55 protein-coding genes (2 of these 55 running past the window's edge) are annotated in these 54,918 nt (G+C 65.6%); 27 read left to right on the top strand and 28 right to left on the bottom strand.

The genetic code is table 11. From position 1 onward, the window contains the following. Window positions 1-360, top strand: partial view of a host attachment protein gene (locus tag AAFG50_RS25580; RefSeq protein ID WP_028171431.1) — the 3' portion only. 102 nt of this gene lie to the left of the window's left edge; the window shows 360 of its 462 coding nt (coding positions 103-462); its start codon lies off the left edge, out of view; it ends in the stop codon at window positions 358-360. Window positions 361-390: 30 nt separating this feature from the next. On the opposite strand, the gene AAFG50_RS25575 is transcribed toward AAFG50_RS25580, so the two are convergent. Further along, window positions 391-654, bottom strand: coding sequence for a hypothetical protein (locus tag AAFG50_RS25575; RefSeq protein ID WP_028171432.1), 264 nt, complete (start codon window positions 652-654; stop codon window positions 391-393). Window positions 655-946: 292 nt separating this feature from the next. Between AAFG50_RS25575 and AAFG50_RS25570 the strand changes: the two genes are divergently transcribed. The 3 genes from AAFG50_RS25570 to AAFG50_RS25560 all read left to right on the top strand — a co-directional run bounded on the left by AAFG50_RS25570 (window position 947) and on the right by AAFG50_RS25560 (window position 3,204). Continuing rightward, window positions 947-1,393: a hypothetical protein gene (locus AAFG50_RS25570; RefSeq protein ID WP_011088070.1), complete on the top strand. Its 447-nt coding sequence runs from the start codon at window positions 947-949 to the stop codon at window positions 1,391-1,393. A gap of 98 nt (window positions 1,394-1,491) precedes the next feature. After that, window positions 1,492-2,364 (top strand): DMT family transporter, encoded by an 873-nt coding sequence (locus AAFG50_RS25565; protein WP_028171433.1) that lies wholly within the window; start codon window positions 1,492-1,494, stop codon window positions 2,362-2,364. Window positions 2,365-2,460: 96 nt separating this feature from the next. Continuing rightward, window positions 2,461-3,204 carry a hypothetical protein gene (locus AAFG50_RS25560; RefSeq protein WP_028171434.1) on the top strand — a complete coding sequence of 248 codons (744 nt, stop codon included), beginning with the start codon at window positions 2,461-2,463 and terminating at the stop codon, window positions 3,202-3,204. A gap of 72 nt (window positions 3,205-3,276) precedes the next feature. Here AAFG50_RS25560 and AAFG50_RS25555 read toward each other — a convergent pair whose 3' ends face one another. Further along, on the bottom strand, window positions 3,277-3,570 hold the full coding sequence (locus AAFG50_RS25555) for a hypothetical protein (RefSeq protein WP_028171435.1): 294 nt from the start codon (window positions 3,568-3,570) through the stop codon (window positions 3,277-3,279). A gap of 66 nt (window positions 3,571-3,636) precedes the next feature. Continuing rightward, entirely contained in the window at window positions 3,637-5,028 is a 1,392-nt protein-coding gene (locus AAFG50_RS25550; RefSeq protein WP_231166737.1) for a deoxyribodipyrimidine photo-lyase, read from the bottom strand. 161 nt (window positions 5,029-5,189) lie between these two features. On the opposite strand from AAFG50_RS25550, the gene AAFG50_RS25545 reads away from it, so the two are divergent. Further along, on the top strand, window positions 5,190-6,920 hold the full coding sequence (locus AAFG50_RS25545) for a Cache 3/Cache 2 fusion domain-containing protein (protein ID WP_028171437.1): 1,731 nt from the start codon (window positions 5,190-5,192) through the stop codon (window positions 6,918-6,920). Between the two features lie 125 nt (window positions 6,921-7,045). On the opposite strand, the gene AAFG50_RS25540 is transcribed toward AAFG50_RS25545, so the two are convergent. Then, the gene (locus AAFG50_RS25540) at window positions 7,046-7,705 is read right to left on the bottom strand and encodes a peroxiredoxin (RefSeq protein WP_011088064.1); all 660 of its coding nucleotides are present in this window, start codon (window positions 7,703-7,705) and stop codon (window positions 7,046-7,048) included. A 392-nt stretch (window positions 7,706-8,097) separates the two neighbouring features. On the opposite strand from AAFG50_RS25540, the gene AAFG50_RS25535 reads away from it, so the two are divergent. Then, complete coding sequence (locus AAFG50_RS25535) at window positions 8,098-8,670, top strand: hypothetical protein (protein WP_028171438.1); 573 nt, start codon at window positions 8,098-8,100, stop codon at window positions 8,668-8,670. Between the two features lie 36 nt (window positions 8,671-8,706). On the opposite strand, the gene AAFG50_RS25530 is transcribed toward AAFG50_RS25535, so the two are convergent. From AAFG50_RS25530 to AAFG50_RS25510, 5 genes are all read right to left on the bottom strand, one after another. After that, window positions 8,707-10,572 carry a nucleotide pyrophosphatase/phosphodiesterase family protein gene (locus AAFG50_RS25530; protein WP_028171439.1) on the bottom strand — a complete coding sequence of 622 codons (1,866 nt, stop codon included), beginning with the start codon at window positions 10,570-10,572 and terminating at the stop codon, window positions 8,707-8,709. An 870-nt stretch (window positions 10,573-11,442) separates the two neighbouring features. Continuing rightward, window positions 11,443-11,760: a LuxR C-terminal-related transcriptional regulator gene (locus AAFG50_RS25525; protein ID WP_028171440.1), complete on the bottom strand. Its 318-nt coding sequence runs from the start codon at window positions 11,758-11,760 to the stop codon at window positions 11,443-11,445. A 52-nt stretch (window positions 11,761-11,812) separates the two neighbouring features. Further along, window positions 11,813-13,036: an ABC transporter permease gene (locus AAFG50_RS25520; RefSeq protein ID WP_011088060.1), complete on the bottom strand. Its 1,224-nt coding sequence runs from the start codon at window positions 13,034-13,036 to the stop codon at window positions 11,813-11,815. Next, entirely contained in the window at window positions 13,033-13,758 is a 726-nt protein-coding gene (locus tag AAFG50_RS25515) for an ABC transporter ATP-binding protein (protein WP_028171441.1), read from the bottom strand. Before AAFG50_RS25515 ends, AAFG50_RS25520 begins: the two co-directional genes overlap by 4 nt. Continuing rightward, on the bottom strand, window positions 13,755-15,185 hold the full coding sequence (locus tag AAFG50_RS25510) for an efflux RND transporter periplasmic adaptor subunit (protein WP_011088058.1): 1,431 nt from the start codon (window positions 15,183-15,185) through the stop codon (window positions 13,755-13,757). Before AAFG50_RS25510 ends, AAFG50_RS25515 begins: the two co-directional genes overlap by 4 nt. 599 nt (window positions 15,186-15,784) lie before the next feature. Between AAFG50_RS25510 and AAFG50_RS25505 the strand changes: the two genes are divergently transcribed. From AAFG50_RS25505 to AAFG50_RS25475, 7 genes are all read left to right on the top strand, one after another. Continuing rightward, a complete protein-coding gene (locus tag AAFG50_RS25505) occupies window positions 15,785-16,444 on the top strand; it encodes a response regulator (protein ID WP_028171442.1) in 660 nt (219 codons plus the stop codon). A 166-nt stretch (window positions 16,445-16,610) separates the two neighbouring features. Beyond that, complete coding sequence (locus tag AAFG50_RS25500; protein WP_038967086.1) at window positions 16,611-17,009, top strand: hypothetical protein; 399 nt, start codon at window positions 16,611-16,613, stop codon at window positions 17,007-17,009. A 61-nt stretch (window positions 17,010-17,070) separates the two neighbouring features. Further along, window positions 17,071-17,463, top strand: coding sequence for a curlin (locus tag AAFG50_RS25495; RefSeq protein ID WP_011088055.1), 393 nt, complete (start codon window positions 17,071-17,073; stop codon window positions 17,461-17,463). A 26-nt stretch (window positions 17,464-17,489) separates the two neighbouring features. Further along, window positions 17,490-17,912 (top strand): curlin, encoded by a 423-nt coding sequence (locus AAFG50_RS25490; RefSeq protein WP_039184716.1) that lies wholly within the window; start codon window positions 17,490-17,492, stop codon window positions 17,910-17,912. Between the two features lie 44 nt (window positions 17,913-17,956). Beyond that, window positions 17,957-18,418, top strand: coding sequence for a minor curlin subunit (locus tag AAFG50_RS25485; protein ID WP_011088053.1), 462 nt, complete (start codon window positions 17,957-17,959; stop codon window positions 18,416-18,418). 12 nt (window positions 18,419-18,430) lie between these two features. Then, window positions 18,431-18,715, top strand: coding sequence for a hypothetical protein (locus AAFG50_RS25480; RefSeq protein ID WP_028171444.1), 285 nt, complete (start codon window positions 18,431-18,433; stop codon window positions 18,713-18,715). Between the two features lie 231 nt (window positions 18,716-18,946). Next, window positions 18,947-19,393: a hypothetical protein gene (locus AAFG50_RS25475; RefSeq protein ID WP_028171445.1), complete on the top strand. Its 447-nt coding sequence runs from the start codon at window positions 18,947-18,949 to the stop codon at window positions 19,391-19,393. On the opposite strand, the gene AAFG50_RS25470 is transcribed toward AAFG50_RS25475, so the two are convergent. After that, window positions 19,390-20,229 (bottom strand): GNAT family N-acetyltransferase, encoded by an 840-nt coding sequence (locus tag AAFG50_RS25470; RefSeq protein WP_028171446.1) that lies wholly within the window; start codon window positions 20,227-20,229, stop codon window positions 19,390-19,392. The two genes, AAFG50_RS25475 and AAFG50_RS25470, sit on opposite strands and share 4 nt — an antisense overlap. A 100-nt stretch (window positions 20,230-20,329) precedes the next feature. Here AAFG50_RS25470 and AAFG50_RS25465 point away from each other — a divergent pair, with 100 nt between their 5' ends. Together AAFG50_RS25465 and AAFG50_RS25460 are read left to right on the top strand one after the other, a co-directional pair. After that, complete coding sequence (locus tag AAFG50_RS25465) at window positions 20,330-21,034, top strand: SDR family oxidoreductase (protein ID WP_028171447.1); 705 nt, start codon at window positions 20,330-20,332, stop codon at window positions 21,032-21,034. A gap of 271 nt (window positions 21,035-21,305) precedes the next feature. Further along, window positions 21,306-22,139, top strand: coding sequence for an outer membrane protein (locus AAFG50_RS25460; protein ID WP_011088049.1), 834 nt, complete (start codon window positions 21,306-21,308; stop codon window positions 22,137-22,139). Window positions 22,140-22,210: 71 nt separating this feature from the next. Here the strand turns inward: AAFG50_RS25460 and AAFG50_RS25455 are convergent, their stop codons facing one another. Beyond that, window positions 22,211-23,266 (bottom strand): serine hydrolase, encoded by a 1,056-nt coding sequence (locus AAFG50_RS25455; RefSeq protein ID WP_028171448.1) that lies wholly within the window; start codon window positions 23,264-23,266, stop codon window positions 22,211-22,213. 327 nt (window positions 23,267-23,593) lie between these two features. On the opposite strand from AAFG50_RS25455, the gene AAFG50_RS25450 reads away from it, so the two are divergent. Further along, window positions 23,594-23,983 carry a metalloregulator ArsR/SmtB family transcription factor gene (locus AAFG50_RS25450; RefSeq protein ID WP_028171449.1) on the top strand — a complete coding sequence of 130 codons (390 nt, stop codon included), beginning with the start codon at window positions 23,594-23,596 and terminating at the stop codon, window positions 23,981-23,983. Continuing rightward, window positions 23,983-24,474, top strand: a complete 492-nt coding sequence (locus tag AAFG50_RS25445; RefSeq protein WP_028171450.1) for an SRPBCC family protein — start codon at window positions 23,983-23,985, stop codon at window positions 24,472-24,474. Before AAFG50_RS25450 ends, AAFG50_RS25445 begins: the two co-directional genes overlap by 1 nt. 179 nt (window positions 24,475-24,653) lie before the next feature. Here AAFG50_RS25445 and AAFG50_RS25440 read toward each other — a convergent pair whose 3' ends face one another. Both AAFG50_RS25440 and AAFG50_RS25435 read right to left on the bottom strand, forming a co-directional pair. Then, window positions 24,654-25,628, bottom strand: coding sequence for a tripartite tricarboxylate transporter substrate binding protein (locus AAFG50_RS25440; protein WP_028171451.1), 975 nt, complete (start codon window positions 25,626-25,628; stop codon window positions 24,654-24,656). A 36-nt stretch (window positions 25,629-25,664) separates the two neighbouring features. Further along, window positions 25,665-26,546, bottom strand: a complete 882-nt coding sequence (locus AAFG50_RS25435; RefSeq protein WP_039184712.1) for an IclR family transcriptional regulator — start codon at window positions 26,544-26,546, stop codon at window positions 25,665-25,667. 212 nt (window positions 26,547-26,758) lie between these two features. Here AAFG50_RS25435 and AAFG50_RS25430 point away from each other — a divergent pair, with 212 nt between their 5' ends. Continuing rightward, complete coding sequence (locus AAFG50_RS25430; RefSeq protein ID WP_028171453.1) at window positions 26,759-27,601, top strand: hypothetical protein; 843 nt, start codon at window positions 26,759-26,761, stop codon at window positions 27,599-27,601. A gap of 65 nt (window positions 27,602-27,666) precedes the next feature. Here AAFG50_RS25430 and AAFG50_RS25425 read toward each other — a convergent pair whose 3' ends face one another. The 4 genes from AAFG50_RS25425 to AAFG50_RS25410 all read right to left on the bottom strand — a co-directional run bounded on the left by AAFG50_RS25425 (window position 27,667) and on the right by AAFG50_RS25410 (window position 32,180). Continuing rightward, entirely contained in the window at window positions 27,667-28,878 is a 1,212-nt protein-coding gene (locus tag AAFG50_RS25425) for an ABC transporter substrate-binding protein (protein WP_011088042.1), read from the bottom strand. Window positions 28,879-28,924: 46 nt separating this feature from the next. Continuing rightward, window positions 28,925-29,776 (bottom strand): fumarylacetoacetate hydrolase family protein, encoded by an 852-nt coding sequence (locus tag AAFG50_RS25420; protein ID WP_028171454.1) that lies wholly within the window; start codon window positions 29,774-29,776, stop codon window positions 28,925-28,927. Window positions 29,777-29,803: 27 nt separating this feature from the next. Further along, entirely contained in the window at window positions 29,804-31,312 is a 1,509-nt protein-coding gene (locus tag AAFG50_RS25415) for a bifunctional 3-(3-hydroxy-phenyl)propionate/3-hydroxycinnamic acid hydroxylase (protein WP_028171455.1), read from the bottom strand. 76 nt (window positions 31,313-31,388) lie between these two features. Further along, window positions 31,389-32,180, bottom strand: a complete 792-nt coding sequence (locus AAFG50_RS25410) for a DNA-binding transcriptional regulator (RefSeq protein ID WP_028171456.1) — start codon at window positions 32,178-32,180, stop codon at window positions 31,389-31,391. A 146-nt stretch (window positions 32,181-32,326) separates the two neighbouring features. On the opposite strand from AAFG50_RS25410, the gene AAFG50_RS25405 reads away from it, so the two are divergent. Beyond that, window positions 32,327-33,310, top strand: a complete 984-nt coding sequence (locus tag AAFG50_RS25405; protein ID WP_182871925.1) for a VOC family protein — start codon at window positions 32,327-32,329, stop codon at window positions 33,308-33,310. 32 nt (window positions 33,311-33,342) lie between these two features. On the opposite strand, the gene AAFG50_RS25400 is transcribed toward AAFG50_RS25405, so the two are convergent. Both AAFG50_RS25400 and AAFG50_RS25395 read right to left on the bottom strand, forming a co-directional pair. Next, a complete protein-coding gene (locus AAFG50_RS25400; RefSeq protein ID WP_028171458.1) occupies window positions 33,343-34,005 on the bottom strand; it encodes a response regulator transcription factor in 663 nt (220 codons plus the stop codon). After that, a complete protein-coding gene (locus AAFG50_RS25395) occupies window positions 34,002-35,384 on the bottom strand; it encodes a histidine kinase (RefSeq protein ID WP_011088036.1) in 1,383 nt (460 codons plus the stop codon). The genes AAFG50_RS25400 and AAFG50_RS25395 overlap by 4 nt, the downstream gene beginning before the upstream one ends. 191 nt (window positions 35,385-35,575) lie before the next feature. Between AAFG50_RS25395 and AAFG50_RS25390 the strand changes: the two genes are divergently transcribed. Further along, on the top strand, window positions 35,576-36,451 hold the full coding sequence (locus AAFG50_RS25390; protein WP_028171459.1) for a DUF3280 domain-containing protein: 876 nt from the start codon (window positions 35,576-35,578) through the stop codon (window positions 36,449-36,451). On the opposite strand, the gene AAFG50_RS25385 is transcribed toward AAFG50_RS25390, so the two are convergent. Genes AAFG50_RS25385 through AAFG50_RS25375 form a run of 3 tightly spaced genes read right to left on the bottom strand, consistent with a single transcriptional unit; the run spans window position 36,448 to window position 39,485 of the window. After that, window positions 36,448-37,479: an L-idonate 5-dehydrogenase gene (locus AAFG50_RS25385; RefSeq protein WP_028171460.1), complete on the bottom strand. Its 1,032-nt coding sequence runs from the start codon at window positions 37,477-37,479 to the stop codon at window positions 36,448-36,450. The genes AAFG50_RS25390 and AAFG50_RS25385 overlap by 4 nt on opposite strands. Window positions 37,480-37,505: 26 nt before the next feature. After that, on the bottom strand, window positions 37,506-38,273 hold the full coding sequence (locus AAFG50_RS25380) for an SDR family oxidoreductase (protein ID WP_028171461.1): 768 nt from the start codon (window positions 38,271-38,273) through the stop codon (window positions 37,506-37,508). A 12-nt stretch (window positions 38,274-38,285) separates the two neighbouring features. Beyond that, entirely contained in the window at window positions 38,286-39,485 is a 1,200-nt protein-coding gene (locus AAFG50_RS25375) for a mandelate racemase/muconate lactonizing enzyme family protein (RefSeq protein ID WP_038967093.1), read from the bottom strand. A gap of 173 nt (window positions 39,486-39,658) precedes the next feature. On the opposite strand from AAFG50_RS25375, the gene AAFG50_RS25370 reads away from it, so the two are divergent. Continuing rightward, on the top strand, window positions 39,659-40,426 hold the full coding sequence (locus AAFG50_RS25370; RefSeq protein WP_011088031.1) for a GntR family transcriptional regulator: 768 nt from the start codon (window positions 39,659-39,661) through the stop codon (window positions 40,424-40,426). A 24-nt stretch (window positions 40,427-40,450) separates the two neighbouring features. Continuing rightward, window positions 40,451-41,815: an MFS transporter gene (locus tag AAFG50_RS25365; protein WP_011088030.1), complete on the top strand. Its 1,365-nt coding sequence runs from the start codon at window positions 40,451-40,453 to the stop codon at window positions 41,813-41,815. 50 nt (window positions 41,816-41,865) lie between these two features. Here the strand turns inward: AAFG50_RS25365 and AAFG50_RS25360 are convergent, their stop codons facing one another. The 5 genes from AAFG50_RS25360 to AAFG50_RS25340 form a co-directional block, all read right to left on the bottom strand. Next, complete coding sequence (locus tag AAFG50_RS25360) at window positions 41,866-42,102, bottom strand: hypothetical protein (protein WP_028171463.1); 237 nt, start codon at window positions 42,100-42,102, stop codon at window positions 41,866-41,868. 120 nt (window positions 42,103-42,222) lie between these two features. Beyond that, entirely contained in the window at window positions 42,223-43,473 is a 1,251-nt protein-coding gene (locus tag AAFG50_RS25355; RefSeq protein ID WP_028171464.1) for an arsenic transporter, read from the bottom strand. Window positions 43,474-43,498: 25 nt separating this feature from the next. Continuing rightward, window positions 43,499-44,773 carry an MFS transporter gene (locus AAFG50_RS25350; RefSeq protein ID WP_028171465.1) on the bottom strand — a complete coding sequence of 425 codons (1,275 nt, stop codon included), beginning with the start codon at window positions 44,771-44,773 and terminating at the stop codon, window positions 43,499-43,501. A gap of 64 nt (window positions 44,774-44,837) precedes the next feature. Next, on the bottom strand, window positions 44,838-45,278 hold the full coding sequence (locus AAFG50_RS25345) for an EamA family transporter (protein WP_011088026.1): 441 nt from the start codon (window positions 45,276-45,278) through the stop codon (window positions 44,838-44,840). A 151-nt stretch (window positions 45,279-45,429) separates the two neighbouring features. Next, window positions 45,430-47,907, bottom strand: coding sequence for a PAS domain S-box protein (locus tag AAFG50_RS25340; protein WP_028171466.1), 2,478 nt, complete (start codon window positions 47,905-47,907; stop codon window positions 45,430-45,432). Between the two features lie 221 nt (window positions 47,908-48,128). Here AAFG50_RS25340 and AAFG50_RS25335 point away from each other — a divergent pair, with 221 nt between their 5' ends. The 4 genes from AAFG50_RS25335 to AAFG50_RS25320 all read left to right on the top strand — a co-directional run bounded on the left by AAFG50_RS25335 (window position 48,129) and on the right by AAFG50_RS25320 (window position 52,725). After that, window positions 48,129-49,211 (top strand): putative zinc-binding peptidase, encoded by a 1,083-nt coding sequence (locus tag AAFG50_RS25335; RefSeq protein ID WP_028171467.1) that lies wholly within the window; start codon window positions 48,129-48,131, stop codon window positions 49,209-49,211. Between the two features lie 187 nt (window positions 49,212-49,398). Further along, window positions 49,399-51,414, top strand: coding sequence for an acetyl/propionyl/methylcrotonyl-CoA carboxylase subunit alpha (locus AAFG50_RS25330; RefSeq protein WP_028171468.1), 2,016 nt, complete (start codon window positions 49,399-49,401; stop codon window positions 51,412-51,414). A gap of 148 nt (window positions 51,415-51,562) precedes the next feature. After that, window positions 51,563-52,429: an isocitrate lyase/PEP mutase family protein gene (locus tag AAFG50_RS25325; protein WP_011088022.1), complete on the top strand. Its 867-nt coding sequence runs from the start codon at window positions 51,563-51,565 to the stop codon at window positions 52,427-52,429. Continuing rightward, window positions 52,426-52,725 carry an acylphosphatase gene (locus AAFG50_RS25320; protein WP_011088021.1) on the top strand — a complete coding sequence of 100 codons (300 nt, stop codon included), beginning with the start codon at window positions 52,426-52,428 and terminating at the stop codon, window positions 52,723-52,725. The genes AAFG50_RS25325 and AAFG50_RS25320 overlap by 4 nt, the downstream gene beginning before the upstream one ends. Window positions 52,726-52,901: 176 nt before the next feature. Here AAFG50_RS25320 and AAFG50_RS25315 read toward each other — a convergent pair whose 3' ends face one another. Next, a complete protein-coding gene (locus tag AAFG50_RS25315; RefSeq protein WP_342714009.1) occupies window positions 52,902-54,422 on the bottom strand; it encodes an ATP-binding protein in 1,521 nt (506 codons plus the stop codon). 155 nt (window positions 54,423-54,577) lie between these two features. Here AAFG50_RS25315 and AAFG50_RS25310 point away from each other — a divergent pair, with 155 nt between their 5' ends. Then, window positions 54,578-54,918, top strand: partial view of a MarR family transcriptional regulator gene (locus AAFG50_RS25310; RefSeq protein ID WP_028171470.1) — the 5' portion only. Its footprint extends 217 nt past the window's final position; 341 of the gene's 558 nt are visible here — the first part of the coding sequence; its start codon is at window positions 54,578-54,580; its stop codon lies off the right edge, out of view.

The following is a 54,918-nucleotide window of genomic DNA, read 5'->3' as shown; positions in this document are numbered from 1 at the left end:
CACACCAGGGAGGTGCACGAGCAGCCCAATCCCCCGACGAGCGCACAAGGGAGCGATGCGCCGGGCCGATTGCATGGCGCAGCCGGCGGTGCGCGCAGCTCGGTCGAGCAGACCGATTGGCACGATGAGGCCGAGCGCGCCTTTCTGCGCGGCCTAGCCAGCCGGCTCGACGCCGCGGTCAGTTCGGGCGAAACGTCGGCCCTGACCATGGTGGCCTCGCCGCGTGCGCTCGGCATGATCCGCGCCGATTATTCGGACGTCGTGCGCAAGGCGCTTCAGGGCGAGGTGGGCAAGGACCTCGTCAAGCTGCCGGTCTACGAGATCGAGAAGCAATTGCTGCTGTCGGGCGCCGCCAGATAGGGACGCCCGCAGCGGACGCGCCGGCGCCCCTCAGAAGCAGGGGTGCCGGCGGCGGTCCTGGCCGACATAGGCGGCCGCGCTCTGGTAGCAGCGGTTCGTCGAGGGGCCGTCGTAATAGGCGAAGGTGCCGGGGGTGATGCCGGGGCCATAATTGTGCAGATAGCTGATCGGGTAGGGCAGCGGGTTGACGTAGGAGCGGTGGTACCGGTGATGTCCCCGCGCCTCCGCGAGACCAGGGGCTAGGATTGCGGCCGACAGGGCAGCAACCGCGGCTACAAGCTTCAACTTGCTCATCTCGATTCTCCGGAACCCGCGCGAATAGGTCGTCCGGTTATAGCCATTTCAGGCCGCCAGGACACCTGTCCGGCGGCCGGAAAACGGGGCCAGTCCCGCCGATTCCCGGGTGGGTGTGACAGAATTGCCGGAAGTGCGGCCGGACCCTGCCCATTTTTGGCCTTTTCGGGATGCTTAACGAATTCCCCACACAAGTATGACCAAAGAGAATTCGGTTTAGAATCCTGTTGCCGGCCCTTTGGGGGTCCTTCGAGGCCGGTCCCATTCCTGAAGGCTTTCGTCGTCCGCCGCCATGCGCATCACGCTTTTGAGCCTGCTGTTGCTCTGCCTCGCCGCCGCCACGCCGGCGCGGGCCGAGCTGCACATCACCCGCGACCATGGCGGCTATGTCGAGGAGTACAAGGCCAAGTACAAGCGGGTCCGCGAGAAGGGCGAGCGCGTCATCATCGACGGCATCTGCAATTCGGCCTGCACGCTCGTGCTCGGCATCGTGCCGATGAACAAGATCTGCGTGACGCCGCGCGCCAGCCTCGGCTTCCATCAGGCCTATTACGACAAGGCCTTCACCTTCGGCATCAAGGTCACCAGCTCGGAAGGGACGTCCGACCTGATGTCCTACTATCCTGACACGGTGAAGGACTGGATCCGCCGCAATGGAGGGCTCACCACCGACATGAAGAAGATCAAGAACGGCGTCGAGCTCTGGAAGATCATCGACCCCTGTCCGGAAGAATGGTGAGCGGCTGATCCGAGCCGCTGCCGCTCGTCGCAGCGCAGCATCGCTAGGCGAGAAATTCGCATTGCCGCATCGGCCCCCATGGGGCAATGAGGGCGGCAATGAACCATAATCAAGAAGCCCTGACCGCCCGCGCCGCGCCGATCCTGTTCGTCCTGCTCTGGAGCACCGGATTCATCGGCACCAAATACGTCATCAGCAACGCCGATCCCTTGACCTATCTCGCCATCCGCATGGCGATCGTGGTCGGCCTGATGGCGATCATCGCAGGCATTGCGCGGCCGAAATGGCCCGACCGTATTGGCATCGCGCACAGCGCGGTTGCCGGCATCCTCGTCCATGGCTTCTATCTCGGCGGCACCGCGATCGCGATCGCGCATTCGATTCCGGCCGGGCTCTCCGCACTGATTCCGGGCCTGCAGCCGATCCTGACCTCGACCATCGCCAACCGCTGGCTGGGCGAGAAGGTGACGCCGTTGCAATGGGCGGGGCTCGTGCTCGGCCTCGGCGGCGTGGTGCTGATCCTGCACAACCGTCCCATGACCGGCGAAGCCGGGCTCGGCTGGCTTGCCTCGGTGGTCTCGCTGATCAGCATAACGCTCGGCACGCTCTATCAGCGCCGTTACTGCAACCACATCGACTGGCGCGCCGGCAATCTCGTGCAATATGTGGCCGTCACCGTCTTCTTCGCGATCGGCGCCTTCCTGTTCGAGGATCGCGTGGTGCACTGGACGCGGGAGTTCGTGCTCGCGCTCGCCTGGCTCACTGTAGCGCTCTCGATCGGATCGATCGGGCTGTTGTACTGGCTGATCCGCCACGCCGCGGCGACGTCGGTCGCGAGCCTGTTCTATCTCGTGCCCGCCGTGACCGCGCTGATGGCTTACGCACTGTTCGACGAGAAGCTCGATGCGATGGCGATTGCCGGCATGGCGATGTGCGCGGCCGCGGTGTTCGTGGTCAACCGGCGCGTCTAGGCTGACGGGGCGAGGCGACGGCATACATCCCTGACGTGCGCGGCGCGCCGTGTTAGGCTGGCCGCATTTCAGCTTCCCTTTCACGCGGTGACCTCCATGAAGAAGGCGAGACGTGCGCTGCTCGGCCGGTCCCTGAAGCCGGTCCGGATTGCCTGCATCAACTACGCGGAGGAAACGATCAGCGGCCGCATGATGAGCCAGCTCACCGCGGCGCTCCAGAAATGTTACGACAAGCATTTCCTGCCGGTGTGGGGCTATCCGGTCGACCTTTATGTCACGAAAAGGCCGAAGCCCACCGATTGGCAGCTCGTCTATTTCGACGACGCCTCGCATGAGGGGCTGCTCGGGCGCCATGAGCTGACGCATCGCGGCCAGCCGATCTCGAAGATCTTCGTCAAGGCGCTGGGCGAGGAGCCCGTCAGCGTCGCGGCCTCGCACGAGCTGTTCGAGATGGTGCTCGACCCCATGGCCAATCTCTGGGCCGACAAGAATAGGAACACGCAATACGCCTATGAGGTCTGCGACGCCGTCGAGGAGGACTCCTTCCGCGTCGGCGGCTTCGAAATGTCGAACTTCGTCTATCCGTCCTGGTTCGAACCGTTCGAGCATCCGAGCGGCACCAAGTTCGACCACAAGGGAACGCTGAAGGAGCCGTTCTCGATGACCGAGGGCGGCTACGTCATCAAGAAGGTCAACGGCAGGCGGGTGATCAAGCAGTTCGGCTCGCCCGAGAAACGGCGGCGCTTTGCCATGGAGGACCGGCGCGGCCATCGCAGCGAATTTCGCGACCCGCGAGGGGTCCATCATCCGGGGCGGCGCGCAGCCAAGCGGCGAGGATAGGCTGTTGCGGGACGAAGCCTCCGGGCGCGTCCGCACCCGGAGGCTTGTTCGTGTCTGGTCTCGGGAGCGCGATCAGCGCTTGGCCTTCTTGGCCTTCTTTTTCTTCTTGGCGGCCTTCTTCGCGGATTTCTTCACGGCCTTCTTCGCGGTCTTCTTGGCCGCCTTTTTCGACGACTTCTTTGCGGCCTTCTTCGAAGTCTTCTTGGCCTTCTTCTTGGAAGCCTTCTTCGGCGCTACTTTCTTCGCGACCTTCTTGGCGGCTTTCCTGACCTTCTTGACGGCCGTGACTGCGGCGTCCTTGGTCGCATCCACGGCGGTGGTGATCGTCTCCATTGCCTGTTCGGTGATCGGCTTATCGTCGTCCATATCGTCCCCCACGGTTTGTATGGAGCGATGACGATAGCGGGTTTCAAAATTGTGTCAAAGCAACCCTCAACCTTTGCGGATCTTTGCGTAGGCGGAGAGCGCACGCTCGCGTCCCCGGGCGTGATCGACGATCGGCTGCGGATAGGTCTTGCCGAGCGTGACGCCGGCGCTCGCCAGCTCGATCGGCGTCGCCTGCCAGGGCTGGTGGATCAGCTTCGCCGGCAGTCCTTGCAGCTCCGGCACCCAGCGCCGGACATAGGTTCCATCGGGATCGAACTTCTCGCCCTGCAGCTGCGGATTGAACACGCGGAAATAGGGCGCAGCATCGGCGCCGCAGCCCGCGACCCACTGCCAGTTGGCGGGATTACTGCCGGCATCCGCATCGACCAGCGTGTCCCAGAACCAGGCCTCGCCATCGCGCCAGTCGATCAGGAGGTGCTTGACCAGGAAGGACGCCACCACCATCCGTACCCGGTTGTGCATCACGCCGGTGTACCAGAGCTCGCGCAGGCCGGCATCGACGATCGGGTAGCCGGTGCGGCCCCGCTGCCAGGCGGCGAGCGCCTTGGTGTCGCGCTTCCAGGGGAAGCCGTCGAAGTTCGTTTGCAGGTTTTCGGTGGCGAGGTCGGGGTGGTCGTGGAGGAGGTGGCGGCAGAATTCGCGCCAGCCGAGCTCGCTCAGGAACTTCTCGATGCCGGGCCCGAGCGCCGCATCCTCGGCCGCGGCGAAGCGCGCGGCGTGCCAGACCTGCCGCGGGCTGAGCTCGCCGAACCGCAAATGCGGCGACAGGCCTGACGTGCCCACCCGGTCCGGGCGGTCGCGGTCGCCGGCATAGCCGCGCGCGATCGTCTTGAGGAAGTCGCGCAGGCGCGCGCGGGCCGAGGCTTCGCCCGGCGTCCAGCGCTCGCGCAGGCCGCCCGCCCAATCGGGCTTGGTCGGCGCGAGCTGCCAGCTCTCCAGCCTGTCGCTCACGATCTTTGGACCCGGGCGCAGCTGCTTCGGCGCGGGCAGGGGTTTTGGCGGATCGCCGAGCGACAGCACGCGCCGCCAGAACGGCGTGAACACGCGCAAGCCCCGGCCTTCCTTGTTGCGGATCGCCGAGGGCGGGACCAGGAGGTCGCCCGGAAAGTTTTGCGAGTCCACGCCGAGCTTTGCCAGCTCCGCTTCGAGCCGCCGCTCGATCGCTTGATGCGGCGCTTGCGCGATCCCGTTCCAGTAGACGGCGCGGGCGCCGCTTTCGCGCGCCACCTCGGGGATCACCCCGGCCGCCGGTCCCTTGCGCAGGATCAGCGATCCGCCCCGCGCTGCGATCTCGGCGCCGAGCGCCCGCAGCGACTGTGCCAGCCACCAGCGCGCCGCGCCGCCGGGTGCCCGGCCGGCTGTGTCGTCGAGTACGTAGAGGCAAACCACCGGCGCACCGGTCTTGGCGGCGGCATGGAGGGCGGGGTGATCGGACAGGCGGAGGTCATCGCGGAACCAGACGACGATAGGCGGCGCGCTTGGTGTGGTCAGGGCGTCCTCGTTTACAATTTGTAAAGCATGGGGCGGCGTGAACCGCCGTTAATGCGGCCGTAAGCCCCTTGCACGATTATGCAGGAATTACGGGGGTCATTCCATTCATGTCCAGCCTTTCGACGGCGAAGTTCCTGCCGCAGTTCAAACTTGGCACCAAGGCCGTCCTGTGCGCCGTGCTGCTGATCGCCGTAAACACGGCGCTCGTGGTTGGCGCCGGCTATTGGTCGCTGACCAACGCCTTCAATGACCGCGCGCTGCGCGACATCGAGGTCAATCTGCGCACGCTGGCGCTGGCCTTTGCCGAGATCGTGCCCGACGCCAAGATCACCGTGCGGGATGGCGCGGTCGCGCGCGCCGAGATACCCAAGATGCCCGAATTTAGGGATCACGCCATCGTCGACCGCGCGGTGTCCTATGTCGGGGGCAACGCAACCCTGTTCGTGTTCGACGAGGCGAGCGGGCAGTTCGTCCGTCGCTCGACCAATGTGAAGAAGGAGAATGGCGACCGCGCCGTCGGCACCCAGCTTGCCGCCGATCATCCGGCGCAGGCCGGCTTGCGCCGTGGCGAGGCCTACAAGGGCCCGGCCGTTCTGTTCGGCAAGTCCTTCATGACCGCCTATTTCCCGGTCGCGGACGCGACCGGGAAGGTCGCCGGCATTCTCTACGTCGGCATCCCAATGGCCCAGTTCGAGAGCATGCTGACCCAGGCGATCTCGAGCATGGCCGCCGCCGCCGGGTTCGCCGCGCTGCTGGTTCTAATCCTCACCCTGCTGATCGTCCGCCGTGTCACCCGGCCGCTGACCTCGGTCACGCGCTCGCTCACGGCGCTGGCGAACGGCCAGAGCGATGTCGAGATCGATTGCGAGGATCGCGCCGACGAGATCGGCGAGATCGCCCGCACCGTCGCGGTGTTCAAGAGCAATTCGCTGGAGCGCGCCCGCATGCGCAGCGAGCAGGCGGCGGCTTCGGCTGCCGCAGTCGAGCAGCGCAAGGCCGACCTGCGCAACTTCGTCGAGCAGTTCCGCGGCAGCGTCGGCGGCATCCTCGACAAGGTGCTGACGTCGTCAGGCGAGTTCGAGCGGGTGGCGCGGCAATTGACCGACACCGCACGCTCGACCGCCGATCTGTCCGCACAGTCGGCCGGGGCGTCCGAGGACGCCTCCGAGCACGTGCGTTCGGCGGCGTCAGCCTCCGACGAGCTGAGCCAGTCGATCTCCGAGATCACCCGGAGAGTGCAGGAATCGAACGAGATCTCCGCCGAGGCGGTGAGGCAGGCCGAGGTCACCGACCAGCGCATCGCGCAGCTCTCCGAGGCGGGCACGCGCATCGGAGACGTCGTCAAGCTGATCACCTCGATCGCCGAGCAGACCAACCTCCTGGCGCTGAACGCCACCATCGAAGCCGCGCGTGCCGGCGATGCCGGCCGCGGCTTTGCGGTCGTGGCTCAGGAGGTCAAGACGCTCGCCGGCCAGACCGCCAAGGCGACCGACGAGATCTCGAACCAGATCGCCAGCATGCAGCTTGCGACCGAGGAATCGGTCGCCGCCATCAGGGCGATCAGCCAGACCATCGAGCGCATCAGTGGCATCGCCGGCTCGATCTCGGCTGCGGTCGAGCAGCAGAAGAGCGCCACCCACAACATCGTGGCCAGCGTTCGCGCCGCGGTCTCGGGTACGGCCGAGGTCGCCGTCAACGTCCGTCACGCCGCCAAGGGCGCAAGCGAGACCGGCGAGACGTCGAGCCGGATGTTTGCCTCCGCGCAGGCGCTGTCGGGCGAGAGCCTGCATCTGAAGGCCGAGGTCGACGGCTTCCTCGAGCGCGTTCACGCGGCGTAGGGCTCCAACGCGGTCATTCCGGGGCGGGGCGTCAGCACCGAGCCCGGAATCTCGAGATCCCGGGTCTGGTCCTTCGGACCATCCCGGGATGACTTTTGGCGGTCGCTATTCGCGACCGCCAAAAGTCACTTCGGCTGCGGCACGATCCGGATGTAGGGCTTCGGCTCTTTCCAGCCCTGCGGGTAGATCGTCTTGGCCTCGTCGTTGGAGACCGAGCCTGCGATGATGACGTCCTCGCCCTGCGTCCAGTCGGCCGGGGTTGCGACGCGGTGCTTGGCGGTGAGCTGGAGCGAGTCGACGACGCGCAGGATCTCCTGGAAGTTCCGCCCCGTCGTCATCGGATAGACCAGCACCAGCTTGATCTTCTTGTCCGGCCCGATGATGAAGACGTTGCGGACGGTCTGGTTGTCGGCCGGCGTGCGGGTGAGGGGATCGCCCGAGGTCGAGGCCGGCAGCATCTCGTAGAGCTTGGAGACGTTGAAGTCGGTGTCGCCGATCATCGGATAGTTCGGAGCCGCCCCTTGCGTCTCCTTGATGTCCTCAGACCACTTCGCGTGGCGATCGACCGGATCGACCGAGAGGCCCATCAGCTTGACGCCGCGCTTGTCGAATTCCGGCTTCAGCTTGGCCAGTGCGCCGAGCTCGGTCGTACAAACCGGCGTGAAGTCCTTGGGGTGCGAGAACAGCAGTGCCCAGCTGTTGCCGATCCAATCGTGGAACTTGATCTTCCCTTCGGTCGTCTCAGCTTCGAAGTCGGGGGCGGTGGTGCCGATCGGAAGTGTCATGGTTCTACCTCATCACATTGAATTTGCTTGAGAATTTGTCTCTGGCCGTCGCCGTCAGTATAGGGGCTTGGCGAGGCTAAGTGAACGTTGACTGAACCGCTTGAAGTAAAATGTGAATTCCTTCTCTGAAGAGCCGATCTCCTAGCACTTTTCTGTTACAGCGGCACCTGCGGCGAAACATCTCCACCGGGGCCTCACGGTCTCGATTGCCCCGATAAAGCCTTTTATGACCCGCATCACGCCCGCCCGACGCTCTCCGGAACCGAAATGGTCCTCATAGCGACTAATCGGCAACCATTGAGAAAAGTCGCGATCCCCGTATCGAATCATTAACCACCCCTTTACGCCCGCATGAAAATGCTGGTCGGTCAGAAGAAATCTGGAAGTGAACTATGTCTGCCGCTGCGCCTAAGTCTGTTGAGTCGCCGTCCCTCGAACCGTCCTGCCGCGATACCGCGGCTCATGCTCTCTCCATCGTGCGCGACGGCGTGATCACGGGCGAAGGCCCGACCACCAAGGGGCGGGTGCACTTCTCCCGCTCGCTCGATGCCGATGACACCGCCTGGTGCACGCGCATCCTGACCGCCACCGCCGTCAACGACCAGCCGGTCAGCCGCGCCGAAGCCGAGACGCTGTTCGAGATCAACGAGGCCGCGACCGAGCGCACCGACGGCGGCCGGTTCGACGACCTGCTTGCCAAGGCCGTGGCTCACTACGCCGCAAGCGCCTCGGGCCTGAAGGTGCCGCCGCGCAGCGTTGCGCTGTCGGCCGACACCGAGATCGAGAGCTGGGCGCCGTCCTATGCCTCCAAGGTCAACAGCGAGATGCTGGAGTGGATCGCCGGCCAGATGCGCGGCAAGCGCCAGAACAATCGTCGCCTGATGGCGATGGTGGCGACCTTCCTGGGCGCCACCGCGCTGCCTCTGGCGGGCCAATTGCCGAACGTGTTCGACATCGGCATGTAAATTTGCGTCTCTTGAAGACGCGAACAAGCGGCGGGGTTATTTCCCCGCCGTTTTTTGTTTGCCGGCGTCCGGCTCGAGTCCGAGCGTGCGGCCCGGGAAGCCGGCGGCGTCGAAATAGCGCTGGCTGCCGACGCGCTGGAGGTTGAGCACGGTCTGAAGGCCGTTCTCGGACATCTTCGACTTCTCGACGCCCTTGAATGCCTTCGGCACGATGCCGTTGGGCAGGGCCTCCGACATCACGCGGCCGATCAGGCCGCCGTTGTGTGCGCCGCGCAGGCCCATCAGCTGGGCGGCCGTCATGCCGACGTCGGCATTGCTGACCGGGATCAGGCTGACATAGCCGGCTTTGAAATCCGGTCCGATCGCGGCCATGAAGTTCATGGTGTCGCCGCGGCTGAAGCTGCCATGCATGCCCTGGCCCTGGCGCAGCACGGTGTCGGCGACCTGCACCGAGCAGTTGGTCGGCGCCTCGCCGCAATCGCTGGCATAGGAGCGGAAGTTGACGACGATCGACGGCGTCGGCGTCGCCGACTTGCCGCGCAGGTTGAGGCTCGACAGCGGCAGCGTGCCGGGGAAGCGGCCGAGCGAGTCCTCGACGAACAGGCCGGAGACGTAATCCTGCTCGAGCAGGGCCTTGATCGTTTTCGCCGCGAGCTTCTTGTCCTTGCTCGGCAGGTAGACCAGGTCCGAGCCGCCATTGGTGGCGACGACGAGGTCGGGCTTCTCCGGATCCTTGCCGAGCACGCCGTTGCCGGCCTTGGGATGCTTGTTGCCCTCGACCTTCGCATTCTTGTCGTTGGGGTCGAACAGCGGCAGCTCGAGCGCTTTGGCAAGGTCGAGCGCCAGGAAGCCCATCGGCAAGAAGTCCTTCGGCGTGTCGTCATAGCTGACCTTGGCCGACGGGCTGGTCTTGCTCTCCTTGGAGATCGTCGAGAAGCCGTGGTCGGCCGAGATGATGATGTTGGTCGAGGCGGCGAGCCCGAGCTCGTCGAGCGCCTTGCGGAGCTGGGCGAGGTTGTTGTCGGCGTTCCTGATGCCGGCCATCGAGGTCGGCCCGTTGATGCCGGGCATGATCTGGTTGAGGCTGTCGCCGGTGTTGTGCTGGCTGCCGTCAGGGTCGCGCGACCAGAACACCAGGACGAACGGCTTGTTGCGCGCCTTGAACATCGGCAGCACCACCTTGGCGGCGACGTCGGCGAAATAGGCCTGCTGCGCGACGTTGGCGACGGTGGTGCCGGGCGTCTTGGCATCGCCGGCCTTGCTGTTGTCGCCGCGCGGGGGCGTCGCAAGGGGCAGGCCGGCCTTGGTCAGCGCCGCCTTCACCTCGTCCGACAGCGCCACGCCGTTCTTGCCGCCGGTTGAGTCGTCGAACACGACCGAATGCAGGCCGGGCTTCTCGGGCTTGTCGGTGTGGTCGAACTGGTAGGTCGGGCCGACCTTGCCGATCGCCGCCGTGCTCAGCCCCTTGTCGCGGGCCATTTTCAGAATGGTCTCTTCGTTGAGATAGTCGCCCTTGAAATGCTCGTCGATGTCGCCGAGCACGGCGTCGTTCTCGATGAAGGGAACCACGGTGTCACCGGCGGGGACGGAGGTGTAGTTGGTCCAGATCGTGTTGGAGAACACGCCGGTGTCACCGAGATAATGGCCGGTCGACATCGCCGAGCCGTTGGCCATGGTGAAGGTCGGGAAGAGGGAATGCGGGTTCTTGAAGTTGACGCCCTTGTCGCGGACCTCGGCCATCGCGGGCGCCGTTTCAGGGGTGACCTTCAGCGCGCGCAGCCCGTCCGGGATGAACAGGATGAGGTTGCGGGGGGTGTTGTTTTGGGCGGAGGCAAGTCCAGCGGAAAGTCCGGTGGACAGCACTGTCAGTCCGGCGGACAGCAACACCAGTGAACGGCGCATCAAATCTCTCCTAACGGTGAGGCGGCAAGGCCGCGACCGCGGCCCTGCCATCGTTTAGTTTTGCTGGATGACAGTTTTGTTACAAGGCCTGTTACTAGTGCAAGAGGGATGGGGAGGGGGACGGCAACACCCTCGTGTCCCGGACGCGACGCAGCTCGTAGGATGGGTAGAGCACTTGCGAAACCCATCATGCTTCCCCGTAGACGAAAGGTGATGGGTTTCGCTTCGCTCTACCCATCCTACAACCCCGCAGACACACCTCCGCATCCTCGCGGCTTGTTTCGCCCGAGTTCTGCTTTGTCACTTCACCCTCATCAAGGAAAGAGGGCGCAGGGAAGGCCGGGAGCCGGCTGGCTCCCATTGACCGCTATGCCAAGAGCAGGTTGCGCTACAATGCACAGCGGGAAACAGGGCAACCGGAGACATCCCGGCCTTCCCTGCGCGGATGGTTGGAACGGCTTATGTCGTGAGCTCCCCGGGGAGCGATGCACTATTGCCCCCGTCGCCCTGCGGATGGCTGATGCGCGTACCCGGTCGGGCCGCAACATCACCGCAAGACTTGACGCACAGACCCCGGGCGTCAGGACCACACGATTTTGCCGTACGCAAGCTGCACCGGTCGTGCGCGCGACGCTTTTCGCTCACGGCTCTCCGCCCTGCGAAGCCTTCGCGCCAGTGAAGCCTGCGTCCACCGCTGCCCGGCCCGCGTGTCGTGACGATCGCGATACGCCCCTCTTCCTTGGGCCGGAGTGAATAATGTCTAACAAAAATCCGAATTCTAATAAACAGAATTATTTCGATGCCGGTCGCTTGACCCCGGTCTTGGGTGTTTTGCCCGACGGGGTGCACAAGGGGTTGTGGCCGGGACACTTATTCCGGCGCGGTCGTCACCCGCGGAGTCTGCGCGAGGGCCTGTGCCGGCTTGACGGACGCCGGGTCGGCTCCGCTCCTGGTCCGATCGCGCCGCAGCGAAAGCGGGGCCGTCTTGAGTGCATAGATGATCGCGATCTGGGTCCGGTTCTGGAGACGGTATTTACGCATGATGTTGCCGATATGCGCCCGCACCGTGTTCTCCGAGATCCTGAGCTCGTAGGCGATGTTCTTGTTCTGCATGCCCCGCGCGATCAGCATCATCAGCTCACGCTCGCGCGGCGTCGGTGTAATCGAATCCTTCGGATCCGGGCTCATGACTGGCTCCTCCCTGGTCTTCTGGTTGACGTGGCCGCCCCCCGGCATCTTCTCACTCCGTCTTGAGCGCCTCGATCGGGCTCAGCCTGGATGCCTTGTGGGCGGGGTAGAAACCGAAGATCAGGCCGGTCGCGATCGAGAAGACGAGGGCAAGGCCGATCGCTTCGCCGTCGATCGAGGTGATCCATCCGGCCATACGGGCGACGGTCATCGAGAGTGTGATGCCGCCGGCAACCCCGATGGCGCCGCCGAGCAGGCAGAGGACGAGTGCCTCGCAGAGGAACTGGAGTCTGATGTCCCGCATCCGGCCGCCAAGCGCGCGGCGGATTCCGATCTCCCGCGTGCGCTCCGTAACCGACACGATCATGACATTCATGATGCTGATGCCGCCGACGAGCAGCGAGACCGAGGCGATGGCGACGAGCAGGAGCGCCACGGTGCGGATCGCGCCCTGCTGCGCTTCCATGGCGGCGGCCGGATCCTGGACCTTGAAGTCGTCCTCCTGGCCGGCGGGGATGCGGTGGCGCTGCCGCAGCAGGCTTTCGATCTCCGATCGCGCGCCCGCCATCTGACTGTCCGCGGCCACCTTGGCGATGATGTAGGCGACCGAATCCCGGTTGATGTTGCTCGCGCTGCCAAGGAAGCGCAGCTTGGCCGTGGTGAGGGGGACGAAAGCGACGTCGTCCTGCGCCGGGCCCTTGCGATCGAGCACGCCGACGACTTCGAGCGGCACCTTCATGATCCTGATCTGCGCGCCGATCGGATCGTCGCCGGGCGCGAACAGCTCGCGCGCGACGGTGCTGCCGAGGATCACGACCTTGCCGGCACCGGTCTCTTCGGTGCCGGAGAAATAGCGCCCGGCCGCGAGCTGCCAGTCGCGCACCATGAAGTGACCGGTCGTCGTGCCGTTGATGGTCGTATTCCAGTTCTTGCTCTCGTGGATGACCTGCGCCGTTCCGGCGATCGAGCCGGCCGCGGCCTGGATCTCCGGGATCTGCTCGATGATGGCCTGCACGTCGCTCTCGGTCATCGTCAGCTTGCTGCCGTCCTTCAGGCGCACGCCGCCCTGATAGACCGCGCCCGGCGTGATCATCAGCACGTTGGCGCCGATCGAGCGGATCTGCTCCTGGAGGCGAAGCTGCGCGCCGGACCCGATCGCAAACACCGTCACGATCGAGGCGACGCCGATCACGATGCCGAGCATGGTGAGGAAGCTGCGCAATGGATTGAGGCGCAAGGCGTGCAGGGCGATCTGAAAGCCCTGGAGCATCGTCATGACACAGCGCTCCGTTTCGGCAGCAGCGGGGCCACCGTCTCGTCGCTGACGAGCTCGCCGTCGTGCAGGCGGATCGTGCGCCGGCACCGCGTCGCGATGCCGGGGTCGTGCGTGATCATCACGATGGTCTGGCCGGTCCGGTTGAGCGCGGCGAACAGCGCCAGGATTTCGGCGCCGGTGCGGCTGTCGAGCGCGCCGGTCGGCTCGTCGGCGAGCACGATCAGCGGGGAGGCGATCAGTGCACGCGCGATCGCGACGCGCTGCTGCTCGCCGCCCGAGAGCTGCCGCGGAAAGTGATGAGCCCGGTGCAGCATGCCGACGGCCTGAAGGCTCGCTTCGGCTCGCGCCAGGCGGTCCTTGCGACCGATGCCGCAATAGACCAGCGGCAGTGCGACGTTCTCGATCGCATTATGGCGTGCGAGCAGATTGTAGGACTGGAACACGAAGCCGATGCTGCGGGCGCGCAGGGACGACCGGCGATCTTCCGAGAGCCCGGCGACATTGGCTCCCTCGAGATGGACCTCGCCTTCGCTCGGCAGGTCGAGCAGCCCGATCATGTTCATCAGCGTCGACTTGCCGGAGCCCGACGGTCCCATCACTGCGACGATCTCGCCCTGTGCGATGTCGAAGCTGACGTTGCGCACCGCGGCCACTGCGACCCCGTCGGTGTGATAGGTCCTGGATACGGACCGGAGACTGATGAGGGGCAGGGGGGCGGTCATGATCCGAACCTGATTCCGAGAAACTCCATGCCTGCCGGCCGGATGGCCTGGCCGACGGCGACCTGGCTGCCTTCGACGAGGTCGCCGCTCTTGAGTGCGACCTGTTCGGTGCCGGAGGCGCCGACCGTCACCGCAATACGCCGGAGCGAGCCGCCGGCGGTGCGCACCCACACGCCGCTGTGCGCGGTGGTCGGGTCCGGACGTGCGCCGGACGGCTGGAAACGCAGCGCGGCGAGCGGCACCTTCAGCACGTCGTCCTGCCGCTCGATCACGATCTTCACCAGGGCAGTCATGCCGGGCAGCAGCGCGCCGTCGAGGTTGGAGGTCGACAGCACGACGGTGTAGGTGACGACGTGCTGCTGGTTCTGCGGCGCCTTGCGCACCTGCCGCACCACGGCCTCGAAGCGGCGGTCGGGGTAGGCATCCACCGTGAAATGGGCGCGCTGGCCGGAGGCGATGCGGCCGATATCGGCCTCGTCGACCTGGGCGTGAATCTCCATGTCTTCCAGCCGGTGGGCGACCACGAAGGTGGTGCGCGACTCCAGGCCGACCGCGAGCGTCTGGCCCTCGTTGACGAACCTGCCGACGACGACGCCGTCGATCGGCGAGCGGATCACGGTGCGGTCGAGATCGGCCTGGGCCGCGGCGAGAACGGCCGCCTTCTCCGGCACCGCCATTCGGGCCTGTTGCAGCTCGGCCTCGATCCGGCGGACGTCGGCCTGCGCGCCGTCCACGGAGTAGGAATTGAGCGACATCAGGACCTCGGCCTCGCGCTCCTGGGCCAGCCGTGCCGTGAACTCGGTCTGCGCGTCGTCGACCGTCGTCGTCGCCACCACGTTCTGCGACTGCAGCGCCAGCTTGCGCTGCAGGGTCCTCTGCGCCGAGGCCTTGACGGCTTGCGCGCTCTCGAGCTTGGCGGCGAGCACGTCCCGGCTGCCCCTGGCGTTCTGCAGATCGATCCTGGCGCGATCGAGCTTGGCGCGCGCGATGTCGACCAGGGAATTGGCGACCGCCAGGGAAGCCCTGGCTTCGTCGACCTTGGCCGCGAAGCTGCGCGGATCGATCAGGGCGAGCGGCTGGTCCTTGGCGACGGTGTCGTTGAAGTCGACATAGACCCGGGCGAGCTGCCCGGACAGCTGGGAACCGACCTCGATCGTCTTGACCGGCTGCAGCGCGCCGGTGACGGTGACGGTCTGCTCGATGCTGCCGCGCTGGATCGCGGCATAGCGGAACATCGGCGCATCCGACCCGAAGGCCGAAGCTTCGCGCCCGCCGGGCACGAGCAGCCGTTTCGTCGAGTCGTAGGCGTGAGCCGCCGTGTCTGCCGCGCTCCCGGCGGCGCCGGCGATGACGGCCGGCTCCGCGGCGAAGACCGCGGCAAGGCCGCATGCAGTTCCAAGCACGGCAATAATTGGCACAAATCGCATATCAAAAACTCGCCTGCTTGAAATGGCTTCGTTGGCGGCGCGGAGCGAGATCGCGCTATGGTTGTAAATTGTCAAAAGCAATATCGATCGTCAGTATGTCGTCGTTGCCGGGGCGACGGTCGGGTGCGCTGAGCGATCCAGAAGTAAAGTGCGGGGGTGCGACTTTTCGTGATTTGCGTGAAATGTATACCCGGCGTATGCCAAAGGTTGCGCGCGGTATCGAACTCGATAGGCTGACTGAACGTCCCGTATGATCTGGCCGATGCGGCCAGTCGCCGGCGTTCAAGTCGGCGTATGGGTGGCGACGCCATGACGCAGTCGGCGATACCGCGGCGACGACGGCGGATTGCTTCATTCGCGATAACGCGCCTCGCCGTGATGCCGCCGGTGGCGAGATCGAATCTCTGCAATCACGAAGCCCGATATGTGAACGCCTTCACTCGTCTTCACGGAGTGTTGGCCCTAAGACGTCGAACCGGTGGACCGACGCCATTCGTTCGATCCCCGCGAATTCAACCAAGCACCTTGTTCTCGCTTGCAAGAAGAATGGATGGCTCGCTGCTTGCTCATCGAGCCCCAAGCCGGGGAGTCCGTCTGCCATGAGCTCAGGTCAAGCCACCGTTTACGTCGTTGACGACGAGGTTCAGATTCGAACTGCGATTGGAAGTCTCTGCGAGGAGACCGGACACCAGGTGAGATTGTTTGCGTCGACCGACGAATTTCTCGCGGAGAGACTTTCCGGCGGGCCTTCGTGCCTCGTGCTCGACGTTCGCTTTCCCGGGACCTCGCCGACCGGTCTCGAGCTGCAGCGCCGGCTCGCCGAGACGGGCGTGCCGATTCCGATCGTCTTCATCAGCGGCCACTCAGACGTCCGTGTCTCGGTCGAGGCGATGAAGCGCGGCGCGGTCGAGTTTCTACCAAAACCCTTTCGCGAGCAGGAGATCCTCGATGCGATCAGGCATGGCATCGAGCGCGACCGCAGGCGGATGGAACGCGAATACGCCGTGCGCGAGGCCCGCCTGCGCATCGAGACGCTGACGGCGAGGGAGCGCGAGATCATGCTGCTGATGGCCGAGGGGCTTGTCGCCAAGCAGATCGCGGCGAGGCTTGGCGTGAGCGAAGTGACGGTGAAGGTCCATCGCGCCCGGATGATGCGAAAGCTCGAGCTGCGTTCGCCGATCGAGGTGGCGCGGCTGATCGACAGCATGGGACGCGAAGCGGAGACGGCGCGCTCCGGTGCAGGACAGCCGCAAACCTGAGGCTGCGCGTGGCGACATGCAGCGCTTCGTCTAGTCCGTACCGATTAGCATGAACTGCAGTCTGTCGCGATCGCCGCGACCGGTTCAGAGTCATCCCACGATGTCGGTCGCATTCAGGACCAGCATCCGAAACCAGTCAGACAACTTGGCCAGAAAGGGATACTCCATGCGCAAATTGTTTTTTGCTTCCGTTGCCGTGCTCGCTCTGTCTTCCGCGGCCCAGGCCGCCAATACTTCGACCACGGTGCAGGTCGGCTTGGTGAACGGTTCGAGCGTCACGCAGAACGGCCTCACCAACGACAGTTCGTCGACGACCCAGATCGGCATCCTGAACGGTGCGTCCACCATGCAGGGCACCAGCTCGCCGTCGCTCAACAACGTCAGCACTGTGAACCAGGCCGGCGTGCAGAACTCGGCGACCACCGGCCAGGTGGCCTTCGGCAACAACGGCAGCGCGATCACCCAGAATTCGTTCGGGCCGCCCGCGCTCCAGAACAACTCCGCCAGCGTCGGCCAGCTCAGCTTCGGCATCAACACGAGCACCGTCTCGCAGACGGCGCACTGAACCATCTCGTCGGCCGGATGCGTCACGGCGCGTCCGGCCAATTCTCGCGGAGGAACATGACATGCGGATCACCTATCTCGTTGCGACGGCCATCGCGCTCAGTGCACTGACCACCGTCGATGCCCAGGCCGGCAACTCGGCCAGCGTGCTGCAGTTCGGCACGACCAACAGCTCCTTCATCTCGCAGACGGGCTCGACCAGCAACAACGCCACGACGTTGCAGTTCGGTGCGACCAATACGGCGACCACCTTGCAGACGGGCTCGCTCCTCACCGTCAACACCGCGGTGACCGGGCAGGGCGGCACGACCGCGACGGCGTCCAACACGGCGCTGACCGGCCAGGTCGGCGGCTCCAATTCGAGCCTGATCGGTCAGATCGGCGCGAACAACACGGCAGGCGTCGGGCAGCTCGGCATCCTGAACGGCTCGACGATTCTCCAGCAGACTCCGTGAGCAATTCTGAAGTGGTGAGGCACGTCATGAAACGTCTCTCGAAACGCCTCTTGGCAAGCAGCTGCGCCGCAATGTTCGCCTTGTGCTGCGCCGGCGCCGGATCAGCCGGCGCCCAGACCGCCGACATCAAGACCATCGTGTCGGTCGGCGGCCCGCCGGTCGTGCTGAACCAGAACAGTCAGCTCAACATGGCGGGCGTGTTCATGGTCGGCGGCAGCACCAGCGCGACCGTTGTCCAGAACGGCACCAACAATGCCACGGGCGTCCTGCAATTCGGCGGGACGAATTCGGCGTCGATCGGGCAGGGCGGGATGAACAATTTCGCCTTCGTCGGCCAGACCGGCCAGTCGGCGACCAGTCTCGTATCGCAACTCGGGGCCATGAACACGGGCACGGTGGCGCAGTTCAGCACGGTCAATACGTCGACGATCGTCCAGACCGGTCCGTAAAGACGCGCGAACTCATCGGCGTCGGGAACCAGCGGGGAAGCGCGATGCGGAGCGGCAGAGAAGTCTCGAAGCGGGTTCTGGCCGTGGCGGCGTTGCTTGCCGCCATCGGCGCGGCGACGCAGGCGTCGGCCGGATCCATCCAGCGCAGCGTGACGAACCCGAACGTGAGCATCGAGACGATCGTGCAATTCGGCAACGACGTTCAGCCTGTCACGATCGAGGAGAACAGCCGCGTCAATATCGCGCGGGTGATCCAGATCGGCGGATCGGGAACGGTGGATGCGACCATCATCCAGAACGGCACGCGCAACTATGCCAACGTGATCCAGATGGGCGGCACCACCAACGCGGCGGTCGGTCAGTCCGGCCTCAGCAACACCGCCGACATCACCCAGATCGGCAATTCCACCAATGCGCTCCTGCTTCAGATCGGCGACATGAACTCGGGAGCGGTGAGGCAGTTCGGACGTTTCAACTGGCTGGCGATCTTCCAGTTCGGCCGATGATGGAGGGATGACATGAGGTTGCTTCTGCTCGCATCCGGAATAGGATTCATGAGCGTGGTTGCGATGGCGCCGGCCGGGGCCGGCGACGGTCACACCACGGTGGTCCAGGACGAAAACGGGACGGCGGCGATCACGCAAAGCGGCGATCCCGCGCAGGCCGAGGTCAGGATCGAGAAAGAGCCCGGGCGCACCACGGTGTACCGGCGCAGCGGCGGAAACACCGCGATCGTGACGCAGGGCACCGGAAATGCGCAGGACACGCTCGATTGGCTGCGCAAGCACCAGCAAGACCACTGACACGTCCTGCTGACGCAGAGAGGCCCATCGTCCCTGAAAGGACGACGGGCCACCCGCGTTGGCCGGAACGACGTCGCTGAAACAGGCCGGGACTTCCGGGCGTTCTGCCGCACCTTGTTCCCCGTTAATCCCGTGTCTTAACCAACAATTAATTATACGTTTGCGGGTGGGCGACAGCCCGGCCTAGCGTGTGGTGGGGAGCCGCCGAAGCCAAACGAGTTGGTGCGTATCATGATGTCCAGATCATATGGGGCGCTGCTCGCCTCGCTCAGCGCAGCCGCGCTGCTCCTTTCTTCCAGCGACAGTTTTTCAAGGCCCGGCGGCGTTGCTGCGCATGGGCTGGCTGCGGCGCCGCCGACTGCGGCAATGCGTCCGCCGATCGCGCCGGGTGCCCGGTTCCGCGGCCGCAACACGCCGTGGGTCTATTGGCCGGGCGGCGGCGGGTTCTTCTACGATGGCGCAGGCTACGGCCAGCCCTTCGCCGACGCCGGGCAGCCGCTCTCCAACGACGTGCGCTACACCTATACCTATGACGTTCCCTGGGACTGGACGCATCGCTTCCCGCCGAACGTGGTGCCGTCCGACCGGCCCTACGTGCCGAGCTGCCCGACGGAGCAGGTGACGGTGCCCGGCCGCGGCGGCGGCGAGCACACCGTCAACATCATGCGCTGCTACTAGCCCAGCTCAAAGCTGGTCACGCCGAAGACGCGGTCGATCCGCAGCGGCGCGATCGGCCCCGTGTACATCCGCGCCGTCTCGAACACCGGCTTGAGGCCGAGCTGTTCCGCGAGCGCGATGGCCTCGCGATTGACGGCGGGGACATCGAGGAAGACTTCGCCGCCGCCCGCACTCGCCAGCAACGCCTGCACGACCTTCTCCGCGGCGGCGCGATCATCGGCGACGAGCGGGCCGATCTTGTGGCCGCTCCGGCACCGGCGGATCACGCCCCATGCGGCAAGCTTGCCATCACGCAGCAGCGCGCGGCCGACATGTCCTGATGTGTTGATCCAGGCGCGCAGGAAGGCGCTGCGCGGCGCTGGGAACACCGTGGCGTCGTCGGCTTCGACGAGCGCGAACGGAACTCTGTCGAGCGCGATGATATCGGCAGGCGCCGGCGGCGCGGTGAGGCTGCCGCCATAGCGGATATTGGCGTAGGCAAGCTGGAAACCGGACTTTCTGTAGTTGTCCTGCTGCGCCACGACGCCGTCGAGGCCGATCACGCGGGGGCGCGCATGCGCGATCGCCGCGTTCCAGATGCGCAGGCCGTGGCCGGAACCGCGAAAACTTTCACGCACGATGTAGAAGCCGAGAAAGGCGAAGCGGTCGTCGTAATTGACACAGGAGACGGTCGCGACCGGCTCGCCGTCGATCTCGCCGACGAAGAAGCCTTGCGCGTCTGATATCGCGAAGCAGGCGGCGTCGGAGAGGCCCGGATTCCAGCCCTCGGCAGCGGCCCAGTCGACGGCGATCGAGATCTCCTCGGGGCGCAAATTGCGAATCTGCAAATCGCTCATCATGGATGCCTTCGACGGTGGACCTGCCGGCAAGTCTGGCGGTAGAAGGCCTCATGATAGGCCGGGCCCGCGGCTCGCCTCAAGACAGGGATGATCAGTCATGGCAGCAGAGAAAGTCGCACTCGTCACCGCCGGCGGCAGCGGCATGGGGGCAGGGGCTGCGCGGCGGCTTGCGGCCGACGGCTTTCGCGTCGCGATCCTGTCGTCCTCCGGCAAGGGCGAGGCGCTGGCGGCCGAGCTCGGCGGGCTTGGCGTCACCGGCTCCAACAAGTCGAATGAAGATCTGAAGCGCCTCGTCGACGGCGCGATGGCGAAGTGGGGGCGTATCGACGTGCTCGTCAACAGTGCGGGCCACGGGCCGCGCGCGCCGATCACGGAGATTACCGACGAGCAGTGGCACACCGGCCTCGATACATATCTGCTCAACGTGATCCGGCCGACCCGGTTGGTGACGCCGGTGATGCAGGCACAGAAGGCTGGCGCCATCATCAATATCTCGACCGCCTGGGCTTTCGAGCCGAGCGCGATGTTTCCGACATCGGCGGTGTTCCGCGCAGGCCTTGCCGCCTTCACCAAGATCTTCACCGACACCCATGCCGCCGACAACATCCGCATGAACAACGTTCTGCCGGGCTGGATCGACAGCCTGCCGCAGCTAGATGCGCGCCGCGACGGCGTGCCGATGAAGCGCTACGGCAAGGTCGAGGAGATCGCGGCGACGATCTCGTTCCTGGCGTCCGACGGCGCAGCCTACATCACCGGCCAGAACATCCGTGTGGATGGTGGGCTGACGCGCTCGGTCTGACGCCGACAGATTCGAATCGCGCTCGCGCCGCCTTGTCGTGATGCGACACCGGCGCGCGTAGCGCGCCACGGATGAAGGGCGAGGCGTGGCTCTTGGGTCACACTCCTCGTCCGTTCGCACGACGTGGGGCGCACACTACGTCACAGTCCCTATGAACTTCGCCGCAGCCCAAGACGGCATGGGGCCGGCGGCCTATGCCCGATCTGCGCCGGATGCCTTCCGCCCGCGCGCATTCGAAACGCGAGCTGATCGCGTGGGCAAGGAGACTAGAATGAAGAAGTTTTTGCTGGCGGTCGCTTCGGTTGTTTTGGGCACCGCATCGGTGCAGGCGGCCGACCTCGCGGCGCATTACACCAAGGCGCCGATGATGGCGCCGGCTTACAACTGGACCGGATTTTACGTCGGCGGCAATGTCGGCGGGCAGTGGGGCAGCTCCGATCCCAGCACCTCGACCGTGTTTTCTCCGACGGGCTATTTCGCCGCCAGCAGCGTTCCCGCCATCAACACGGTCGGCGCCCAGGGCATCAACAGCTCCAGCGTGACCGGCGGCTTCACCGCCGGCTACAACTGGCAGGTCAACCATGCCGTGCTCGGCCTCGAAGGCGACATCAACTATTTCGGCTTCAAGGGCAGTGCGACCGGTTCGGCGCTTTATCCCTGCTGCGCGCCGACCGGCTTTACGGTGTCGTCGTCGGTCTCGGCCGACTGGCTCGCGACCATCCGCGGCCGTATCGGCTTCCTGGCCGCTCCGACCTGGCTGCTCTACGCCACGGGCGGCGCCGCGATCGCGGAGGTCAAGGGCAATTTCAACTTCACCGACACGTTTGCGGGAGCAACCGAGTCGAGCGCGATCCGCGACACGCGTCTCGGCTGGACCGCGGGCGTGGGCACCGAATATGCGTTCGGCGGCGGCTGGTCGCTCAAGGCCGAATATCTCTATGTCGATCTCGGACGCGCCAGCGCGACCAGCACGAACCTTGCTGCCTTCGTGCCGGCCATCGCATTTCCGAGCAACGTCTACACCCACTCGGTCGACCTCAAGTCGAACATCGTGCGCGTCGGCGTGAACTACAAGTTCGGCGGACCCGTCGTCGCCAGGTACTGAGCTTCATCCCGTTCCGAATCTGGCGTGGAAAGCCCCGGCTCAGCCGGGGCTTTCTGTTTCGAGGGCCGGCTTCAGTGCGAGGCCACGAGCTTCGCCAGCGCGGGCAGGATCCTGTAGCGCGCGATCTCGTGCGGATATTCGCCGCGATTGGCCAGCAGCACGATGCCGATCCGCCGCGCCGGCACGAGGCCGAGATAGCCGGAGGCGTTGTTGAGGCCGCCCGGCTTGTCGACGACGGTGGCCTCGGGAAGACGCACCGTCTCCCACGCCATGCCTTGCCCGAATTTCTCGTCGACGCGGAAGATCTCGTGCTGCGTCATCCTCAGCGCCTCGCGCAAATGCGGGTCGACCGAGTGGCCATCGACGCAGGCCGCAACGAAGGTTGAAAGATCCCGCGGCGAAGAGAATATCTGGCCAGTGCCGGGGAAATCGAAATAGCTCTGCTGGTTGCCGGGCGGGCCGATGGCCATGCCCTGATCCGAATAGCCCTGGACGACCCGCTGCATCCACGCTGCATCCATGACGGCACGGTTGTCCTCGCCGCGTTCGGGCACCGAGGTCGCGGTCATACCGAGCGGCCTGAAGATGCGCTGTTCGAGCTGGGTTGCGATCGGCGTGCCGTAACAGCGTTCGAGCACGAGCTGGAGTAGCACATAGCCGGCATGGCTGTAGATGCGCTGCTTGCCGGGCGCCTCGCCAGACTGCGGTCTCCAGGCGTTGAGCATCTCGATGAACTGTGCGCGCGAGAACTCCTCGTTCGGCCAGGGCGGGTGGTCGGTCGGCAGCAGCAGTCCCGACGTGTGTGTGACGAGTTCGCCGACGGTGACGCGGCGGATAGAGTCGCTGGTGAGCTCGGGCAGGTATTTCGGCAGGCGGTCGTCGAGCCGCAGCTCGCCCCGGAGCGTGCCGAGCGCGACCAGCGTCGCCTCGAACGGCTTGCGCAGCGAGCCGAGGTTGAACAACGTGTCCGACGTGACCGGCCGTCGTGTGGTGTCGTCGGCAAAGCCGTAGTTGAAGAACTCGACATGACGGCCGGCATAGAGCGCGGCGGCGAGGCCGCCCGGTTGGTCCGGCGTCGCGGTCGGCGCCAGCTCATTGGCGACGATGTCGCGCATCTGCGCGATCATGTCGGAATCCGCAGCCGCCTCGCGCGGCCTGATGAGGCCGATTGCGAGCGGAAGCAGGGCCGCCTTGGCGAAGCCGCGCCGGCTGATCGAAAGAGATCGTAAGGTGACAAGAGAGGACACGCGCTTGATGAACAGATTGCCGACGCCCCCGGCGCCAGTCGTACCTGCAAACCGCGTCCCGCCTCAATTCACAATCGCGCGTTGGAAGTTCCGTAGCGAACCTTCTAGCCGCCTATCCAGCGCACGGCCGCCTCGACGGCGGATTTTACTTAGCTTGTCGGCTAACAAATATTGACGCGGGTTCGCGACGGGTCTATAGTTAGCTTCATGGCTAACCAATTATCTCGACTGGACCAGATTTTTTCCGCGCTCGCCGACCCGACACGGCGGGCGATCGTGATGCGGCTCTGCATGGGCGAGGCATCCGTCGGCGAGCTCGCGGATCCCTTCGACATGGCGCTGCCGAGCTTCATGAAGCACGTCCATGTGCTGGAGACGAGCGGGCTCGTCCTGTCGGAGAAATCCGGCCGCGTGCGCACCTGCCGCCTCAGCCCGGACGCGCTCGTCGGCGCGGAGGACTGGTTCCAGCAGCAGCGCGCGATCTGGGAGGCGCGCCTCGACCGGTTCGAGGCTTACGTGATGAAGCTCAAGAAAGAGAAGGAGAGGGCGGCCGCCAAGCGGCCGTCCCGAACAACCAAACGGAAAGGTTCTGAGTGATGACGAATTCTGCCAATCCCGCTTTGTCGCAATGGTCGCTCGACCGCGAGATCGTGATGTCGCGCGTGATCGACGCGCCGCGCGATCTGGTGTTCGAGGCGTGGTCCGACCCAAAACATCTGCCGCAATGGTTCGGACCCAAGGGTTTCAAGATCGAGACCTTCGAGATCGACGTGCGGGTTGGCGGCGTCTGGCGCTTCAACATGATCGGCCCCGACGGCACCGTCTATCCGAACCGCATGCGCTTTCGGCGCATTGAGCGGCCGTCCTTGATGGAGATGGACCATGGCGTCGACCAGGACGACGATCCCGGCATGTTTCGCTTCACCATCACCTTCGCCGAGCAGAGCAACGGCAAGACCGTGCTGATGATGCGGCAACTGGCCTCGAGCACGGAGCAGCGCGATGGCATGATCAGTTTCGGCGCCGTCGAATACGGCTACCAGACGCTGGACAAGCTCGCGGCTTATGTGGGCGCGTTGAAGAGGTAGCTGCACCGTCAGTCGTCATGCCCGGGCTTGTCCCGCCTGCGCGGCCGAAGCCGCTCCGGCGAGGCGAAGGCCCGGGCATCCACGTTCTTCGTGCCGCGCGGTCAGGCGTGGATGGCCGGGACAAGCCTGGCCATGACGAGAGGAGGTCGATGGCGCCCCTCACTCGTCCACCTCGGCTGTCACTCCCCCTTCAGCCCGGCCTCGCGGATCAATCCGGTCCACCTCTGGGTCTCGCTGTCGATGAACTGGCCGAATTCGGCGGCGGTGCCGGTGCGCACTTCCAGGCCCTGGGCGGTGAGCTTGTCCTTCACGGCGGGGTCGGCGAGCACGCGCGAGACTTCGGTCTGCAGCTTGTCGACGATCGGCTGCGGCGTTGCGGCGGGCGCCATGAAGCCGAACCAGCCGGCGGCGATCACGTTGGGAAAGCCTTGCTCGCGCAGCGTCGGCGCCTGCGGATAGAGCGGGCTGCGCTCGCTGGAGGCGACGCCGAGCACGGCGAACTTGCCGCTCTGGATGTAGGGCAGCGCCGTCGGGAGTGCGGTCAGCGTGGCATCGACGCGGCCGGCGAGCAGCTCGGTGTAGGACGCCGCGTCACCGCGGAACGGGATGTTGAGACCCTTGACGCCGGCATCCCTGAACAGGAGCTCGCCGGCAAGATGCGGCTGCGAGCCGGCGCCGGGTGAGGCGAAGGTCAGTCCGTCCGGCTTCGATTTGCCGTAGGCGATCAGGTCCGGCAGCGTCTTGAACGGCGCGTCCGCGCTGATGATCAGGAACAGCGGCGCGATCACCGCCATCGCGACCGGCCGAAGATCCTTGCGATCATAGGTCAGCTTGCCGAACAGCGCCTCGGCGGTTGCATAGGGGGCCGCGACATAGAGAATGGTGTAGCCGTCGCCCGGCGCATGCGCGACGAGATCGTTCGCAATGCGCGTGCCGGCGCCCGGCTTGTTCTCGACGATGAATTGCTGGTGCAGGCTGCGGCCGAACTCTTCGGCGAGCAGACGCAGCGAGATGTCGTTGGAGCCGCCGGGCCCGTAGGGCGAGATCAGCCGCACCATGTGCGACGGCCAAACGTCCTCAGCGCGCGCGGAGACTGGAAGCCCGGACAGGGCAAGGGCGAGGGTGCCCAGCAATGTTCGGCGTGTGACGGTCATGTTGGCCTCCCGGTGGTGGAGCGCCAGTTGTCTTGTTCATTTCCTGGCCCTCTTCTTGTTTTGCTTTTGTGTCTCGGCCGCCGGCCCTGCCGCGCCGACGATGGCGCGGATGCTGTCGGCGAGGGCGGCGATGCGCGGGCCGATCTCGGCCTCCAATTGGCCGGGCTGGAGCCGGAACGCCGGAATGCCGCAATTGATGGAGAACGACCGCCTCGTCTCATCTGCATGAAACAGCGGCGCGGCGACGGCGTGGATCGAGGCCATGTACTCGCCCCAGCAGGTGCAGAAGCCGCGGCTGGCGCATTGTGCACGGCCGGCGCGATATCTGTCGCGAAAGGCCGACCACAGCTCGGCATCCTCGCTTGCGATCTGCTGTTCGAGCAGCGCTGCATCGGCCGGCGGCAAGGTCGCGGCCGCGGCGCGGCCCATTGCCGTCATCACCACGGGAATGGGCATGCCGATGTCGGGGACGTGCGGGCCGACATCGCCGGAGCGCGCGGTCTCGACATAGATCATCGACGTGCCATCCAGCAGGCCGATCGAGACCGTGCCGCGCACGCTCTGCGCCAGCTCCATCATCATCGGGCGCGCGACCTGGCGGAACTGCATGTCGGCAAGCAGCGGATGCGCCATCCGCAGGGCGCGTGCCCCGACGCGGTATTTCGCACGTTCGGCGTCGTAGCGGAGGTAGCCGAGCTCGGCGAGCGTATGCGTCAGCCGTGCCACCGTCGGCCGCGGAAGCCCCGTCAGCGTCGACAGCTCCATGTTGCCGAGCTGCGTCGTTCCGGCCTTGAACGCCTCGAGCACCACGAGGCCCTTTGCCAGCGTCGTCGCGAACGCGGCGTCATCCGCGCTCGAAGCCAGCACTGCGGCCGCGGATGAGGAGGCGGGAGGCGGTTTGGACGCGGTTCGAGCCATGGGAGATTTAATGGACCCGCTCCGCTGGCTTGTCCAATAGATTCGACAATTTTGCCTCTTCCGTCCGATATGTGGATACACCCTCCGTCGTTACCGCGGGCAAAAAAGACGCGCGCGAGCCGAGCTGCACACAGATTTTTGTCGTGATTCCATGGCGTCCTGTGACAGGATTATTACGAATAGATGTCACATCGATTACAGCGGAGCGATTCATGTTGCAGTGGCAGGCGCGGTCAAATCCCCTCGCGTGGTGGTGGGGGTCGCTCACGCTCGTCAGCAGCGCCAACATCCTCGTCTGGTTCATGCTGTATCGCGAGTTCTACCCGACGGTTGCGGGCAGCGTCGGCGGCGGCTCCGACATCGGGCTGATGTTCCTGCTCTGCGCGGGGTATGTGTTCGGCTGCGCCTTCCGCTCGTTCCTGCCGCGCGCCGACGTGCAGCGCATCTGCCTGTTCGACACCTGGCTCTCGAGCGTCTTTGTCGGCCGCTCGGTCGCGACGGTGGCCGAAGTCTGCTTCGCCGCGCAATGGGCGGTGATCCTGCATCAGCTCGGCACCATGACGGGTGCCGAGACGGCCGTGAACATCGCGTGGGTGATCGTGCCCGTGATCATCATCGCGGAGTGTTTCTCGTGGTACGCGGTCGTGACCACCAACTATCTCTACAACGCGATCGAGAATTCGCTGTGGGCGGTGACCTTCTTCCTCGCCGGCATCGCGCTGTGCCGCCTGATGCCGGAATTCCAGGGCGTGGTGCGCTGGGCTCTGATCGCCGGCATCGTCGGCATCGCCTGCTTCCTCGCCTTCCTCGTCACCGTCGACGTGCCGATGTATCTCAGCCGCTGGCGGGCAGGGCATGCCGAGGGCGGCAGGTTCCTGGGCTTCCTCGAAGGCCTGCATGACGTCTCGACGCGCTGGGTGGTGACCCACGACATCGCGCACTGGAAGGGCGAGCTGACCTGGATGTTCCTGTATTTCAGCGCCGCGGTGTGGTCGAGCCTGGCGCTCTGCGCGCTCTACGCGATGGAAGGCTATCTGACGCGCTATCTCGCCTGAGGGTTGATTCCTATTTTGACGCGTTTTCTTAACGCGAACCGGTATCCACTTCGCTTGAAAACGCTTTACTTGCCGACCAGGCTGCACTTGCTGCGGTCGAGCGGGCGGAAGGCCTGGTCGGGCGGGATCGTCGCGACCAGCTTGACGAAATCCCACGGGCCTTTCGACTCTTCCGGCGTCTTGACCTGGACCAGATAGAGATCGTGCACCATGCGCTGGTCCTCGCGGATGCGGCCGTTGGTGGTGTAGGCATCCGACACCGGCGTCGCCTTCATCTTGGCCATCACGATCGCGCTGTCGTCCGTATCGGTGTCCTTGATGGCCTGCAGATAGTGGCGTACGGCGGAATAAACCCCGGCCTGGATCTGTGAGGGCATCGCCTTGCGGCGCGCATAGAACGCATCGGAAAATTTCCGCGCCGCCGGCGAGATATCCTCGAAGAACGAGGTCACGATAAGGTCGCCGCGCGTGGCCTTCAGGCCGACCGCTTCGATGTCGACATTCTGGAACGACATCGGCACGATCTTCATGCCCTGCGCGGCGAGCCCGAATTCTTCGGCCTGCTTGATCGCGGTGGCGTTGTCGCCGGCGACGTTGATCGCCAGGACCTTTGCGCCCGAGGACTGCGCCTGGAGTAGGAACGAGCTGTAGTCGGGCGTGCCGAGCTGGGCTTTAACGCCGCCAGCAACCTTGCCGCCAAGCTCGGTGATGCGGGCGCGAGCGGTCGCCTCGATCGAATGGCCGAAGGCGTAGTCGCCGGTGATGAAGAACCAAGGCTCCTTGCTGGTCTGCATGATGCCGGAGACCACGGCAGTCGCGGTGGAGTAGGCGTCCTGGGTCCATTGCACGCTGGTCGGCGCGCAGGCCTCATCCGTGAGCTGGTTGGCGCCGGCCCCGGAGACGAGGAAGATCCTGCCGTTGCCGCGCACCAGCTCCTGCACCGCGAGCGCCGCGCCCGAGCTGCCACCGTCCGCGATCGCCTGCACGCCGTCGCTGAACCATTTTCGCGCGAGTGAGCCTGCAAGGTCCGGCTTGTTCTGGTGATCGGCCTGCAAAATCTCGATGGGCTTGCCGTTGATCTTGCCGCCGAACTCCTCCGCCGCCATTCGCGCCGCCTCGACCGAGCCCGGACCCATGGCGGTGGCGAAAATCCCGTTCATGTCGGTGAGGACGCCGATCCGGATGGCGTCGCCTTTGATCTCTGCGCGTGCGGCGGTGCCTGCGAGCGCCAGCGTGATCAGCAGGATAGCGGCGGAGGTCGTGCGGTGAGTGGCCATGGCGTTTCCTGATTTTGTTGTCGTTTTGATTGAGCGACGTTGGCGGTCACTCCGGTTCGGCGATGACCTTGTTGCGCAAGGTTCCGATGCCGGAGATCTCGACCTCGACGGTGTCGCCGGGGCGCATCCACAACGGCGGCGTGCGCTTTGCGCCGACGCCGCCGGGCGTGCCCGTGACGATGACGTCGCCGGGGACCAGCGGGCAGATCGTCGAGATGTAGGCGATCAGCCCGGGGATGGCGGTGATCAGGAGATCGGTGGTGGTGTCCTGCACCACCGTGCCGTTGAGCCGGGTCTGCAAGGTCAGCTTTGACGGATCGGGAATTTCGTCCGCCGTCACCAGCCATGGGCCGAAGCTGCCGCTCTCTGCAAAGGTCTTGCCGGAGAGGAACTGGCTGGTGTGGCGCTGCCAGTCGCGGACGCTGCCTTCGTTGTAGCAGGAATAGCCGGCGATGTGGTCGAGCGCGCGGTTCGCGGGGATGTGCCGGCCTTCCTTGCCGATGACGAGCGCAAGCTCGCCCTCATAGTCGAAATCGTCGCTGACTTTCGGCTTCACGATCGGCTGGAGATGGCCGACCTGGCTGCAGGGAAAGCGAACGAAGAGTGCGGGCTTCTCGGTTACGATACGTCCGGTTTCAGCGACATGGTCGCGATAGTTCAGGCCGACGCAGATGATCTTGCCGGGATCGGGGATAACGGGCGCGAAGCTGACCTTGTCGAGGGCATGATCGGGCGCGGCCGACGCGACGAGCTTTGCCGCCTCGGCGACGCGACCGGCTTCGAGCAGCTGCCGCAGTGTCGTGCAGCCTGCCATGCGCGCGCCGAGGTCGACGACGCCGTTGTCCTTGACGGCCCCGAAGGAGGCGCGGCTGTCGACGATGAAAGAGAGCAGCTTCATGAGAGTGTCCTTGGAAAGCGGGTTCGGTCAGGCCGCGGACGGCACGCGGGTTGGGGGAGTAACGGCGGCGACGAGTCGTTCGAACTCGGAATCGTTGCGGGCCGTGCCACGCACATAGCGGTCGGGACGGACCAGCGCGGCGATGATGCCGTGCTCACGCAGCCAGTGCCCGACGCCCTGGGCTTTGTCGCCGGTCAGGATTGCGATCCCGGCCGGCGACGGGGCAAGACGCGATGGCAGCGCGGCCGCGCTCTCGACAAGCAGCACATAGCTGTAGCCGGTCCGGTCATCGCTGCGGCTACCGTCGTTCAGCTCGAACTGCGGTGCGAGATGCCCGGCCAGCGGCAGGCCGCCGAGCGCGAGCCCGGGGCCGAGCAGGGGCTTTTTCACCTCGAGTTTCACGGGCGCGTTGTCGCGCGCTTCGCCGGCGGCAAGGCCGGCCTCGATCGCTTTGGTGTTGATAATGCCGCCAAGGCGAATGGCGAGCTCGATGAACTCCCGCACATGCGGCTGGCGCTCGCTCTGATAGGTCTCCAGCAGATCAGGCGCGGCGCCGTCGCGGATGATCGCGCCGAGTTTCCAGGCAAGGTTGGCGGCATCGCGGATGCCGGCGCACATGCCCTGTCCGAGGAAGGGTGGGGTCTGGTGTGCGGAATCGCCCGCGAGCAGCTGCCGTCCGCCCCGCCATTGCTGCGCGATCACGGAATGAAAAGTATAGACAGCGGCGCGCTCGATCTCGGCGTCGTCGGGCGTGATCCAGCGCGACAGCAGCTCCCAGACCTTGGCCGGCTGCGCCACATCTTGCGAATCCTCGTCCGGCAACACCGTGATCTCCCAGCGCCGCCGGGTGCCGGTGCCGCGGACATAGGTCGCCGGCCGCCGGGGGTCGCAGTGCTGGATGCTGTAGTCGCCGAGGTCATCGCGGTCGCGCTTGAGCAGCACGTCGATCACCAGCCAGCGCTCGTGAAAGCCGAGATCGTCCATGCCGGAGCCGATGAAGCGGCGCACCAGAGAGCGGGCACCGTCGCAGCCGACCACATAGCCGGCACGGACTTCACCAAGCGTCCCATTGGAAAGGTCCTCGTAGCGGACGCGCACGCCGGTCTCGTCCTGATCCAGCGCGAACACGTCGCAGCGGTTGCGCAGGGTGACATGCGGCCAGCGCGCAAGGCCATGGATCAGCACGTCCTCCAGATCGGGCTGGTGGAAGCGATAGCTGAGATTCCATCCCATCGGCGTGAGCGTCTGCGGGCGCGACCAGTCCAGCAGCATCCGGCCGCCGGCGTCGAGAAAGAGCATCCCGGGGCTGAGGATGACATGCGGCAGGATCGCGTCGGCGAGGCCGATGGTCTGGAACACGCGCATGCATTCGTCGTCGAAATGCACCGCGCGCGGCAGGTGATAGGTCCGCGCCTCGCGCTCCAGTACCAGCGTCCGCACGCCGCACAGTCCGAGCAGATTGGCCAACGTGGCGCCAACCGGGCCGCGGCCGACGATCACGACATCAAACTCTTCGGGGGTGGACTTATGTTGCATGGGGCTATCTCTTCCCCAAGCCGCGCCGCAGCATCAATGCCGTCGCGCCAAGTGTCCGCCCAGCGGACGGACCCCGCTAGACCTCGACCGGGATGGCCGATGCCGTTTCCTGAAGCTGTCCTGCAAATTGCGCCACCGCTTCTTCAATTCCGAGGGCCGAGCGGATCCAGATGATGGAGATGCAGCCGAACACGGCGCCGTTGCGCACGATGGGGACCGCGATCGAGGCCGTCTTGGGATTGTACTCGCCCTCGCTGCGGATGGCGTAGCCGCGGGCTTGCGTCTCGGCGATCATGCGGTCGAGGCGGCCTTCGTCGAGGAAGGGGCGGTCGTCGGCCTCGTCGATGCGGCGCAGATGATTGACGATCAGGTTGCGCTCGCGCGCAGGACAGGCGGCGAGATAGGCGCGGCCCGCGGACGTCCGCAACATCGGCAGGCGCTTGCCGATCATGCCGCGGTCGATCGAGAGCGGGCTGCGGGAGTGCGTGGTTTCCTGCACCACCATCGCGGCGTTCTCGTAAGTCGAGAGATCGACCGGCCAGACGAGGTTCTTGCTGAGCTCGGCGAGATAAGGCGCCGCCGCCTGGCAGATCACCACGCCGGGATCGTAGCCGTCGCCGAGACTGAGCGCGCGCCGGGTCACGCGAAAGCGGTCGTCGCTGGCGCTGCGGGCGACATAGCCAAGTTCCTCCAACGTCTCGAGCAGGCGATAGACGGTCGGGCGAGGCAGGTCGAGTGCGCGGGCGACGTCGCCCGCGCGGATGCCGCCGGACCGGTTGACCTCGTGCAGCACGTCCAGCCCACGCTTGAAGGCGCGGACGCCCTCCGACTGCCGCGGCGCTCCGGTCCGCGTCCGCTCCTTGGACACTTCGCATTTCCTCCCTTGTGCCGTTTCGCTCCGCGACTATCGTCTTCGCAAACGAGAAGCGATTGCGGACGCCACCGTAGGAGCGTGCGCGGCCGGTATCAAGTTCGCCGCAGTGCGGCGGGTGCGATGCCCTCGGGAGGACGTCGATGGAAATCACCGCACTCGGCTATGTCCGGATCAATTCATCCCAGCTCGATCAGTGGGGCCAAATGGCAACCCGGCTGCTCGGCATGCAGCAGGTCGATCGCGGCGGCAAGATGCGCGCCTTCCGCATGGACGATCGCAAGCAGCGGCTGATCGTCGATGGCAGCAGCGACGCCGGGCTGGCGGTGATGGGATGGGAAGTTCCCTCAACCGCCGAGCTCGATCAGTTAGCCGGGCGGCTGGAAAGCCACAGCGTGAAGGTGACGCGCGGCTCGCGCGCACTCGCCGACGAACGGCATGTGGCCGAGCTGATCACGTTCGCCGATCCCGCCGGCAATCGGCTTGAGGCCTTCTGCAAGCCGGAGCTTGCAACCGAGCCGTTCAAGCCGGGGCGGCCGATCTCGGGCTTTCGCACCGGCGCGCTCGGCATGGGGCACGTGGTGCTGAACGTCGAGGACGTCGAGCCGCTGTTGCCGTTCTACCGCGACGTGCTCGGCTTCCACGTCTCCGATTTCGGGCTCAAGCCCTATGGGCTCTATTTCTTCCACGTCAACGGCCGCCACCACAGCTTTGCGATGGTAGGCTCCGGACGGAAGGCGCTGCATCATTTCATGGTCGAGCTCGGCAGCCTCGACGATGTCGGGCAGGGCTACGACCTCGCGCAGCTGGATGACGGCCGTATTGCCTATACGCTGGGGCGGCACACCAACGACCACATGACCTCGTTCTACGTGAATACGCCCTCGGGCTTCTTCATCGAATATGGCTGGGGCGGCCGCGTCATCGATCCCGAGACCTGGCAGCCGCACGAGACCTTTGACGGCCCGTCGCTATGGGGCCACGAGCGGCTCAACATGCCGGAGGAGCAGCGCAAGCGCCTGCGCGACATGAGGCTGGACGCCGCGGCCCGTGGCGTGCGCGTCGCCGACCCGCGTGTGCCGCCGCTGAACTGCGCATGGCTGGACGCGGTGGTCGCGCGCGAATGATCCGCCGCCAGGCGGGAGAGCGCAAGCGGCGATCAGGCCTTGCCGAGATCGACCTGCGTCAACAGTCCCTGACGCAGCGCCAGGCGGACCAGCTCGATGTCGGAGTCGACGCCGAGCTTGTCCTTGATCAGCGAATGCAGGTTTGCCACCGTCTTCGGGCTGACGTGGAGCGTCTCGGCGATCTCCTCCGTCGACTCCTCGGCCAGCAGCAGCCGCAGCACCTCGAACTCGCGCGGCGTGAGGACGTCGGCAGCCGAGCTCTCGCCGCTGATGCGGCTCAGTGCGAGTTCGTGGTCGATGTCGGGGCTGATGGCGATCCTGCCCGCGAGCACGTCCATCACCGCGCGCACCAGCGTTTCGGGCGGGCTGGTCTTGGTGACATAGCCCCTCGCACCGGCGCGGATCGCCTGCACGGCAAAGCCCGCATTCTGGTGCATGGTGAAGACGAGGATTCTCGCGCCCTTGTCCCACTGCCTGATCCGCCTGACAGCCTCGATGCCGCCGATGCCGGGCATGCTCAGATCCATGATGACGAGGTCGGGCGCCTCGGATTTGAAGAGACGGTAGGCCTCCGCGCCGTCGGCGGCTTCGGCGACGACGCGCAGGCCCGGCTGCTTCTGGAGCACCGAGCGATAGCCCTCGCGGACGACGGAATGGTCGTCGACCAGCAGAATGGTCGCATCGCCCGCGCTCATGCCGCCCGCTCCAGCACCGGCCGATCGGCCGCAACAGGGATGGTGACGCGCAGCGCGGTGCCGCCATGCGGTCCGGCCTCGAAGCTCAATTTGCCACGCAGGGCCGCGACGCGCTCGCGCATGCCGAGCAGGCCCATTCCGGATTTCGCGGCGGGATCGCTCGACCGTCCGTCGTCGTCGATCGCAAGCGCGATCTCGTCGGCACGCATCGTCAGTTCCAGACTCACCTTGGTTGCGCCGGCATGCTTGGCGGCGTTGGTGAGAGCCTCCTGCACGATGCGATAGAGGCTGGCGCTGATCGCGGCCGGCAGGGTCTCGAAGGCGCCGTCGAAGCGGATCGCAAACCGCGTCTCGCCGCGGCTGCGACCGTTCCAGCCGGCGACCAGGCCTTCGAGGCTGGCGACCAGCCCGAGCTCTTCGACATCGGGCGGACGCAGTCTGAACAGCGTGCCGCGCAGCATCTCCATCATGCCGGTTGCGGTCCGTGCGATGCCGTCGCACTCGGACAGCAGGGAAGGGCAGTCCTGCACGGCGGTCTGGCGGGCGGATGCGGCGAGCGCGCGGATGGCGGCCAGTGACTGGCCGAACTCGTCGTGCAGCTCGCGCGCGAGATGGCGGCGCTCCTCGTCCTGGAGCGCGATCAGCTTTCGCGTCAGCTCGCTGCGCTCGGCAAGCGCGGTGTCGAGGCTTTCGGCGAGATGGTTGAAGACGTCGCGGATGGCGGAGAGCTCGGCGAGGTCGAACGGCGGCAGCCGCGCGGTGAGGTCATTGGCGGCGATTCGTTCGAGGCCGGTGCGGATCATGCGGGTGGGGCGCAGCGCCCGCGCCAGTGCCGCATAGACCAGTGCGCAGAGCAGCGGCAGTGCGATCGCAAGCGCAATCATCAGGCGGCCGGCCTCGTGCCATGCCTCCGCCGTCTGCACGGCCGGATCGACCGAGACCACGGTCTCGCCGAGCTTCGCTCCGCGCACGATCACTGGCCGCGCTGCCTCACGGCCGGGGTCGAACAGGCTGCGATAGAAGGCCGCGAAGACCTGCGGCGGCGGGTTTGCCGGAGTAGGCGCGCCACTGCAGAACCGCTGGAGTATCTCGCCGTTCGCGCCACGGAATGCCAGGCACAGGCCGGGCGTCATCACATAGGCCGATACGGGGTCAAGGTTGGGGAAGTCCGAGCGCGGGTTCGCCACCCACTGGACCTTGCCCTGTTGCAGCTCCAGCGACTTCGCCACGATGGCGGCGATACCGTCGATGCGCGCATGCGCCTCGCGATCAGCCGTTACAAGGAAATAGGCGGAGATCGCGGCGAAGCAGGCGGCCGATATTGCGGCCACGCGCAACGTCAGACGGACCTTGAGATCGAATCTCGGGCGGTTCCACATCGGCAGGCACCTGGCGCGAACGGGTTTGTCGCCACCGCATTAAACGGCAGAACGCAAGCGGCGGAAAGCGCTGTGCTCTACCGCAGTGCAACGTCGTGAAAATTTCCCGGCGTTCGCCGGGACGGGCACGGTTGCATGGCGAGAGGCGGCCATCCAGATTTTCGCGCCGCTCCGTCACACGAGGCCCGCTCATGCACCTGTCCCGGTTGATCTGCTCTGCTTTTCTCCTTGTCGTCCTCCCGGCGGCCTATTCGCCAGCCGGTGCCGGGGCGGCCATCGGCGTTGCCATGGACGATTTCAGCTATACCGATACGTCGGCCGAGCCGGCCAACCAGACCGCCGCCCATGAGCGGCGGCTGTCGGCGTTCATGGCCGCGCTCAGGCGGGACATCAGTGCGGACGGCCGCTACCGGCCAGTGCCGTCGGCGCAGGACGGCGCGGCCTTCAAGGTCATCGGCGGCATCCAGAAGACGAGCACGCTGGTGCAATGGGCCAAGGTCGCCGTGATCGATGTCGGTGCCAAAAAGATCGTGATGGACAAGCTCTACACCTTCCGGGGCGACAATGATGAATCATGGGAGCGTGCCGAGGTCTTCGTGTCGCGTGAGGTCATCGCCGCGCTCGGCACACAAACGCCGGTCGCGCTGGCGGTGTTCGAGTTCGAGCTCGAGGACACGACCGCAGCTTCGGCGGGCGCCTCGGCCGCTTCGGATGCGTCATACCTGGCCGAGGTCACCGGCAGCGTGCGTGAGGCCCTGGGCCAGTCCGGCCGCTACCGTATCGTCGATATCAGCGGCGAGGCGGTGAAGGCGCGTGCCTTGCGGGACTGTGGCGGCTGCGAGGCCGCGATTGCGCAAAAGCTCGGCGCGGACCAGTCGCTGATCGGCGTGGTGCGGCGGGTCAGCCGCACCGAATACACGCTCGGCTTCCAGCTCCGCGATGCCAGGACCGGGGCGGTGCTGGCGCGCGGCGACAGCGGCCTGCGCATGGGCGCGGACTATTCCTGGAAGCGCGGCGCCGTACGGCTGGTCAGCGACCGGCTGATCGAGAGCCAGGCAAAGCCCTAGAACGTCAACTGCACTTTCATCGACTGCGCGCGGTCGCTGGCAAGCTCGAAGGCGGCGACCGCGTTCTCGAACGGCATGGTGGCCGTGATCAGCGGCTTGACGTCGATCAGGCCTTCGCCCATCAGGCGCACCGCGAGCTCGAACTCGGGATCGAAGCGGAAGGTGCCGCGGAGCTGCAATTCCTTGGCGACGATGGAGTTGATCGGCAGCGTCATCTCGCCGCCGAGGCCGAGCTGCACCAGCGTGGCGCCGGGCCTGAGCACGTCGAGCGCCGTGCGGAGCGCAGCCTGGTTGCCGGAAGCCTCGAACAGCGTATCGAACACGCCCTTGCCGGCGCGCCAGGGATCGAGCGCGGTGGCATGGGTCGCGACGTTGATGGCGTGGGTGGCGCCGAGCTTTCTGGCGACCGCCAGCGGCGCGTCGGCGACATCGGTCACCACGATCTCGGACGCCCCGCCGAAACGCGAGACCAGGATCATCAGTGCACCGATCGGGCCGCAGCCGGTGACCAGCACGCGCTTGCCGAGCAGGGGACCGGCCTGCTTGCCGGCATGCAGGCAAACCGCGAGCGGCTCGGCGACCGCGGCCTCGGCCAGCGACAGCTTATCCGCGATCGGCACGGCCTGCGTCGCGTCGATCGTAAGGAACTCGCGAAAGCCGCCCTGCACATGGGGAAAGCGCATCGCGCTGCCGAGGAAGCGCATGTCGAGGCATTGGTTGCGCATCCCCTCCTGGCAATGCAGGCACTGGCCGCACGGCTTGCTCGGATTGACGGCGACGCGCGTGCCCGGCTTCACGCTGGTCACGCCGTCACCGACGGCCGCGACCACGCCGGCGATCTCATGGCCCAGCGCCATGGGCTGCTGGATGCGCACGACGCCGAAGCCGCCGTGATGGTAGTAGTGCAGGTCGGAGCCGCAGATGCCGCCATTGGCGATCTTGACGCGGACCTCGCCCGGGCCGGGTGCCGGATCGGGATAGCTGTCGATCCGCAGGTCTTTCGGGGCGTGAATGACGACGGCGCGCATGGTCTCTTTCCCTTAGCGTTTCGCGATCACATCGCGGCGATCATGCCGCCGTCGACATAGATGATCTGGCCGTTGACGTAAGTGGAGGCGTCCGACGCCAGGAAGATCGCCGCGCCGACCAGCTCGTCCGGTCTGCCCCAGCGCTTGGAGGGGATGCGGCCCATCAGCCAGTTGTTGAAATCGGTGTTGTTGACCAGCGCCTCGTTCATGTCGGTCAGCATGTAGCCGGGGCCGATCGCATTGGCCTGGATGCCGTGCTGGGCCCATTCCACCGCCATCGAGCGGGTCAGGTTCTTGATGCCGCCCTTCGCTGCCGTGTAGGGCGCGATGGTGGGACGTGCGAGCTCGCTGCCGAGCGAGCCGATATTGATGATCTTGCCGCGCTTGCGCGGGATCATGCGCTTGCCGGCCTCGCGGCCGATCACGAAGGCGCTGGTCAGGTCAGTCTCGATCACTTTGCGCCATTCGTCGGTGGTGAACTCGACCAGCGGCTTGCGGTGCTGGATGCCGGCATTGTTGACGAGAATGTCGACCTCAATGCCCTTCTTGTCGAAGTCATTGAACGCCGCGACGATCGCCGGCTCGTCGGTGACGTTGAACGCAGCACCTTCCGCCTGGTGGCCGGCGGTACGAAATTCGGCGACGGCCTGCTCGACGCGCTTGGGATCGACGCCGTTGATAATGATCTTGGCGCCGGCCTTGGCCATGCCCTCGGCGATGGCGCGGCCGAGGCCGCGGGAGGAGCCGGTCACGAGTGCGGTGCGGCCGGAAAGGTCGAAAAGGGCGGTGCTCATCTCAAGAAATCCTCAGACGTTGGAGCGGCGCACGGTGAGATCGCTGCGGTCGAATACCGCAGGCAGCAGGTCGACGCCAAGGCCGGGGCCTTCCATCGGGAAGACATAGCCGTCCTTGATAACAGGCATCGTGGTGACGAGCTCGTTGTACCAGCCCTTGTAGAAGGCGCGCACCGATTCCTGGATCAGCGTGTTGGGCTGGCTGAACGACATGTGGATGGCGGCGATGAAGCCGATCGGGCCGATGCAATCATGAGGAGCAAAAGGCCGGTGATAGGTTTCGGCCATCGCGGCGATCTTGCGGCCCTCGGTGAGGCCGCCGGTCCAGCACAGATCCGCCATCACCACATGCATGGCGTCGCGGTCGAGCATGTCCTTGTAGGGGAAGCGCGAGCCCAGCGTCTCGCTGGCGCAGACCCAGACGTCGGTCGAGCGCGCATATTCGGCGAGCGCCTGCGGCGAGTTCATGCGGATCGGGTCTTCGTACCAGGTCGGCTTGTAGGGCTCGAGCGCGCGCGCGATCTGCTTGGCGGTCGGCAGGTTCCACAGCGAATGGAGCTCGACCATGATCTCCATCTTGTCGCCGACGGCCTTGCGGATCTTCTCGAACGGCTCGATCGCCCGTTTCATCTGCGCAGCGGTGATGTAGAGCCCCTTGTTCTCCTGGGCCGCCGGATCGAACGGCCAGATCTTCATTGCGGAGATGCCGCTCTCCAGAAGGCTTTCGGCGAGCGCGTCGGCGTGGTGCATGAAGCCGTCGAGGTCCTCATAGGGACCCTTGGAGGCACCGAGATTCCAGTTCGCGACCGGGCTGATATTGGTGGAGCGGACATATTGCGTGCCGGCGCAGGTGTTGTAGATGCGCTGCTTGTCGCGGCAGAGGCCGCCGAGCATCTGGTGTACCGGCTGATTGCAGACCTTGCCGAACAGGTCCCACAGCGCGATGTCGATCGCTGAAGCGGCGCGATACTCGACACCGGTCGAGGATTGCGCCATCGGCAGGTTCAGCATGTCGCGGTGGATCGCTTCGATGTGCAGGGGATTGCGGCCGAGCAGTCGGCCGGCGAACGTATCGTGGATCTGCGCTTCGACCGCGCCCGCGCCATAGAAGGTTTCGCCGAGACCGATCATGCCCGTGTCGGTGTGGACGCGCACCCAGATGACGTTGGAAAATTCCTCGGTGCGCAGCGTCTCGATCGACGTGATCTTCACGGCAACAATCCTCCCATCACAGGCGCCTCGCGCCTGAAGTCTCATTTCGCACTGCAGCATGCCGCAAGTCGCGCCGAAGTCTTACGCCTGCTTGTAATATATCACAACATGTTTTAAGGGTGCCACAAATAGGCGCCACCCAGCAATGAGAGCGCGGCTGACAGGAGGACGACATGGCACGGCGCAAGCGCGCGCTCGAGGTGGTGAGAAACGAGGACGACGGCGAGGGCAAGCCCTCCCGGCGCAACCGGCTCAACTTCTTCGAGCTGGCTTACCAGAGGATCGAAGAGCTCCTCGTCCACTGCGAGCTCAAGCCCGGACAATTCATGACGATGCTGGAATTGCAGCACATCACCGGCTTCGGTCGCACACCGGTGCATCACGCCGTCAATCGTCTGTCCGCCGACACGCTCATCATCATCCGTCCGCGCCACGGCCTGCACATCGCGCCGATCGATCTTGCGCGCGAGCGGATGCTGCTGGCCTTGCGCCGTGACATGGAGCGCTTTGTCGTCCGGCTCGCGGCCGATCGCGCCAGCCTGTCGCACCGTAATCAGGCGCTGCACATCGAGCGCCTGCTGCGCGAGCGCCGCGCCACCCTGACCCTCGACGAATTCAATCACATCGACCGCCGCATCGATGCGCTGGTGCTGGAGGCGGCCGGCGAGCCGTTCCTGGTGCACACGCTGCGGCCGCTGCACACGCTGTACCGCCGCATCGGCTACATCCACCACCGCTTCATGCCGGGCCAGGCCGATCTTTCCGGCACGATCGACCATCATCTCGCCATTCTCGCAGCCGTCGCCAGCCGCCGCGTCGATGACGCCGTGAAGGCGAGCGATGCGCTGATCGACTACATGGGCGAGATGTTCACGGGCATGGAGGCGGGGATCGACCCGCGCCTGCTCGACTGCAGCATCGAGCCGCTGCTCGGCGCGTAAAGAGTTCTGGAGAAAGGAAGAAGAATGTCGACGATGGCGATGCCACAACCGACCGCGAGCGAAGCCGCGGTCCGCTACCTGATCACGAACTACAGTCCCAAGGGTAACAAGGTCGGCTGGCTGATGATGGCCTCGATCCTCGTCGAGGCCTGGGATCTCTATTCGATCGCCTTCGTGCTGATCTTCATCAAGGAGCAGTACAATCCCGATCCGCTGATGCTGGGTCTTGCCGCCGCCGGTACGCAGGGCGGCGCGTTGATCGGCGCGCTGCTCGGCGGCTGGCTCTCCGACAAGATCGGCCGCCGCGTCATGTTCCTGGTGACGATGGTGCTGTTCATCGTGCTGGCGCTGGCGCAGGCTTTCGTGCCGACCGTCGGTTGGCTCGTCGTGATCCGCTTCCTGCTCGGCATTCCGCTCGGCTCCGATATTTCGACCGGCTACACCTACATCATGGAATCCATGGCCAAGGGTGAGCGCGAGGTCATGGGCAACCGCTGGCAGTTCATGTTCGCAGTCGGTGAAGTGCTCACCATCGGCGTCATCGTGATCTTCCTGCTGATCGACATGCAGCACGAGATGCTGTGGCGCGTGACGCTCGGCCTCGGCGCGGTGCCGGCGCTGATCATCCTGATCATGCGTCATGACGTGCCGGAGACGGCGGTGTGGCTGGTGCAGAAGGGACGCTACCGCGAGGCCAAGCAGGTCGCGCGCGAGATGTTCAACGACAATCTCGACATGCTGCCGGATCAGGATGTGGTGGTTCCGAAGACCAGCACGCGTGCGTTCCTCGCCGACCTCAAGAAGGATCCGATCCGCTGGCGCGCCACGGTCTACGGCTGGATCGCTTGTTTCACCCAGGCGAGCGAGTTCTCGACCTTTGCGTTCTACCTGCCCGTGCTGTTCGTGATGGTCGGTGTGTCGAGCGTGCTCGGCATCAATCTGGTGACGATGGCGCTGTTCTCCTTCGCCGCTCTGTCCGGGTGGGTCGGGCCGCTGTTGACGCCGAAGATTGGCCACCGCGGCATCGCGATCGCCGGCTTCTCGATCGTGATGGCCTCGTTGCTGGTCGCGGCCTTCGCGCTTTACACCGACAACAAGATCCTGCTGCCGTTCGCAGCGGCTGCCATGTTGTGGGGCCATTACTGGGACGCGTCGAACTGCATGACGATCCCGACCATGGTCGCCAAGCCGAAGTACCGCGGCACCGCCAGCGGCTTCGCCTACATGTTCGTGAAGCTGCCGTCGTTCCTGGCGATCTTCCTGTTCCCGACGGTATTCGCTGCGATCGGGCAGGCGAATGCCACGCTGATGGTCGCGATCTTCCCGCTGATCGGATTGCTCGCCGCCATCTTCATCCTGCCGGAAGTGTACGGCTACGAGAACGACTGAGGATGCGCTGCCCGGTCGCGGCCGTTATGGCCGCGATCGGGCTTTTCCAGCTACGGGCTCAGGAAGACGGGATCGATCCCGGTCCCATGGCTGAGCAGGCCGATCGCCTGAAGCTGGGCGGCGTGCAGGTCGATTTCCACGATGGCGAACAGGGCCAGCAGCGCCACGACGGAGAAGACGAGCAGGGGATGGGATGTCTCCCCGCGGCCCTCAGCGGGCGCGATGAAGCTCCGGATTTCGCGGCGCAGGGAAAAGCTCTGCGGCAGCGCCTTTGATTGAATCTGCATGATGAACCTTCCTTGCCGCGGCATGTCTTGCGCGACAAGTGAACTCTAGCTGTGGTTGCCCCGCCGTCATTGATGCACCGCAAACAATTGCACTTGATTGGTCGGCGGATTCGGCCGCGACTACCTGATCGCGGCAGCCAGCGCGGCGACCAAAGCGGGCGGCGTCACCAGCAGACCCAGCTTGAGGAACGGCCAGGCGCCAACCTCGATCTTCTCCCGCCGCAGCGCGACCAGCCAGAGGATGGTGGCGAGCGACCCCGTTACCGACAGATTGGGGCCGAGGTCGACGCCGATCAGGATGGCGCTGACGACGGGCGCGGGCAAATGATCGCTGGCGGCGACCGAGCCGGCGACGAGGCCGACCGGAAGATTGTTGGCGACATTGGTGGCGAATGCGGTCGCGATGCCGACGCTCCAGGCAGCTTTCGGGATCGATTGCGCGACCGCTTGGTGCAGCAGCGCGCTGAGCTGCCCGATCACGCCGGTCTTCACCAGCGCTTCCACCAGGACGAAGAGCCCGCCGACCAGCGGCAGCACGCTCCAGGACACGCCGCGCAGCACAGGCAAAGGTGACTGCTGGCTGATTAGCAGCACGATCGCGGACGTCGCCACGCCGCAGATGAAGGTCGGCAAGCCGAGTTGCCTGTCGAGCGCGGAGGCCGTGACCAGCACGATTCCGATCGCGATGATGCCCACGGCTGTGAGCTTGCCGCCGCGGCTGAGCTTCGAATGCGGCACGCTGCGCGCGATGGTCTCTTCCTTCAGCGCGCGGTGCTGGGTCAGGCGCAGCACGACATAGGTGAGCAGGATCGAGGCTGCCGAGGGCAGGGCGAACAGGCGCAGCCATTCGGTCAAATGCGGCATGCGCGCGCCGAACACGACGAGGTTGGCCGGGTTGGAGATCGGTAGCACGAAGCTTGCGGCATTCGCGATGAAGGCGCAGACGAACAGATAGGGCAGCGGCTTGGCGCCGGCCGCGCGCGTCGCGGCATAGACGGCGGGTGTCAGCACGATCGCGGTGGCATCGTTGGAGAGCAGCACGGTGACAAGGGTGCCGACGAGATAGATCAGCAAAAACAGCCGCTGCGGCGATCCGTCTGCATATTCCACCGCGAGCGCGGCGAGATAGTCGAACAGGCCCTCGAGCCGCGCCAATTCGGCGATCAGCATCATGCCGATCAGGAAGAGATAGACATCGACGCCCTTCTCGATGCCGAGAAGCGCATCCTGCCACGGCAGCAAACCGAGCAGCACGAGGGCGCCAGCGCCGATCACGGCCCAGATCGCTTCGGGGAGGCGGAAGGGACGGATGATGACGCCGGCGGTCGCGGCGACGATGATGCTCCAGGCCCAGATGGCGTCAGACGGCACGTTCAGTCCTTGAGGTTTGGTCGGCTCATTCGGCTGCGATAGCTGATGTCGGCGGCGCTGTCTTCCCCTGCGGCGGCAAGGTTCCATGCCGCGTCTCGGGCAAGGCGACAAGGCAGACGATCGCGCCGATCGCAGCGACCGCGCCGAGCGTGACGAACGCCGCGCTGTAGCCCGCACCGACCACGACGAGGCCCGCAAGCGTCGTCGACAGCGCCGCGCCGATGCTCTGGGCGGTGATGACCGCGCCCTGCGCGACGTTGAAACGTCCGGTGTTGCGCATGAGGTCGGCGACAATGACGGGGAAGATCGCCCCGAAGATGCCGGCGCCGACGCCGTCGAGAAGCTGCACGCCGACCAGCCAGAACGGATTGTCGGAGAGCGTGTAGAGCGCTCCCCGGATGGGCAGTATCAGGAGTGCGGCGAGGAAGAATCGCTTGTGGCCCCAGCGGTCGGCCCTGGCGCCGACCAGCATCGCGAACGGCACCATCACCACTTGGGCTGCGACGATGCAGGCCGACATCAGGCTGGTGCCCATGCTCTTGTCCTGGAGCGCGAGCTTCTGGCCGACCAGCGGCAGCATTGCCGCGTTGGAGAGATGGAAGAGCAGGACGCAGATCGCGAAGACGAGCAGGGGGCGACAGGTCAAGAGTACGGCGAGGCCCGAGGGTGTTTCCCGCCGCTTGTCGCCGGCAGCGTCGTGCAGTCCGCGGGCAAGGTCGTGGTCGATGGCGCGTTCGGGGATCGCGATGATGCTGACGAGGCTCGCAACCGCCATGGCGCCGAGAAGGTAGAAGACGACAGTCGGTCCGAATCGCCAGGCGAAGAGTCCGGCAAGGCCGGCTGCGACCGCATTGCCGGCATGGTTGAAAGTCTCGTTGCGGCCGATCCGTCGGGTGAAGGCGGCATGGCCGAAGATGCCGAGCGAGACAGCCGCGATCGCCGGCGGGAAAACCACGGTGGCGGCCTGGGCGATGCCTTGCGAGATCGCAACCGGCCCGAAGCCCGGAAACAACGGCAGCAGCAGCGAAGCGAGTGTCACTATGATTGCGGCGACGACCATCACCAGCCGCTTCGCCCGGGTCGCATCGACCAGCGCGCCGGCCGGTGTCTGCGCCACGATACCCGCGACTGTGGCAATCGACATCACGAGGCCGATGCGCGCCTCGTCCCAGTGCTGCTCGGTGAGGAGATAGACGGCAAGATAGGGCCCAAGCCCGTCGCGGACGTCGGCGAGAAAGAAGTTGGCCGCATCCAGCGCACGGCCGGCGCGCCTTGCCCGATCGGGGTCTTGGCTCGACATCGGTCTCTCGATCGAGGCGAGAGCGCCCCGGCAGGAACGGATGTCACGGCACTTTTGTTCCGCCTCAAAACTTCACCGCGAGCAGCACCGCGCCGGCGCCGATCATGGCGATGCCGGTCCAGCCCTGCGCTGTCGGACGCTCGCCGAGGAAGGCGAACGCGAAGAGAGCAACCAGAACGACGCTGAGCTTGTCGATCGGCGCCACCAGCGTGGCGGGGCCAAGCTTCAGCGCGCGAAAATAGCACAGCCAGGATGCGCCGGTCGCGAGCCCCGACAGCACCAGGAACAGCCAGGTCCTGGACGAGATCGCCGAGGGCACGGCGAATTGCCCGGTGAAGAACAGCAGCACCGAAAAGGCGAGCAGCACCACGATGGTGCGGATGAAGGTCGCCAGATCCGGATTGATGTTCTCGACGCCGACCTTGGCGAAGATCGCGGTCAGTGCGGCGAAGCAAGCGGACAGCAGCGCCCAGGTCTGCCAGGCGGAGAGGAGGGCGGGTTTCATGTCGTCAAGTTCCGTTGCTTTGGGACGGGGCGCCAGCGCCGTCATTGCGAGCGCAGCGTAGCAATCCAGAGTCTTTCCGCGGAGGCAGCCTGGATTGCTTCGCTGCGCTCGCAATGACGGAGTCTGTGGGAGCTTCGTGCAACCATAACACTCACCGCGCCACCGACAGCTTTTCGGTGATCGCCTTGCGCAGGATGCGCGACAGCGATTCCACCGAATATGGTTTCTGGATCAGTTCGAAGCCGCGATGGGCGTTTTCGGCGAGCACGTTGCTGTAGCCGCTGGTGAGCACGACGGGCAGGCCCGGATAGCGCTCGCGGATGATGCCGGCGAGCTCGACTCCGTTCATGCCGGGCATGATGACGTCGGAGAAGACGAGGTCGACGGCGAATTCGTTCTCGCCGAGGATCGCGAGCGCCGCACTGGCGTTGGCAACACGGCGGACGACATAGCCGAGATCCTCCAGCAGCTCGGTCGAGAACTGGCCGACGTCGTCATTGTCCTCGACCACGAGCACGCGGTAGCCGCGCCCGGTGGTCGCGGCCTCGCTGGTCCGCGCTGCGGCTTCGTCGTCGGCGGCCGGGCTCTGCGCCTGCGGAAGGTAGATCGTGAAGGTCGCGCCTTTGCCAGGCGTGCTCATCACCGCGATGTCGCCTTCGGACTGCTTGGCGAAGCCGAACGCCTGGCTGAGGCCGAGGCCGGTGCCCTTGCCGACCTCCTTGGTCGTGAAGAACGGCTCGAAGATGGCGTCGATGTTTTCCGGCGCGATGCCGCTGCCGGTATCCGCGACCGAGATCGCGACATAGTCGCCGCCACGCGCCGATTGCGCGCGCAGGCTCGGGATGCCCTGCACCTTGCGCACCGCGATGGTGAGGCGGCCTTCGTCGTCCATGGCGTCGCGGGCGTTGATGGCGAGGTTGATCAAAGCGGCCTCGAACTGTGCGACGTCGGCGACGGTGAAGCAATCCGTGTCATGAACCTCGACGCTGATCTCGATGCGGCCGCCGACCAGCGGGCGGACCAGTTGCGCCACGCCCTCGACCTGGCTGCCGACATTGAAGATCTGCGGCTTCAGCGGCTGCCGTCGCGCGAAGGCCAGAAGCTGCGCGGTCAGCTTCGAGGCGCGCTCGACGGTGTCGGAGATGGCGTCGACATAGCGGCGGCGCCGCTCCTCCGGCAGCTCGCGCCGGCGCAGGAAGTCGGTCGCCGAGCGGATGATGGTCAGGAGGTTGTTGAAGTCGTGGGCGACGCCGCCGGTGAGCTGGCCGATCGCCTCCATCTTCTGCGACTGCCGCAGCGCTTCTTCGCCGCGGCGGCGCTCGGTGATGTCGACCAGTTCCGGCACCGCGCCCGTGATGTTGCCATGGCGGTCGAGCACGGGGCGCATGCCGAACTCGAAATCGCGCTCGCCGATCGGCAGGCGCAGCCGCATCTCCATCCGCACCGCTTCGCCCTTCAGCACGGTCTCGAAGGCCTCGCGCGCGACGTCGCTCATGCCCGGGGTCTCCGTGAACCACGGCGTGTCCCAGAACGGCTGGCCGATGACGTCCCGCGCCTCGGTGCGGATGCCGGCGAGCGCGGTCTTGTTGGCGTAGAGCAATTCGCCCTCGAGGTTGACCAGCCCCTGATACTGGTTGCTGGTCTCCAGGATCGCGCGCAGGCGGGCCTCGTTGGATTCGAGCTCGGCGGTACGCTCGACGATGCGCTCTTCCAGCGTCTCGTTGAGCCGCCGCAGCTCGATTTCGGCCTGTTTGGCGGCGGTGATATCGTGGGCGACGCCGATGAAGCCGATATGCTTGCCGGTCGGATCCCAGCGCGGCTGGGATTCGGAGCGCAGCCAGCGCCATTCGCCGCTGGCGTTCTTGTAACGCGCTTCCAGCACGAAGGGTTTTAGCGACGCTTCACCCTGGACGGATTGCTGGAGCACATGCGGCAGGTCGTCCGGATGCAGCACCTTGCGCCAGTCGAAATCGATGGCCTCCTCGTAGGGCAGGCCGACGAAGTCGACATAGGCCTGGTTGGCGAAGGAGCGCTTGCGGTCGAGTTTTGTGACCCAGATCGGCACCGGCGCGCTGTCGGCGATCAGCCGAAACCGCTCCTCGCTTTCGCGCAGCGTCTCACGAGCGAGCATCTGGTCGGTGATGTCGATATGGGCACCGACGAGACGGATGGCGCGCCCGTTGCTGTCACGCTCGATCTTGGCGACGACGCGGATCCAGCGGGTCTCGCCGTCGCTCGGACGGATGATGCGGTATTCGGCGGTATAATCCTCGCTGGTCTCAGCCAGCACATCGAAGAAGTGTTTCACCGCGGCGTCGCGGTCATCGGGATGGATGCGGTTGACCCAGTCCTCGTGCGATTCGTCGGCGGCCTCGGGGGGCAGGCCGTGGATCATCAGATATTCCGGCGAGCGGCGGTTCTTGAAGCCCTCGCGGAAGTCGACCTCGAGGCCGCCGACCTTGCCGATGCGCTGGATGCGCGCGAGCTCGGCCTCGCGCTCCTGGAGCGCGCGATAGGCATTGTCGCGCTCGCGCGCGACATCTTCGAGGTGCTGGCGCAGCCTTTCGGCGGCGATTGTCTCTGGCAAAGGATCGTTCAAGGCGTCGGCCGTTGTGATGCGTGTGCGCACGTGCCGGACCAATATTCACACAGACAAAGCGTGATAGCCATTGCTCAAAGGGGATAGATTGTCGGAAAGGCCCGCGGCCAGCCTGAACGCGGAAAAGTCCGGTCAGCTAACGGCGGGGCTGGCTATTTGTTCCGAAGATTGGAACGATGCGTCTGCGGACGCGTCTTTGCGAGGCGCCATAACGCTCATTCATAAAACTCCGTTTTCGAAGAGGCTAAATCTTGAAGCTCTTTGTCTGCCAGTCCTGCGGCAACGTCCTCTATTTCGAGAACCGCGCCTGCGGACGTTGCGGTCACCGCGTCGCCTTCCTCCCGGAGAAGGAGACGATGTCGGCGCTCGAGCCGGACGGCGAGGCTCAGGCGGTGTCCTGGACGACGTTGGCCGACAGGGGCGGGGGACGGATGCTGTGCCGAAATGCCGAGTACGATGCCTGCAACTGGCTCACGGATCCGGGCGATACCAACGGATATTGTCGCGCCTGCCGCCACAACGGCATGGTGCCTGATCTCTCCGATCCGGCTCAGCTCGCCGGCTGGCGCGAGCTGGAGGTGGCGAAACACCGGCTGTTCTATTCCCTGATCCGCTGGAAGCTGCCGCTCCAGAACCGGCAGGACAATCCCGAGCGCGGCCTGATCTTCAACTTCCTCGCCGACGATCCGAACAGCGGACAGAGGATCATGACCGGCCATGACAACGGCCTCATCACGATCGCGCTCACCGAAACCGACGGCATCGAGCGCGAGCGGCGCAGGCTGGAGATGGGCGAGCCCTATCGGACGCTGCTCGGGCATTTCCGCCACGAGGTCGGACATTATTTCTGGGATGTGCTGGTCCGCGAGGGTGGCAAGCTCGACGCATGCCGCGCCGTCTTCGGCGACGATTCGGCCGATTACGGCCAGGCCTTGCAGCGCCATTATGCCGAAGGCGCGCCGCCGGACTGGCAGCAGAGCTATGTCTCGACCTACGCCACGACGCATCCTTGGGAGGATTTCGCCGAAACCTGGGCGCACTACCTCCACATCGTCGACACCCTGGAGATGGCCTCCGAGTTCGGTATGGAGGTGCGGCCGCGGGTCGATCGTGACGGAGAGTTGTCGACGCGGCTCCGGTTCAACCCCTACGAGGCACGTGGCGTCCAGACGCTGGTCGACGCATGGCTGCCCTTCACCTTCGCCATGAACAGCGTCAACCGCGCCATGGGCATGCGCGACCTCTATCCGTTCATCCTGTCGCAGGCGGTGGTCGCCAAACTCGACTTCATTCACGCCCTGTTGCGGGACGCGGCCAGGGCCGGGAAGCCGTAGGCCCATCCCGGGGCGCGCCAAGCCCGTTGCCCAAGCCCGTTTCGGTCTTGCGCTGGTACACCAGAGGGGCCGGATTTAGACCGTTGCCTCCGGCCTATTTTAATGTACCACGGGGGTCACACGGCCCATCCCAGAGGCCCCAACGGTCGGGGAAGGGTCCCGCCCAAGGTCGAGACTCAAGAAAAGCATGTTCAAACGCATCCTGATCGCCAATCGCGGCGAAATCGCCTGCCGGGTCATCAAGACTGCCCGCCGGATGGGAATTGAAACGGTCGCGGTCTATTCCGAAGCCGACCGCGATGCCCTCCATGTCGAGATGGCCGACGAGGCCGTGCTGATCGGCCCGCCGGCTGCGGCCGAGAGCTATCTGGTGATCGAGAAGATCGTGGAGGCCTGCCGCAAGACGGGCGCACAGGCCGTGCATCCCGGCTACGGCTTCCTGTCCGAGCGCGAGGCGTTTCCGCGCGCGCTGGAGGCGGCCGGCCTCGTCTTCATCGGCCCGAACCCGGGCGCGATCGCCGCGATGGGCGACAAGATCGAATCCAAGAAGGCCGCCGCGAAGGCCAAGGTCTCGACCGTGCCGGGCCATCTCGGCGTCATCGAGGACGACAAGCACGCGGTCCGCATCGCCGACGAGATCGGCTACCCCGTGATGATCAAGGCCTCCGCCGGCGGCGGCGGCAAGGGCATGCGCATCGCGAATTCGAAGAGCGAGGTCGCCGAAGGCTTCAACCTCGCCAAGGCCGAGGCCAAGGCCTCGTTCGGCGACGACCGCGTCTTCGTCGAGAAGTTCATCGTCGATCCCCGCCACATCGAGATCCAGGTACTGGGCGACAAGCACGGCAACGTCATCTATCTCGGCGAGCGGGAATGCTCGATCCAGCGCCGCAACCAGAAGGTCATCGAGGAGGCGCCGTCGCCGCTGCTCGACGAGGCCACCCGCCGCAAGATGGGCGAGCAGGCGGTCGCGCTGGCCAAGGCCGTGAACTATGATTCCGCCGGCACCGTCGAGTTCGTCGCAGGCCAGGACAAGAGCTTCTACTTCCTGGAGATGAACACGCGCCTCCAGGTCGAGCATCCCGTCACCGAGCTCGTCACCGGCATCGACCTCGTCGAGCAGATGATCCGCGTCGCCGCAGGCGAGAAGCTCGGCCTTGCGCAGAAGGACGTCACGCTGACCGGGTGGGCCGTGGAATCCCGCCTCTACGCCGAAGACCCGTTCCGCAACTTCCTGCCCTCGATCGGGCGCCTCGTGAAATATCATCCGCCGGCGGAAGCGAGCCAGGACGGCATCACCATCCGCAACGACACCGGCGTGCAGGAAGGCGGCGAGATCTCGATCCATTACGATCCGATGATCGCCAAGCTCGTCACCCACGCGCCGTCGCGCGCGGCCGCGATCGAGGCGCAGGCGACCGCGCTGGACTCGTTCTATGTCGACGGCATCCGTCACAACATCCCGTTCCTGTCGGCGCTGATGCATCATCCACGCTGGCGCGAGGGCCGGCTCTCGACCGGCTTCATCGCCGAGGAATTCCCCAAGGGCTTTGCGGTGCGCGTGCCCGAAGGCGAGGTCGCCCGGCGGATCGCCGCGGTCGGCGCCGCCATCGACCACGTGCTGGGTGAACGCAAGCGTCAGATTTCCGGTCAGCTTGGTGGCCGCGTCGTGCAGCGTGAGCGCCGCCGCGCGGTCTGGCTCGACCGCCAGGAGATTTCGCTCGAGGTCGGTCGCGAGGGCGAGGCGATCGCGGTGCGCTTCGTCGATGCCGAGGGCAAGGCCGGCCACGTGCATCTATTGCAGTCGCCGTGGAAGCCGGGCGATCCGGTCTGGCAGGGCACCATCGACGGCCATTTCGTCGCGGTGCAGGCCCGGCCGATCGCCAACGGCATCCGCCTCGCGCATCAGGGCGTCGAGGTGCCGGTCTATGTCTGGACCGAGGCGGAGGCCGCCTCGGCGCGGCTGATGCCTGTGAATACGGCCTCCGACACCGGCAAGAAGCTGCTCTGCCCGATGCCCGGGCTCATCGTCTCGATCGCGGTGACGGAAGGGCAGGAGGTCAAGGCCGGCGAGACGCTCGCGGTGGTCGAAGCCATGAAGATGCAGAACGTGCTCCGCGCCGAGCAGGACGGCACCGTGAAGAAGATCCACGCCAGCGCCGGTGCGACGCTCGCGGTGGACGCACTGATTTTGGAGTTTGCGTAAGCACTCCGGAGCACAACAGTCGACCCTCACCCTGAGGAGCCGCGCTTGCGCGGCGTCTCGAAGGGCGAGGCCACCAGCCGGGCCTTCATCCTTCGAGACGCGCGCAAGAGCGCGCTCCTCAGGATGAGGAATTGAGAGTGAGGCGACCATGGCCTTTCGTTCCCGCCGCGAAAAACTGCGATCGATCCTGTCGGGTCCGGGCTGCATCCATCCCGGCTCGGTCTACGACGCCATCTCGATCCGCATCGCCGAGGATCTCGGCTTTCCGCTCGGCATGTTCGGCGGTTCGGTGGCCTCGCTCGCCGTGCTCGGCGACCCCGATATCACGCTGATCACGCTCACCGAGCTCGCCGAGCAGATGCGGCGGATGTCGCGCGCGTCCGCGCTGCCGGTGCTGGTCGATGCCGATCACGGCTATGGCAATGCGCTCAACGTGCGCCGCACCGTGCAGGAGCTGGAGACGGCGGGTGCGGCCGGTCTCACCATCGAGGACACGCTGCTGCCGGCCGCCTTCGGTGAAGCGAAGACGCAATTGATCTCGCTGGAGGAGGGCGTCGGCAAGATGAAGGCGGCGCTCAGCGGCCGCAGCGATCCCACGCTCGTCATCATGGGCCGCACTGGAGCTGCCGCGATCACCTCGCTCGACGATACGATCCGCCGCGCGCAGGCGTACGAGGCGACCGGCGTGGATGCGCTGTTCTTCACCGGCATCAAGTCGCGTGCCGAGCTTGAAGCAGTCGCAGCCGCGACGCATCTGCCGATCGTGCTCGGCGGCGCGCCGGAAGAATTGAATGCGCCCGATTATCTCGCCGGCCAGCGCGTGCGCATCGCGCTCCAGGGCCATGCGCCGATCGCGGCCGCGACGCAGGCCGTCCACGATACGCTGAAGGCGCTGCGCGAAGGCGCGCCGCCCAAAGCGCTCAAGGGATTGGCGTCCGCGGAATTGACCAGCCGTGTCATGCGCGAGGCCGAGACGAAGGCGCGCGGCGCCGATGTGCTCGGATTCAAGAAATGAGCCGGGCGATCCTCCAGGTCATGATCCGCGGCCGCGTGCAGGGCGTCGGCTATCGTGCCTGGGTCGAATACCAGGCCACCGCGAGCGGCCTCGAAGGCTGGGTCCGCAACCGCCGCGACGGCAGCGTCGAAGCGTTGTTCGCGGGCGCGCCGAACCACGTCGCCGACATGGTCGCGCTATGCCGCCATGGTCCGCCATCCTCGCGCGTCGACAGTGTCACCAGCGAGACGGCCGGTGCGGATGAGCTGAACCTGCGCAGGGCAGGGGAGAAGTTCTCGGTGTTGCCGACGGTTTGAGAGCTACACCTCGTTCCACACAGATGGTGTGCTCCCTCACCCCGTTCTTACGGGGAGAGGGTTGGGGTGAGGAGCCTCTCTCAACACGAGTGGTCGTCGAGTGACCTGTACCCCCTCACCCGAATTCGATCTGCGATCGAATTCGACCTCTCCCCGCAAGCGGGGAGAGGTGAAGATCACCTCGGCAGCTTCGCGATTGCTTCGCTCAGCTCGTGGATCTCGTAGGGCTTGCGCAGGATCGGGAAATCGCCGCGCACGTCGGCGGCGGCCTCGCTGTAGCCGGTGGCGAGCAGGATCGGCAGGCCGGGGCGGATCAGGCGCAGATGATGGGCGAGGGTGAGGCCGTCCATCTTGCCGGGCATCACGATGTCCGAAAAGACGAAATCGACGCCGTTTTGCTCGAGCTCGCGCAGCGCGGATTCCGCGTCGGGGACGCGGCGAACGCGGTAGCCGAGCTGCTCCAGCAGACCGATGCTGACGATGGCGACATCCGGATTGTCCTCGACCAGCAGCACCGTGCCGGCGCCGCGGAACGGCACCGCTTCCGCCGTTTCCCGCGCCGGCACATCCCGTCCGCGCGGCAGCAGGATGCTGAAAGTCGTGCCCTTGCCGAGCTCGCTTGCGACCTTCACCGTGCCGTCGGCCTGGTGCGCAAAGCCGTGCACCTGGGACAGGCCGAGACCGGTGCCCTTGCCGATCGGCTTGGTGGTGAAGAACGGCTCGAAAATCTTGTCGACGACGTCGGCGGGAATGCCGAGCCCGGTGTCGGCGACGTCGATCGCCACGAACTCGCCGGCGAGCGGAGCTTCGTCCAGCACGACGTTGCGGGCGCGGATCGTCACCGTGCCGCCGTCGGGCATCGCATCGCGGGCATTGATGACGAGATTGAGCAGCGCGGTCTCGAACTCCGAGACGTCGGTTCTGATCGGCCAGACCTCGCGGGCGATGTCGAAGGCGAGGCGCACGGCGCTGCCGACGCCGGCCTCGAGCACCTCGCGGATCGCCCCGATGCGCTCGGCAAGATCGATCGCCTGCGGGTTGACGCTCTGTCGCCGCGCGAAGGTGAGGAGCTGGTTGGTCAGCGCGGCGCCGCGCCGGGTCGCAGTCTCGATCGCCGAGATCGCGCGCTGGAGCTTGGCACCGTCGTCGGCGCCCCGCTTCAGGGTGTGAAGGCTGCCGCTGATGATCATCAGGAGATTGTTGAAATCGTGGGCGACGCCGCCGGTGAGCTGGCCGAGCGCGTCGAACTTCTGGGATTCGGCAAGCTGCTTCTGCATCGCCTCGAGCTTGAGCTCCGTGTTGCGTCGCTCGGTGATGTCGCGCGTGATCTTCGCGAAGCCGATGAGCTCGCCGTCCTCGTAGATCGGGTCGATCACGACGCTCGCCCAGAAGAAGGTACCGTCCTTGCGGACGCGCCAGCCTTCCTCCTCGTAGCGGCCCTTGTCGCGGGCGATGCCGAGGGCGCGGGCGGGCTTGCCGTTGGCCCGGTCGGTCTCGGTGTAGAAACGCGAAAAATGTTGGCCGACGATCTCCTGGGGCGAATAGCCCTTGATGTGCTCGCCACCGATATTCCAGCTCGTGATGATCCCCTTGGGATCGAGCATGTACAGGGCGTAGTCGGCAACCCCTTCGACCAACAGCCGGAAACTGCGTTCGCTCTCGAACAAGTCTCTCTGCTGATTGGACTTTCTAACCATTTCGGACACCCTGCCTCGACCCGTGCAAACGCTGAATAAGTCGTTTGGTTCCTGGCCTCTGGGAAGTTTTTAGGCAAATGCAGCGGACGGTATGCAGGGGGACGGGCCGTCGGGGAGCACTTGACAGTCAATCTCATCCGTCAGATATTTCTGTTATGACAGAAACTACCGGAAAGAAGAAACTCCCTGCCGCCGTCGAGCGCTTCATCCTGCATTGGGGCGACATGGGCGACGAATGGGGCGTCAACCGCTCGGTCAGCCAGATCCACGGACTGCTCTATCTGGCGGAAGCGCCGATGACCGCCGAGGACATCGCCGACACGCTCGGCATGGCGCGCTCCAACGTCTCCAACTCGATCAAGGAGCTGCTGGCCTGGAGCCTGATCCGGCGGGTGCCGATCCTCGGCGACCGCCGCGATCATTTCGAAGCCGAGACCGACATCTGGGAGGTTGCGGCCCGGATCGCGGCGCGGCGCAAGGAGCGGGAGCTCGATCC

The sequence above is a fragment of the Bradyrhizobium sp. B039 genome, assembly GCF_038965675.1.
GTDB lineage: Bacteria > Pseudomonadota > Alphaproteobacteria > Rhizobiales > Xanthobacteraceae > Bradyrhizobium > Bradyrhizobium diazoefficiens.
This window is presented reverse-complemented; position numbering and strand designations above follow the sequence as displayed.

Bases quoted from the DNA above. Each gene is read 5' to 3' on its own strand.
- AAFG50_RS25475 (WP_028171445.1), top strand. From the start codon at position 18,947: ATGATGTCCAGATCATATGGGGCGCTGCTCGCCTCGCTCAGCGCAGCC.
- AAFG50_RS25425 (WP_011088042.1), bottom strand. From the start codon at position 28,878: ATGGCCACTCACCGCACGACCTCCGCCGCTATCCTGCTGATCACGCTG.
- AAFG50_RS25525 (WP_028171440.1), bottom strand. From the start codon at position 11,760: ATGAGCCCGGATCCGAAGGATTCGATTACACCGACGCCGCGCGAGCGT.
- AAFG50_RS25385 (WP_028171460.1), bottom strand. From the start codon at position 37,479: ATGCGCGCCGTCGTCATTCACGCCCCGAAAGACCTGCGGATCGACAGC.
- AAFG50_RS25470 (WP_028171446.1), bottom strand. From the start codon at position 20,229: ATGAGCGATTTGCAGATTCGCAATTTGCGCCCCGAGGAGATCTCGATC.
- AAFG50_RS25450 (WP_028171449.1), top strand. From the start codon at position 23,594: ATGGCTAACCAATTATCTCGACTGGACCAGATTTTTTCCGCGCTCGCC.
- AAFG50_RS25370 (WP_011088031.1), top strand. From the start codon at position 39,659: ATGGCACGGCGCAAGCGCGCGCTCGAGGTGGTGAGAAACGAGGACGAC.
- AAFG50_RS25405 (WP_182871925.1), top strand. From the start codon at position 32,327: ATGGAAATCACCGCACTCGGCTATGTCCGGATCAATTCATCCCAGCTC.
- AAFG50_RS25390 (WP_028171459.1), top strand. From the start codon at position 35,576: ATGCACCTGTCCCGGTTGATCTGCTCTGCTTTTCTCCTTGTCGTCCTC.
- AAFG50_RS25530 (WP_028171439.1), bottom strand. From the start codon at position 10,572: ATGCGCCGTTCACTGGTGTTGCTGTCCGCCGGACTGACAGTGCTGTCC.
- AAFG50_RS25545 (WP_028171437.1), top strand. From the start codon at position 5,190: ATGTCCAGCCTTTCGACGGCGAAGTTCCTGCCGCAGTTCAAACTTGGC.
- AAFG50_RS25360 (WP_028171463.1), bottom strand. From the start codon at position 42,102: ATGCAGATTCAATCAAAGGCGCTGCCGCAGAGCTTTTCCCTGCGCCGC.
- AAFG50_RS25505 (WP_028171442.1), top strand. From the start codon at position 15,785: ATGAGCTCAGGTCAAGCCACCGTTTACGTCGTTGACGACGAGGTTCAG.
- AAFG50_RS25465 (WP_028171447.1), top strand. From the start codon at position 20,330: ATGGCAGCAGAGAAAGTCGCACTCGTCACCGCCGGCGGCAGCGGCATG.
- AAFG50_RS25330 (WP_028171468.1), top strand. From the start codon at position 49,399: ATGTTCAAACGCATCCTGATCGCCAATCGCGGCGAAATCGCCTGCCGG.
- AAFG50_RS25480 (WP_028171444.1), top strand. From the start codon at position 18,431: ATGAGGTTGCTTCTGCTCGCATCCGGAATAGGATTCATGAGCGTGGTT.
- AAFG50_RS25325 (WP_011088022.1), top strand. From the start codon at position 51,563: ATGGCCTTTCGTTCCCGCCGCGAAAAACTGCGATCGATCCTGTCGGGT.
- AAFG50_RS25345 (WP_011088026.1), bottom strand. From the start codon at position 45,278: ATGAAACCCGCCCTCCTCTCCGCCTGGCAGACCTGGGCGCTGCTGTCC.
- AAFG50_RS25430 (WP_028171453.1), top strand. From the start codon at position 26,759: ATGTTGCAGTGGCAGGCGCGGTCAAATCCCCTCGCGTGGTGGTGGGGG.
- AAFG50_RS25315 (WP_342714009.1), bottom strand. From the start codon at position 54,422: ATGGTTAGAAAGTCCAATCAGCAGAGAGACTTGTTCGAGAGCGAACGC.
- AAFG50_RS25515 (WP_028171441.1), bottom strand. From the start codon at position 13,758: ATGACCGCCCCCCTGCCCCTCATCAGTCTCCGGTCCGTATCCAGGACC.
- AAFG50_RS25320 (WP_011088021.1), top strand. From the start codon at position 52,426: ATGAGCCGGGCGATCCTCCAGGTCATGATCCGCGGCCGCGTGCAGGGC.
- AAFG50_RS25520 (WP_011088060.1), bottom strand. From the start codon at position 13,036: ATGACGATGCTCCAGGGCTTTCAGATCGCCCTGCACGCCTTGCGCCTC.
- AAFG50_RS25420 (WP_028171454.1), bottom strand. From the start codon at position 29,776: ATGAAGCTGCTCTCTTTCATCGTCGACAGCCGCGCCTCCTTCGGGGCC.
- AAFG50_RS25380 (WP_028171461.1), bottom strand. From the start codon at position 38,273: ATGAGCACCGCCCTTTTCGACCTTTCCGGCCGCACCGCACTCGTGACC.
- AAFG50_RS25510 (WP_011088058.1), bottom strand. From the start codon at position 15,185: ATGCGATTTGTGCCAATTATTGCCGTGCTTGGAACTGCATGCGGCCTT.
- AAFG50_RS25575 (WP_028171432.1), bottom strand. From the start codon at position 654: ATGAGCAAGTTGAAGCTTGTAGCCGCGGTTGCTGCCCTGTCGGCCGCA.
- AAFG50_RS25565 (WP_028171433.1), top strand. From the start codon at position 1,492: ATGAACCATAATCAAGAAGCCCTGACCGCCCGCGCCGCGCCGATCCTG.
- AAFG50_RS25500 (WP_038967086.1), top strand. From the start codon at position 16,611: ATGCGCAAATTGTTTTTTGCTTCCGTTGCCGTGCTCGCTCTGTCTTCC.
- AAFG50_RS25395 (WP_011088036.1), bottom strand. From the start codon at position 35,384: ATGTGGAACCGCCCGAGATTCGATCTCAAGGTCCGTCTGACGTTGCGC.
- AAFG50_RS25440 (WP_028171451.1), bottom strand. From the start codon at position 25,628: ATGACCGTCACACGCCGAACATTGCTGGGCACCCTCGCCCTTGCCCTG.
- AAFG50_RS25495 (WP_011088055.1), top strand. From the start codon at position 17,071: ATGCGGATCACCTATCTCGTTGCGACGGCCATCGCGCTCAGTGCACTG.
- AAFG50_RS25350 (WP_028171465.1), bottom strand. From the start codon at position 44,773: ATGTCGAGCCAAGACCCCGATCGGGCAAGGCGCGCCGGCCGTGCGCTG.
- AAFG50_RS25570 (WP_011088070.1), top strand. From the start codon at position 947: ATGCGCATCACGCTTTTGAGCCTGCTGTTGCTCTGCCTCGCCGCCGCC.
- AAFG50_RS25445 (WP_028171450.1), top strand. From the start codon at position 23,983: ATGACGAATTCTGCCAATCCCGCTTTGTCGCAATGGTCGCTCGACCGC.
- AAFG50_RS25400 (WP_028171458.1), bottom strand. From the start codon at position 34,005: ATGAGCGCGGGCGATGCGACCATTCTGCTGGTCGACGACCATTCCGTC.
- AAFG50_RS25435 (WP_039184712.1), bottom strand. From the start codon at position 26,546: ATGGCTCGAACCGCGTCCAAACCGCCTCCCGCCTCCTCATCCGCGGCC.
- AAFG50_RS25365 (WP_011088030.1), top strand. From the start codon at position 40,451: ATGTCGACGATGGCGATGCCACAACCGACCGCGAGCGAAGCCGCGGTC.
- AAFG50_RS25540 (WP_011088064.1), bottom strand. From the start codon at position 7,705: ATGACACTTCCGATCGGCACCACCGCCCCCGACTTCGAAGCTGAGACG.
- AAFG50_RS25560 (WP_028171434.1), top strand. From the start codon at position 2,461: ATGAAGAAGGCGAGACGTGCGCTGCTCGGCCGGTCCCTGAAGCCGGTC.
- AAFG50_RS25485 (WP_011088053.1), top strand. From the start codon at position 17,957: ATGCGGAGCGGCAGAGAAGTCTCGAAGCGGGTTCTGGCCGTGGCGGCG.
- AAFG50_RS25460 (WP_011088049.1), top strand. From the start codon at position 21,306: ATGAAGAAGTTTTTGCTGGCGGTCGCTTCGGTTGTTTTGGGCACCGCA.
- AAFG50_RS25455 (WP_028171448.1), bottom strand. From the start codon at position 23,266: ATGATCGCGCAGATGCGCGACATCGTCGCCAATGAGCTGGCGCCGACC.
- AAFG50_RS25535 (WP_028171438.1), top strand. From the start codon at position 8,098: ATGTCTGCCGCTGCGCCTAAGTCTGTTGAGTCGCCGTCCCTCGAACCG.
- AAFG50_RS25490 (WP_039184716.1), top strand. From the start codon at position 17,490: ATGAAACGTCTCTCGAAACGCCTCTTGGCAAGCAGCTGCGCCGCAATG.
- AAFG50_RS25555 (WP_028171435.1), bottom strand. From the start codon at position 3,570: ATGGACGACGATAAGCCGATCACCGAACAGGCAATGGAGACGATCACC.
- AAFG50_RS25415 (WP_028171455.1), bottom strand. From the start codon at position 31,312: ATGCAACATAAGTCCACCCCCGAAGAGTTTGATGTCGTGATCGTCGGC.